The organism is Hymenobacter setariae (genome assembly GCF_007713685.1).
Taxonomy (GTDB): domain Bacteria; phylum Bacteroidota; class Bacteroidia; order Cytophagales; family Hymenobacteraceae; genus Hymenobacter; species Hymenobacter setariae.
Genome location: NZ_VMRJ01000005.1, coordinates 459,363 through 517,033, shown reverse-complemented (window position 1 = coordinate 517,033; position 57,671 = coordinate 459,363). Strand labels below are relative to the sequence as shown.

The 57,671-nt window shown below is 56.6% G+C and carries 50 protein-coding genes and 2 tRNA genes (2 of these 52 cut by a window edge); 22 read left to right on the top strand and 30 right to left on the bottom strand.

Features of this window, described 5'->3' with window-relative positions:
- The 4 genes from FNT36_RS20740 to FNT36_RS20725 form a co-directional block, all read right to left on the bottom strand.
- Positions 1–1,712, bottom strand: the beginning of a protein-coding gene (locus FNT36_RS20740; protein WP_144851650.1) for a hypothetical protein. Its footprint begins 2,086 nt before the window's first position; only the first 1,712 of its 3,798 coding nucleotides appear in the window; the start codon lies at positions 1,710–1,712; the stop codon falls past the left edge of the window.
- Between the two features lie 272 nt (positions 1,713–1,984).
- Positions 1,985–2,698 carry a hypothetical protein gene (locus FNT36_RS20735; RefSeq protein WP_144851648.1) on the bottom strand — a complete coding sequence of 238 codons (714 nt, stop codon included), beginning with the start codon at positions 2,696–2,698 and terminating at the stop codon, positions 1,985–1,987.
- Complete coding sequence (locus FNT36_RS26025) at positions 2,631–3,152, bottom strand: papain-like cysteine protease family protein (RefSeq protein ID WP_394348953.1); 522 nt, start codon at positions 3,150–3,152, stop codon at positions 2,631–2,633. Before FNT36_RS26025 ends, FNT36_RS20735 begins: the two co-directional genes overlap by 68 nt.
- A 644-nt stretch (positions 3,153–3,796) precedes the next feature.
- Positions 3,797–3,870 (bottom strand) — tRNA-Ile (locus tag FNT36_RS20725).
- Positions 3,871–3,984: 114 nt separating this feature from the next.
- Here FNT36_RS20725 and FNT36_RS20720 point away from each other — a divergent pair.
- The 4 genes from FNT36_RS20720 (at position 3,985) to FNT36_RS20705 (ending at position 7,096) form a co-directional block, all read left to right on the top strand.
- Positions 3,985–4,656, top strand: coding sequence for an HAD family hydrolase (locus FNT36_RS20720; protein WP_144851644.1), 672 nt, complete (start codon positions 3,985–3,987; stop codon positions 4,654–4,656).
- Entirely contained in the window at positions 4,607–5,869 is a 1,263-nt protein-coding gene (locus FNT36_RS20715; RefSeq protein WP_233636110.1) for a site-2 protease family protein, read from the top strand. Before FNT36_RS20720 ends, FNT36_RS20715 begins: the two co-directional genes overlap by 50 nt.
- 85 nt (positions 5,870–5,954) lie before the next feature.
- Positions 5,955–6,611, top strand: a complete 657-nt coding sequence (locus FNT36_RS20710) for a hypothetical protein (protein WP_144851642.1) — start codon at positions 5,955–5,957, stop codon at positions 6,609–6,611.
- A 134-nt stretch (positions 6,612–6,745) separates the two neighbouring features.
- A complete protein-coding gene (locus FNT36_RS20705; protein WP_144851640.1) occupies positions 6,746–7,096 on the top strand; it encodes a hypothetical protein in 351 nt (116 codons plus the stop codon).
- 170 nt (positions 7,097–7,266) lie between these two features.
- Here FNT36_RS20705 and FNT36_RS20700 read toward each other — a convergent pair whose 3' ends face one another.
- Both FNT36_RS20700 and FNT36_RS20695 read right to left on the bottom strand, forming a co-directional pair.
- The gene (locus FNT36_RS20700; protein ID WP_144851637.1) at positions 7,267–8,022 is read right to left on the bottom strand and encodes a hypothetical protein; all 756 of its coding nucleotides are present in this window, start codon (positions 8,020–8,022) and stop codon (positions 7,267–7,269) included.
- Between the two features lie 129 nt (positions 8,023–8,151).
- On the bottom strand, positions 8,152–9,342 hold the full coding sequence (locus FNT36_RS20695) for a phosphoglycerate kinase (RefSeq protein ID WP_144851635.1): 1,191 nt from the start codon (positions 9,340–9,342) through the stop codon (positions 8,152–8,154).
- Positions 9,343–9,593: 251 nt separating this feature from the next.
- Here FNT36_RS20695 and FNT36_RS20690 point away from each other — a divergent pair, with 251 nt between their 5' ends.
- The 5 genes from FNT36_RS20690 (at position 9,594) to FNT36_RS20670 (ending at position 16,493) form a co-directional block, all read left to right on the top strand.
- Complete coding sequence (locus FNT36_RS20690; protein ID WP_144851633.1) at positions 9,594–10,304, top strand: copper homeostasis protein CutC; 711 nt, start codon at positions 9,594–9,596, stop codon at positions 10,302–10,304.
- A 55-nt stretch (positions 10,305–10,359) separates the two neighbouring features.
- The gene (locus tag FNT36_RS20685) at positions 10,360–13,098 is read left to right on the top strand and encodes a D-alanine--D-alanine ligase family protein (protein WP_144851631.1); all 2,739 of its coding nucleotides are present in this window, start codon (positions 10,360–10,362) and stop codon (positions 13,096–13,098) included.
- Positions 13,099–13,219: 121 nt separating this feature from the next.
- A complete protein-coding gene (locus FNT36_RS20680; RefSeq protein WP_144851629.1) occupies positions 13,220–13,975 on the top strand; it encodes a PASTA domain-containing protein in 756 nt (251 codons plus the stop codon).
- Positions 13,976–14,143: 168 nt separating this feature from the next.
- Positions 14,144–16,117, top strand: coding sequence for a T9SS type A sorting domain-containing protein (locus FNT36_RS20675; protein WP_144851627.1), 1,974 nt, complete (start codon positions 14,144–14,146; stop codon positions 16,115–16,117).
- 79 nt (positions 16,118–16,196) lie between these two features.
- A complete protein-coding gene (locus FNT36_RS20670; RefSeq protein ID WP_144851625.1) occupies positions 16,197–16,493 on the top strand; it encodes a rhodanese-like domain-containing protein in 297 nt (98 codons plus the stop codon).
- Between the two features lie 26 nt (positions 16,494–16,519).
- On the opposite strand, the gene FNT36_RS20665 is transcribed toward FNT36_RS20670, so the two are convergent.
- On the bottom strand, positions 16,520–18,460 hold the full coding sequence (locus FNT36_RS20665) for a RecQ family ATP-dependent DNA helicase (protein ID WP_144851623.1): 1,941 nt from the start codon (positions 18,458–18,460) through the stop codon (positions 16,520–16,522).
- A gap of 191 nt (positions 18,461–18,651) precedes the next feature.
- Between FNT36_RS20665 and nhaA the strand changes: the two genes are divergently transcribed.
- The gene (nhaA, locus tag FNT36_RS20660; RefSeq protein WP_144851621.1) at positions 18,652–19,974 is read left to right on the top strand and encodes a Na+/H+ antiporter NhaA; all 1,323 of its coding nucleotides are present in this window, start codon (positions 18,652–18,654) and stop codon (positions 19,972–19,974) included.
- 23 nt (positions 19,975–19,997) lie between these two features.
- Here nhaA and FNT36_RS20655 read toward each other — a convergent pair whose 3' ends face one another.
- The 10 genes from FNT36_RS20655 to FNT36_RS20615 all read right to left on the bottom strand — a co-directional run bounded on the left by FNT36_RS20655 (position 19,998) and on the right by FNT36_RS20615 (position 28,902).
- Positions 19,998–21,506 (bottom strand): nicotinate phosphoribosyltransferase, encoded by a 1,509-nt coding sequence (locus FNT36_RS20655; protein WP_144851619.1) that lies wholly within the window; start codon positions 21,504–21,506, stop codon positions 19,998–20,000.
- Positions 21,507–21,577: 71 nt separating this feature from the next.
- On the bottom strand, positions 21,578–22,114 hold the full coding sequence (locus FNT36_RS20650) for a nucleotidyl transferase family protein (RefSeq protein ID WP_144851616.1): 537 nt from the start codon (positions 22,112–22,114) through the stop codon (positions 21,578–21,580).
- A 110-nt stretch (positions 22,115–22,224) separates the two neighbouring features.
- Positions 22,225–22,884: an NUDIX hydrolase gene (locus tag FNT36_RS20645; RefSeq protein ID WP_144851614.1), complete on the bottom strand. Its 660-nt coding sequence runs from the start codon at positions 22,882–22,884 to the stop codon at positions 22,225–22,227.
- 225 nt (positions 22,885–23,109) lie between these two features.
- Positions 23,110–23,430 (bottom strand): hypothetical protein, encoded by a 321-nt coding sequence (locus FNT36_RS20640; protein WP_144851612.1) that lies wholly within the window; start codon positions 23,428–23,430, stop codon positions 23,110–23,112.
- A 247-nt stretch (positions 23,431–23,677) separates the two neighbouring features.
- On the bottom strand, positions 23,678–24,271 hold the full coding sequence (locus FNT36_RS20635; RefSeq protein WP_144851610.1) for an HPP family protein: 594 nt from the start codon (positions 24,269–24,271) through the stop codon (positions 23,678–23,680).
- 252 nt (positions 24,272–24,523) lie between these two features.
- Complete coding sequence (locus FNT36_RS20630; RefSeq protein ID WP_144851608.1) at positions 24,524–25,210, bottom strand: porin family protein; 687 nt, start codon at positions 25,208–25,210, stop codon at positions 24,524–24,526.
- Positions 25,211–25,830: 620 nt separating this feature from the next.
- Complete coding sequence (locus tag FNT36_RS25855) at positions 25,831–25,953, bottom strand: hypothetical protein (protein ID WP_262712183.1); 123 nt, start codon at positions 25,951–25,953, stop codon at positions 25,831–25,833.
- A gap of 117 nt (positions 25,954–26,070) precedes the next feature.
- Positions 26,071–26,724 carry an outer membrane beta-barrel protein gene (locus tag FNT36_RS20625; protein ID WP_144851606.1) on the bottom strand — a complete coding sequence of 218 codons (654 nt, stop codon included), beginning with the start codon at positions 26,722–26,724 and terminating at the stop codon, positions 26,071–26,073.
- Positions 26,725–27,108: 384 nt separating this feature from the next.
- Positions 27,109–27,750 (bottom strand): outer membrane beta-barrel protein, encoded by a 642-nt coding sequence (locus FNT36_RS26020; protein ID WP_144851604.1) that lies wholly within the window; start codon positions 27,748–27,750, stop codon positions 27,109–27,111.
- A 513-nt stretch (positions 27,751–28,263) separates the two neighbouring features.
- Complete coding sequence (locus FNT36_RS20615; RefSeq protein WP_144851602.1) at positions 28,264–28,902, bottom strand: outer membrane beta-barrel protein; 639 nt, start codon at positions 28,900–28,902, stop codon at positions 28,264–28,266.
- Between the two features lie 75 nt (positions 28,903–28,977).
- Between FNT36_RS20615 and FNT36_RS25690 the strand changes: the two genes are divergently transcribed.
- Together FNT36_RS25690 and FNT36_RS20605 are read left to right on the top strand one after the other, a co-directional pair.
- Positions 28,978–29,127, top strand: coding sequence for a hypothetical protein (locus tag FNT36_RS25690; RefSeq protein WP_233636109.1), 150 nt, complete (start codon positions 28,978–28,980; stop codon positions 29,125–29,127).
- Positions 29,128–30,206: 1,079 nt separating this feature from the next.
- Entirely contained in the window at positions 30,207–30,422 is a 216-nt protein-coding gene (locus FNT36_RS20605) for a hypothetical protein (protein WP_144851598.1), read from the top strand.
- Between the two features lie 379 nt (positions 30,423–30,801).
- On the opposite strand, the gene FNT36_RS25685 is transcribed toward FNT36_RS20605, so the two are convergent.
- Positions 30,802–30,873: transfer RNA gene (locus FNT36_RS25685), tRNA-Arg, on the bottom strand.
- 141 nt (positions 30,874–31,014) lie between these two features.
- On the opposite strand from FNT36_RS25685, the gene FNT36_RS20600 reads away from it, so the two are divergent.
- Positions 31,015–31,509: an organic hydroperoxide resistance protein gene (locus FNT36_RS20600; RefSeq protein ID WP_144851596.1), complete on the top strand. Its 495-nt coding sequence runs from the start codon at positions 31,015–31,017 to the stop codon at positions 31,507–31,509.
- Positions 31,510–31,605: 96 nt separating this feature from the next.
- On the opposite strand, the gene sucC is transcribed toward FNT36_RS20600, so the two are convergent.
- Positions 31,606–32,799: an ADP-forming succinate--CoA ligase subunit beta gene (gene sucC / locus FNT36_RS20595; RefSeq protein WP_144851594.1), complete on the bottom strand. Its 1,194-nt coding sequence runs from the start codon at positions 32,797–32,799 to the stop codon at positions 31,606–31,608.
- Between the two features lie 113 nt (positions 32,800–32,912).
- On the opposite strand from sucC, the gene FNT36_RS20590 reads away from it, so the two are divergent.
- On the top strand, positions 32,913–33,590 hold the full coding sequence (locus FNT36_RS20590; protein ID WP_144851592.1) for an ABC transporter ATP-binding protein: 678 nt from the start codon (positions 32,913–32,915) through the stop codon (positions 33,588–33,590).
- 17 nt (positions 33,591–33,607) lie between these two features.
- Here the strand turns inward: FNT36_RS20590 and FNT36_RS20585 are convergent, their stop codons facing one another.
- A complete protein-coding gene (locus tag FNT36_RS20585; protein ID WP_144851591.1) occupies positions 33,608–34,018 on the bottom strand; it encodes a winged helix-turn-helix transcriptional regulator in 411 nt (136 codons plus the stop codon).
- Between the two features lie 83 nt (positions 34,019–34,101).
- Here FNT36_RS20585 and FNT36_RS20580 point away from each other — a divergent pair, with 83 nt between their 5' ends.
- Both FNT36_RS20580 and FNT36_RS20575 read left to right on the top strand, forming a co-directional pair.
- Positions 34,102–34,905, top strand: a complete 804-nt coding sequence (locus tag FNT36_RS20580; protein WP_144851589.1) for an SDR family oxidoreductase — start codon at positions 34,102–34,104, stop codon at positions 34,903–34,905.
- A gap of 373 nt (positions 34,906–35,278) precedes the next feature.
- Complete coding sequence (locus FNT36_RS20575) at positions 35,279–36,085, top strand: hypothetical protein (RefSeq protein ID WP_144851715.1); 807 nt, start codon at positions 35,279–35,281, stop codon at positions 36,083–36,085.
- Positions 36,086–36,263: 178 nt separating this feature from the next.
- Here the strand turns inward: FNT36_RS20575 and mltG are convergent, their stop codons facing one another.
- The gene (gene mltG / locus FNT36_RS20570; RefSeq protein WP_144851587.1) at positions 36,264–37,367 is read right to left on the bottom strand and encodes an endolytic transglycosylase MltG; all 1,104 of its coding nucleotides are present in this window, start codon (positions 37,365–37,367) and stop codon (positions 36,264–36,266) included.
- 173 nt (positions 37,368–37,540) lie between these two features.
- Between mltG and FNT36_RS20565 the strand changes: the two genes are divergently transcribed.
- Entirely contained in the window at positions 37,541–38,173 is a 633-nt protein-coding gene (locus FNT36_RS20565) for an L-threonylcarbamoyladenylate synthase (RefSeq protein ID WP_144851585.1), read from the top strand.
- Between the two features lie 81 nt (positions 38,174–38,254).
- Here FNT36_RS20565 and FNT36_RS20560 read toward each other — a convergent pair whose 3' ends face one another.
- Positions 38,255–39,175: a lysophospholipid acyltransferase family protein gene (locus FNT36_RS20560; RefSeq protein WP_144851583.1), complete on the bottom strand. Its 921-nt coding sequence runs from the start codon at positions 39,173–39,175 to the stop codon at positions 38,255–38,257.
- Positions 39,172–40,044: a hypothetical protein gene (locus FNT36_RS20555; protein WP_144851581.1), complete on the bottom strand. Its 873-nt coding sequence runs from the start codon at positions 40,042–40,044 to the stop codon at positions 39,172–39,174. The genes FNT36_RS20560 and FNT36_RS20555 overlap by 4 nt, the downstream gene beginning before the upstream one ends.
- Before the next feature lie 122 nt (positions 40,045–40,166).
- Between FNT36_RS20555 and FNT36_RS20550 the strand changes: the two genes are divergently transcribed.
- From FNT36_RS20550 to FNT36_RS20540, 3 genes are all read left to right on the top strand, one after another.
- Positions 40,167–40,805, top strand: coding sequence for a WbqC family protein (locus FNT36_RS20550; RefSeq protein WP_144851713.1), 639 nt, complete (start codon positions 40,167–40,169; stop codon positions 40,803–40,805).
- Between the two features lie 212 nt (positions 40,806–41,017).
- The gene (locus tag FNT36_RS20545) at positions 41,018–43,633 is read left to right on the top strand and encodes an ATP-dependent Clp protease ATP-binding subunit (protein WP_144851579.1); all 2,616 of its coding nucleotides are present in this window, start codon (positions 41,018–41,020) and stop codon (positions 43,631–43,633) included.
- Positions 43,634–43,879: 246 nt separating this feature from the next.
- On the top strand, positions 43,880–44,284 hold the full coding sequence (locus tag FNT36_RS20540; protein ID WP_233636107.1) for a carboxypeptidase-like regulatory domain-containing protein: 405 nt from the start codon (positions 43,880–43,882) through the stop codon (positions 44,282–44,284).
- Positions 44,285–44,431: 147 nt separating this feature from the next.
- On the opposite strand, the gene FNT36_RS20535 is transcribed toward FNT36_RS20540, so the two are convergent.
- Genes FNT36_RS20535 through mutL form a run of 3 tightly spaced genes read right to left on the bottom strand, consistent with a single transcriptional unit; the run spans position 44,432 to position 48,219 of the window.
- Positions 44,432–45,334, bottom strand: coding sequence for a rhomboid family intramembrane serine protease (locus FNT36_RS20535; protein ID WP_144851575.1), 903 nt, complete (start codon positions 45,332–45,334; stop codon positions 44,432–44,434).
- A 12-nt stretch (positions 45,335–45,346) separates the two neighbouring features.
- Positions 45,347–46,150, bottom strand: a complete 804-nt coding sequence (locus tag FNT36_RS20530; RefSeq protein ID WP_144851573.1) for a rhomboid family intramembrane serine protease — start codon at positions 46,148–46,150, stop codon at positions 45,347–45,349.
- Positions 46,151–46,209: 59 nt separating this feature from the next.
- A complete protein-coding gene (mutL, locus tag FNT36_RS20525; RefSeq protein WP_144851571.1) occupies positions 46,210–48,219 on the bottom strand; it encodes a DNA mismatch repair endonuclease MutL in 2,010 nt (669 codons plus the stop codon).
- 242 nt (positions 48,220–48,461) lie between these two features.
- Between mutL and FNT36_RS20520 the strand changes: the two genes are divergently transcribed.
- Together FNT36_RS20520 and FNT36_RS20515 are read left to right on the top strand one after the other, a co-directional pair.
- Positions 48,462–51,443, top strand: a complete 2,982-nt coding sequence (locus FNT36_RS20520; RefSeq protein WP_144851569.1) for a glycoside hydrolase family 3 N-terminal domain-containing protein — start codon at positions 48,462–48,464, stop codon at positions 51,441–51,443.
- Positions 51,444–51,506: 63 nt separating this feature from the next.
- Complete coding sequence (locus FNT36_RS20515; RefSeq protein WP_144851567.1) at positions 51,507–52,421, top strand: hypothetical protein; 915 nt, start codon at positions 51,507–51,509, stop codon at positions 52,419–52,421.
- A gap of 27 nt (positions 52,422–52,448) precedes the next feature.
- Here the strand turns inward: FNT36_RS20515 and FNT36_RS20510 are convergent, their stop codons facing one another.
- The 4 genes from FNT36_RS20510 to FNT36_RS20495 all read right to left on the bottom strand — a co-directional run.
- The gene (locus tag FNT36_RS20510) at positions 52,449–54,329 is read right to left on the bottom strand and encodes a M1 family metallopeptidase (protein WP_144851565.1); all 1,881 of its coding nucleotides are present in this window, start codon (positions 54,327–54,329) and stop codon (positions 52,449–52,451) included.
- A gap of 48 nt (positions 54,330–54,377) precedes the next feature.
- Positions 54,378–54,737, bottom strand: a complete 360-nt coding sequence (locus tag FNT36_RS20505) for a hypothetical protein (protein ID WP_144851564.1) — start codon at positions 54,735–54,737, stop codon at positions 54,378–54,380.
- 167 nt (positions 54,738–54,904) lie between these two features.
- Entirely contained in the window at positions 54,905–57,373 is a 2,469-nt protein-coding gene (locus FNT36_RS20500) for a penicillin acylase family protein (protein WP_144851562.1), read from the bottom strand.
- Positions 57,374–57,588: 215 nt separating this feature from the next.
- A protein-coding gene (locus FNT36_RS20495; RefSeq protein WP_233636106.1) for a S9 family peptidase crosses the window boundary here: on the bottom strand, positions 57,589–57,671 show its final stretch. Its footprint extends 2,257 nt past the window's final position; only the last 83 of its 2,340 coding nucleotides appear in the window; the start codon falls outside the window, past its right edge — the gene reads right to left on this strand; its stop codon occupies positions 57,589–57,591.

Sequence of the window (57,671 nt, the reverse complement as noted above, 5' to 3'; positions counted from 1 at the left end):
AATAGCCCCGGCTGCTCCTCAAACAGTGTCATCACCACCGGGTCTTCGCCTGTGAGGCCAATATGTATTTCTTGTAAGAAGGGATCGGGTGCAGCTTCTGCCAGCGCAGGTAGCAAATCAGAAATAGAACGCAGCACTAGCGGGTTAGCTAGAGCCTGCCGTAGTAACAGCGTGACGGTATAGCTAGCAAAGGAACGCGCCGTGATATTGGCTGCTGGTAACGACTGTTCATCCTGACTACCGATAAGAGCCAGTGTGTTAGCTATACTATCTCGAAGTACTTTCGAGTACGGCGAGCGCTTATCGAGCAGTTCAGCACGGTACTGATGCTCAATTGGCAACTCGTAACGAGGTAGCGGAGCACCTAGTATATCTATAACTAATTGTTGTAGCCGGTTAAGCTGATCCCGAGTGATAAATCGGTAGAGCAGACTCCATACATCAAGCTTATCGCTAACGTACCAAGTAGAGCTCGTCAGGCGAACAGGTGGGTTAGTTTCGTTTGCCCAACGCAGAAGTCCCTGTTGTACTTGCTCATACGGTAATTGTGCTAAATGCGCTACTGCTTCTCTATCTTTCTCCTCATTTTCGTCCCAAGCGCCTAGTAACAGAGCAGGGATAAGAGAGAAAGCATTCTCAGGTTTAGCCCATATTGGTCGCTGTAAACTAGGAGAAATTGCTAGCTTGCGTCGGAAGCTGGCAAAACTAGTACGAGCTGTCCAGGCTAAAGCGTAAGCTTTATCGTATGATAGACCCTGAGCCTGCAGAGCACGCTCGGCTACTTCGCGAGCGATACGCGGAATAGGTTCCGTGTCAGAGGAAACAGCGTCAGTAGGCGAAGAAGGAATAAAAACTCGGTGTCTACGCCGATAGGCTCCGGCAATCTCGTCACGCTCTTCGAAGAGGGGAATAAGAAGCAACTGTGTTCCAACCTCAATAAGCTGTCGCCAAGCCTCGAGTGTGGTGACTACAACAGCCTGTACTAAATAACGGTCGCGGTCGGCGGCCGGTAACTGCATGAGCGAGGCGGTAAACACTGCCATTGCTTCCTCACGAGAGTCAGCCTGTAGCGTAAGAGAGAGGGAAGTACCCTGTAGCCAGACTTGTACATCAGCGCTTGTGCGGCTTCGACCAGCCAATACTAACTGGCTGGGTGTAGGAGGCACTGTAGACTCCATCCAATCCTGCCAGTAGGTATCTAAGTCAGTTAGGCCGTCAAAGCGTTTGCCAATTAACCTACTAAACCATACCTGAACAGCTGGAGACTGACTCAACCAAGATTCCAGGTCGTCGGCGTTAAGCGCCCGTACTTCTTTCCAATGCTTGTCTTTCTCTTTTTCTGTGACCCACTTTTTCTTGGCCGTCCAAGTCTGAGGTGTGACAAAAATAAATGTTGTTTCTACTGGTTTTAGCCCTAAGGAATTCTTAACCCGCTCGGCATAGTCTTTATCGGCTTTACCTTTTACCCCTGGAGTCTTGCCTAGTTCCCAGCCACATACCCCGCTCGGCACATAAGTCGTACCAGTAGTAACGGTGGTAGTGCCATCCCATCCGCCGGAATTTACACTTGCGCCAATTGGGAAATCAATGTGCTCCAGCGTAGGGGTGGTAGCGAAAATTAGCCGGCGAATCAACTCTGGCAAATGATAAGGAGCGCTTGGTTCAGCAGACCATCGCTTGATATCAAGCGCTTTCACATCAAGGAAGGACATTGCTTATTTTCAGTACACGGGGTTCATATCACGCTTTACTCCATTATCACTCCAAGTTTCCACCTTTGGCTATTGGCTATTGTGCTAGCATTTTAAGTGAGTGTAGCGGTTGCCACTGGGAAACTGCTTCATAACCGTACCTAGCGAGTCCACCAAAAGCCTACTACTGTGGATACGGGTATTCTTATTAGCTCAGAGCTAATACAGATCAGTTATTTAGGGTAGACTAGGGCCTACTTTTCCCTTTAACATACTCAATGCATATTAAGGAGTCATCGTGGTTCCTGCTCTATTCGCTTCCGCGCTGCCTGTTGCATTAAAGCCAGAAACTCATCTTCAGAATATTGTCTATTTTCAATAAATGGCTCATAGGTAGGACCCACAGGTATGATTAAATCTATATCACTGCTAGTAACACCGTTATCATAAGAAGAGCCATGAAACCATAATGCTGTAATGTAAAGAGCTGGAATGCGGAGCAAGCGTGGTTCTAAATCTGCTCTTGCGAATGCTACTCTTACTCGGCCATCATTAACAAATCTTATTATTCCTGATATTATATATTCCAGAAATGGGCTGGAATCAATAGTTCTTAAACTCGGCTGTTTCCCTTTATAGCTTACTTCAGCAGCTGAATAAGCTTCGTTTAACGAATTTGATAGTAAAACTCTTACCCCCAAGTGATGAGCACCATCAAGTGACTTCCCTTCTATAATCTCATCAATTCCCATAGAATAAACATCTTGAGGGAATGAAACAGTTAGTTGCTTGTCATGACCTTCTGTGGGCTTTAATGATTCTGCTAAGAGCTGACTATACGGTTTCTCCTCTAGCCCTTCCATAATAGCACGCAATACATTATCACTAATGGGCTGATTTTTTATCAGACTTTTACGTTGAAAGCTCATTGCTAAGAAGTTATACAGTTTCAAATGAGTAAAGCCACCTTCCCCCTGTTCCCTGGTAATCATCAGGAAACGTGTCATATAAACAATTTACATATTGAAAATGAGGGTCAGCAATATATAGAACCCCAGAAGGAGATATTCCAATTATTGTTACTACATGTCCTATATCGCCACCATTCCACTCAATCTGCATGCAAACTGGCCGACGCTGGATGTTAATCATGTCATGCAGATACTCTTTGCTAACACGACCACTATACATGCCGCTGTAATGCGCAGTCATATACAGTGCTCGGTCTAGATACCAAGGCTCATCGCACTGATTTGGAGCGTTGCAACAAGCTCGTTGCAAAACTCTCGAGACTAAATCACATTGAGTGAAATGATTTTTAGATGGGTAGAAGTCATTTATGGCACAAGTAACAGCTGCCCAGCACCAGTTGCTTTGTTCTTGAGTAGCAAGACTATATGTTAGAGGTTGGTATGCTGGGGAAGAAGGAGCAAAATTCTCATTCAAGACCCTTTGTGGCATAGGTAATGAAGAGCTATTACTGAAGAAAAAGGCAGGTAGTTGATTCGGCATAGACTAGGATGCGAAAAAGGCTTGGAAGTATTGGCAATTATAACAGTTTACAAGACTTATGCCCTACTTCAATGCAGTCACTTTTACGCTTCTATCTTTTATAATAACATAGACGCAGGCACTTATATGTACCACAGTATGCACCAAAAACAAATCAGTCACTCAAGCCATTCCTTGGCCAACTCATTGTGAATGAGCGATAAGCTAGGTTCAAACTAGCGCCTCTCAGCTTGAGAAGCTAATGCACATTCAGGACCGTGAAAAACGACTGGTTGCTTTTGCTGTTGCTTGCCACAATCGTGCATGGATTTGATTTAATCCTTTAACTTATAAGCACTAATAAACATGCAATTAGAAGGTTTAAGCCCTACCCTATGATCTTAATGCAGTAAGAAGGCACTAAATTGTCAATAGTAAGAACGTATGCTATTAAGTTCTCTACAATATAAGCAGCCGATACATGTGCAGCTACGCGTGAGAAAACCCTTAATATAGTTCAAATACTGTATTTGCTAAAGATAAAGATCGCGTACCCTCACGCGTACCCCGTAAAACTAAAAACCCTGTTTCCAGCTTGGAAACAGGGTTTTTAGTGGGCCCACTTGGAATCGAACCAAGGACCTACTGATTATGAGTCAGTTGCTCTAACCGATTGAGCTATAGGCCCCAAGCTAGCCCGAGGGCACAGCTGTTGGCCCAAAGGTACAGCAGATTTTTATTTCTGCTACAGCCAGCAGTTCAATTGCCGAACTTTGCGGGCCGGCAATCAGCCGTTGCTTCTATGCTTCCTAATCTGCTTTTTGATTTTGGTGGTGTCATTATCGACATCGACTACGACCTCACCCCCGCCGCTTTTCGCCGCCTTAGCCGGGCGGGTAGCACTGTAGAATACAGCCAGGCTAGCCAAGCCGAACTATTTGACCTGCTCGAAACTGGCAAAATCTCGGCCGCCGAGTTTCGCGATGGGCTACGCGGTTTGTATGACCTCGACGCCACCGACGACGAAATAGATGCCGCCTGGCACGCGCTGCTGCTTGATGTGCCCGCCGAGCGATTGGCACTCATTGGCGAGCTGCGGCGGGCGGGGCACGCCACGGCCCTACTTTCCAATACCAATGCGCTGCACATTACCGAAATAAACCGGCGCCTAGCCCAGCAGTATGGTTTTAAAAACGGCATTGCGGACTGCCTCGACCGGGTGTTTTATTCGCAGGAGGTGGGCCACCGCAAGCCGGGCGAGGAGATATTCTACCATGCGCTGCGCGAAATGAACTGGCAGCCCGCCGATACGTTATTCATTGAGGATAGCCCGCAGCACATTGCTACGGCGCGCCGCTTGGGGCTGCGGGTGCTACACCTGGCGCCGCCCCTCACCCTTACCACTGCCTTGCCCGAAGCCCTGCGTGTCTTTCCCCAAGAATTTATCGGATTCCCTACCCACCCCACCGCCTGATGACGAGCCCCTAGGGGGCTTCCCAGCCGATGCCAGCGCGCCGCCTACGCTGGCTTGGGGGCAACGCCTGTTTCGGCGCTACGAGCGGCCACCTTCGCGCCTGCGCACTGCTGCCATCCACCTAGGGTTATTTGTGCTGACGCTCGCCACCACCGTGCTGGCGGGCGTCAGCCTCACGCGGGGCGGCCTCGACTTCATCGACTTTTCGGTATTTAGCCTGCCGGCGGCGGTGCGGGCCGAGGAACTGGGCCGGGGGCTGACCTACGCACTAGCCTTTTTGGGAGTGCTAACGGTGCACGAGTTTGGGCACTATTTTGTGGCGCGCTACAACAGGGTAAGCACCTCATTGCCCTATTACATTCCGTTTCCGCTGGGCCTGGGTACGTTTGGGGCGGTTATTCGCATTCGGGAGGCTATTTACTCACGGCGCGAGTTTTTTGACATCGGGCTGGCCGGGCCGCTGGCGGGGCTGGTGGTGGCAGTGGGTGTGCTAGCCTACGGCTTCACGCACCTACCCGACCCGCTGGCTTACGTGCAGCACATTCATCCTGAGTTTGTACGCCTAGGGGCCGACTACGCCCAGGGCTACCAGGGCGAGGTGGGCCTCACGCTGAGCCGCCCGCTGCTGTACCAGCTGCTAGAGCGCTGGCTGGCCGACCCCACCCGCCTCCCCCACCCCAACGAGCTGCTGCACTACCCCGTGCTGGTGGCCGGCGAGCTGAGTTTGTTTTTTACGGCTCTCAACCTTATCCCCATCGGGCAGCTCGATGGTGGGCACATCTTGTACGGGCTGCTGGGGCCGCGCCGGGCGGGGCGGCTATCGGGGCTGCTGTTCGTTGCCTTCATTTTCTACGCGGGCCTAGGGCTGTTTTCGCTACATAGCGGCTGGCATACTTGGCTGTATGGGGCGGCGCCCTACGCGCTGTACCTCTGGCTGGTATTTCGCAAAGCGCTGCCCCGGCCTCGGCAGGTGCTGGCACTAGGGGCACTGGTGTGGGCTGGGCAGTTGGCGGTGGCTACGCTGTGGCCCGCCGTGCAGGGGCAGCCGGGCTGGCTCTTGTTTGGGCTGCTGCTGGGCCGCGTGTCAGGACTTTATCACCCTAGGGCGCCCGACGAGCGCCCCCTGAACCTGGGGCGGCAAGTGCTGGGCTGGACAATGGTACTGCTCTTTGTACTGTGCTTTTCACCGTCGCCGTTTGCGGGCTTGCGCTAGAGCCAGCCGTAGCTAAACTTTTCGGACCTTTCGTAGTCTCGATGCTTGGCGGGGGCGTGTATTTGTGCCGTATTTTTATTATTCTATGCAGTTTCAACAGAGTCAACTTACCCGCTCTACTCAGTTTACAGTACGCGAGCACGGCTTTTTTGTAAGCCAGCGCGATGGCCGGGGGCAAGTCGATATCGCCGTCGAGATACCTTACGAAGAGTTACTTCCTATTCGCCTGGAGTACCGCAACCAAGTGCCGCGGCAGATGTTGCCGCTGGCCGCCTTTGCCTTTATTTTCTGGATTCTGCATCTGGCTCGCCCTTGGCTGGATGCTGGCCGCCTGCCAGTGACCGATGATGTCCTGGCCAATTCGTGGCTGCTTACGATGGGGGCGGGCGTGTGCTTGCTTATGCTGAGCGTGTATGCCTGGCGGCATTGGTGGCACCAGGCCATCTTGCACACCGGCCGCTTGCAGCTAGTGCTGGCCGACCACCCGCGCGACCGCCAGCAGTTTCGCGATTTTACGCAGAGGCTAGACGCCCACACGAAGGCTTACCTGCGCCAGGAGTACGGCGCCATTAATCCGCTGGGCTACATCGAGCCGCAGCTGCGCCGCGTGGCTTGGCTGCGCGACCTAGGCGTGCTCAGCGTCGCCGAGGCGCGGACGCTTAACACCCGTCTCACGGGTCGCGTTTCGGAGCGCTCTATTCGCAGCATGGGCCAACGGCTCGAACCGCTGTACGTCAACTAAGACCGCAGATTCAAACGAATTTTTCGGACTGACCCGATACGTCTGCCTACTTAGGTTGGCCTTTTTGGGTTAGCTCGGCGATAACATTTGCGGGCAGATAGCGCGTAAGCGGAGGGTACTTATTTCCTTTTGCTATGAGCATCTCCCTCAATAAAGCGGCCGTTACGTTTGCCAAAGGCCTGATTAAAGACGGCAAAATCAAGAACGACGAAGGGCACTGGGGCCAGCACAATCCCGGCGCAAAGGAAGAAAACGCTTTTCTTCAAAAGCACGAGATAGACGAGTACGCCCAGTGGCACCTAGGTGAGGATAAAAGCCAAAATGAGGATAACAAAGGCCGTTATAAGTTTCCCTATGGCGACTTCAAAACGGTGCATCGCGATGGCCTTATTGCCGCCAAGGAGCGCGCCGCCCAGCAAGGCTACCACGACATAGAGAAGGCTGCCGACGAACTGCTGCAAGCGCTGGAGAAAAAAGCTGCCTAGGGTCCTAGAGCGGTAGATTCGCCAAGCCTTTGGCTGAAGCAGTTACTATTCGCAAGAAGAATTTCTACGGCGTCAGTTGACTCGGCTGCACATCATGAAAAAAGGCCGCCCAGTTGGGCGGCCTTTTTTGCATCCTCAAATTCCGCGTTAGCGGATTCATCGGGCTTAGCTTATTGAAACGGCTTAGCTTCGGGGCCGAATGCACTGCCGGCCACTTCGCGGCCTACGCCACCCTCCGAGCCATCACCGCCTTCGCGGGGACCCGTGGCGCTAGGCACATAGTTAGCGTCAGCCGAACGGGCGTCGTCGTAGCGCTCGGCCAAACCCGGAATCTCCTCGCGCAGCGAGTCGATGAGCTGGTCGAAGCGCTGCACTAGGCCACGCAGGTTTTTGGTGAGCTCGCGGGCCGTGCCGCTGAGCTGGCCACCTTGGCTCTGGTTGCTGCTGGGCACTTCCGACAGCGGCGTGTACAGGTCGATAGCAGCGGTGAGAGCATCAACGTGCTCGTCGGTTACGCCGTTGTTGGCCAGCAGCGGGCGCACGCCATCGGCAGCCGAGGCTATTTCATTGAGGGCCGCCAGCAGGTCGGGGCCGTGCAGTGGGTCAAGCTGGTCGGGGGTGTAGCTAGCAGCCTTGGCAATGGCGGGGTTAGGCACGGTACCTTGGAGGGCGCGCAGGCCTCGCACGAGGCGGCCGGCAGCTTCTTCGGCGGCATGCTCGGCCCGGTCGCGGGCATCGCTGTACTCAGCGCTGCCTTGGCCACCCTGGCGGCTGGCTACTTCATCAATCGCTTGCAGGTAGGCATTTAACTGCTCAAAATCGGCCACGGCGGCGGGGTTGCGAGCTTCCCACTGGGGGCGCTGGTCGGTGAGTACCCGGTACAGTTGGCGGGCCATTTTGGCGTAGGATATTTCGCGGTCAGTCATGACGGAAAAGGTCAAAAAGTTAGGATGAGAATACCTGCCTATACTGCCTAAAGCGCCATGCCGTTGCGGGATATAAAAAAACCTGGCCGATTTTCGGCCAGGTTTTTAGTTCTGTCAGTGCAGTTTGGCTTAGCCGAGGGCCGTCACGCCGGGCAGCTCCTTGCCTTCCATAAACTCAAGCAGAGCGCCGCCACCGGTAGAGATGTAGCTCACGCGGTCGCCGTAGCCGAGCTGCTGCACGGCCGCCGCCGAGTCGCCGCCCCCGATGAGTGAGTAGGCGCCGGCCGCCGTGGCGTCGGCAATGGCGCGGGCCACGTACTCGGTGCCCACCGCGAAGTTGCTCATCTCAAACACGCCCATTGGGCCGTTCCACAAGATGGTTTTCGAGTCCAAGATGATGTCCGAGAAATCCTCACGGGCATCGGGACCTAGGTCGAGGCCCATCCAGGTGTCGGGGATGGCGTGGTTGGCGGCCACGTCGGTGTCAGCGTCGTTGGCAAATTTGTTGGCGATGATGCTATCGCCGGGCAGCACCAGGTTCACGCCTTTCTCTTTGGCTTTCTCAATCAGCTGCTTGGCCAGCTCCACCTTGTCGGCTTCGAGCAGCGACGAGCCCACGCTGCCACCCTGCGCCACGGCAAAGGTGTAGGCCATGCCGCCGCCAATGAGCAGGTTATCAACCTTATCGAGCAGCTTCTCAATAATGAGGATTTTATCCGAAATCTTGGCCCCGCCCATGATGGCCGTAAACGGATGCTCGGGGTTTTCGAGCACCTTCTGGGCGTTGTCGAGCTCGCCTTGCAGCAGGTAGCCACCCACGCGGTCTTGGGGCGCAAAGTATTGCGCCATCACGGCCGTAGAGGCGTGGCGGCGGTGCGCGGCGCCGAAGGCATCGTTCACATACACGTCGCCGAGCTGGGCCAGGCGCTGGGCAAACGTCTCGTCGCCGGCTTCCTCTTCTTTGTGAAAGCGCACATTATCAAGCAGTAGCACTTGGCCAGGCTGCAGGGCCTGGGCCATCCCTAGGGCCTCCATAGAGAGCACGTCGCCGCCCCACAGCACCTCGCGGCCATACTCCTGCTGCAGGCGTAGCACGAGGCTTTCGAGCGAGTATTTCTTTTCGTAGCCGCCCTTGGGCCGACCCAGGTGCGAAAGCAGCACCACGGAGCCACCGTCGGTAAGAATTTTCTTGATAGTAGGCGTAGCTGCCCGAATGCGCGTATCGTCGGTGATGTGCAGGTCTTTATCGAGCGGCACGTTAAAATCGACACGCACCACGGCGCGGCGCCCGGCGAAGTTGTAGTTAGCGAGGGTGTTCATTGAAAAGAGAGAAAAGAAGTGATGTAATGAGGCAAAGGTGCAGCTTGGGGCGAGCCGCCCTCTGCTTACCGCAGAAGGGGCAGTGAGGTTGAGGCGGTGGCCATTTGCCACTGCCCCAGGCGGCGGCGCACGGCCGGCACGCGCCGCGAAAGTACGCGGGCGGTGGTAGCTGCGCGTATCTTTCGCCGGGGCGGCCGGGCTCGGCAACCCTAGGCAAGTACTTAAAAACGGCAGCTTGGCTGCCTTAGCTAGTGAGCAAGCTACTAGAAATCTGCGCGGCGTCGCTGCCGTCGGCCGTGGCGGCGCAGGCGGGCGGCGCCCACCGCATTGAGCTGTGCCAGAACCTGGAGCAGGGCGGCATCACGCCCTCCTACGGCCTCATTCGGCAGGTATTGGCTGAGGTAAGCCTGCCGGTGTTCGTGCTGATTAGGCCTCGGCCGGGTGGCTTTGTGTACAGCGCCGCCGAGCTTGCCATCATGCGGGCCGACATTGCACTGTGCCACGACCTAGGGTGCGCCGGCGTGGTGCTGGGCGCCCTCGACGCGGCCGGCCACGTGGCCCTGCCCGAGTGCCAGTCGCTCATCGAGCAGGCCGGGCCCCTTGGTGTCACGTTTCACCGTGCCTTCGATGCCTGCGCCGACCAAAGCCAAGCCTTAGAAGATATTATCGGCCTAGGGTGCCAGCGGGTGCTCACCTCGGGCGGCCAGCCCTCGGCCGAGGCGGGCCAGGCTCAGTTGGCCGCGCTGGTGGCCCAGGCGGCCGGCCGCATTCAGATTATGCCCGGCGCTGGCATCACGGCCGGTAATGTGCAGACGCTGGCAGCCCGTACCGGCGCCCAGGAGTTTCACGCCAGCGCCAAGCGCGAGCTGCCGCCCGACCCAGCGGCAGGCCTATTTGCGGCGCCCGAATGGCAAACCGACGCCGCCCTGGTCGCCGAGCTAGTGGCTAGCCTCGCATCGTGAGCCTTATCGCGGCAGCCCTACTCCGCCGCCGCGCTTCCTTACCTTTGTAGCACTTATGAAAGTTGGTATTTTCTTTGGTGGCACCTCGCGCGAGCGGGAAATTTCCTTTGCCGGCGGGCGCACCGTTTTCGATAATCTGGACAAGGGCTTGTTTCAGCCCGTACCCATCTTTGTAGATAGCCTAGGGCACTTCATTCTGCTCGACTGGCAATACTTATACAAGGGTACCATCCGCGACTTTTACCCGCCCGCGGAGGCCTACCCAACCAGCCGCCACCCCTGGCAGCTTTACCTCGAGAATCTGGGCGAGCTGACCGACGAAGCCCTGAATGACCTCATCAGCCGCGTAGGCCGCCGCGTAGAAGCCAGCGAGCTACCTAGGCTCCTAGATTTTGCGTTCCTGACCCTACACGGGCCGGGCGGTGAAGACGGCGCCATTCAGGGTCTGCTCGAGTGGCTGGGCATTCCGTACTCGGGCTCGGGCATTCTATCCTCGGCGTTCGGCATTGATAAAATCGCGCAGAAGAAACTGCTCAAGGCCACTGGCTTGGCTACGCCTGATTTCTACGTGCTTACGGCAGCAGATTGGGATACGGCCGACCCGGCAGCGCTGCTTTCCATGCTGGGCCGCGAGCTAGGCTTGCCGCTTGTTATTAAAGCGCCGCACCAGGGCAGCAGCATTGGTATCGGCATCGTACGTGAGGAAGACCCGGCGCAGTTTAAAGCCGCCGTGGAGCGTGCGCTGTTTCGGCGCACGCTAGCCAAAGCCGAATGGAAAAATCTGGACGAAAACGGCCGTCTAGCCTGGGTGCGTCAGCTGGCTGACATCCGCGAAGGCATTGGTATGCCGGTGCAGGTAATACTTCCACCAACCATTGATATTCCGGAGTTGCTAGGTGCGGTGGAAAAGCCTATTTACAATCCGGAAGAGTTGCTTACTGTTATTGAGCATTCCTTTTTTTGGGATTGCAAAACAGTAACCATCCAGAGCCTCACTGGCGAAACGCAAGTCCTCATCGAGCAATTCGTAGCCGGCCGTGAGTTCAGCTGCATTGTGGTCGAGGATGAGAATGGGGCGCCACTGGCCCTCCCCCCCACCGAGATTGTAAAAGGTACCGAAGTCTTCGACTACCGCGCCAAGTATCTGCCCGGCTTGGCCCGCAAGGTCACGCCCATCGACCTACCCGAGGCCGACATCGAGCGCATCCGGCAGGAGGCGCAGAAGATGTTCGCCACCTTCGGCTTCGAGGTCTACGCCCGCCTAGATGGCTTTATTCAGGCCGATGGCACCATCTTCCTCAACGACCCAAATACGACGAGCGGCATGCTGCCCGCGTCGTTTTTCTTCCACCAGGCCGCCGAGATTGGCCTGAACCCTAGCCAGTTCCTCACCTATATCATCCGCACTTCGCTGGCCGCCCGGCGCCGCGCGGGCTTGAAGCCGGTGCAGCTAGGAGCGCAGTTGGCGCAGCTCGACAAGGCCATCGCCGGCCGCCACGGCGGTACCGACGAGCGCATTCGCGTGGCCGTGATTATGGGCGGCTACTCCTCCGAGCGGCACATCTCGGTGGAGAGTGGGCGCAACATCTACGAGAAGCTGAGCAGCAGTACCAAGTACCGGCCTATCCCGGTGTTTCTGGCGGGCAGCAGCGAGGAGTTCCGCCTCTACGAGTTGCCCATCAACGTGATGCTCAAGGATAACGCCGACGACATCCGTGAGAAAATAGAACAAGCCGAGGCGGGCCACGCTGCCCATCCAGTGCTGGCGCGCATTCGGCAAGAAGCTAGCGGCATCACGGGCACCTACGCAGGGCAACCGGTGGCTGCCCCGCGCCGCCTGTCATTTGAGGAGCTAGCCGAAAAGGCCGATGAAGTGTTCATTGCCCTGCACGGCCGGCCCGGCGAAGATGGCGCCTTGCAGCAGGAGCTCGAAAAGTATGGCCTGCCCTACAACGGCTCAGGCGCAGCCAGCTCGGCCGTGACCATCAACAAGTACGAAACCAACCGCCGCCTGCGCGAGGCCGGTCTGCGTGTGGCAGAGCACCGCCTGGCCTACCGCCTCGAATGGGCCGCCGACCCCGAGGCTTTCTACCGCAGCCTGGAGGCCGAGTTTGGCTACCCCTTCATCGCCAAGCCAGCCGATGATGGCTGCTCGTCGGCGGTGAAAAAAATAAAGACCCGCGCTGAGCTCGAAGCCTTCAGCCAGCAGATTTTCCGCACCCAGGAGCCCTTGCTCACTGGTCCGGCTGAGGTGTTGCACCTAGGGTTCAAGGAGGAGTTTCCGCAGAAAGACGCCTTCTTGGTCGAAACGCTCATCGGGCCCGATGGGGCGGCGCATTTCCTCGAAATCACGGGCGGCCTGCTCACGTCGTACGATGAAAGCGGCCAGCTGCACATCGAGGTATTCGAGGCCAGCGAGGCCCTGGCTACCGGCGAGGTGCTGAGCTTGGAAGAGAAATTCCTGGCCGGTGAGGGCCAGAATATTACACCCGCCCGCTACGCCCCCGACCCCACCGAGCGTCAGCGCATTTCGGAGGAGGTGAAGCGCACGCTGCACCAAGTGGCCGAGATTTTGCACATCGAGGGCTATGCCCGCATCGACGCCTTTGTGCGGGTGCGGCAGTCGGGTGCCGTGGAGGTGCTCATTATCGAAGTAAACTCGCTGCCTGGCATGACGCCCGCCACCTGCATTTTCCACCAAACGGCGCTGGCCGGCTACACGCCCTACCAATTCATCGACCGTATTCTGGATTTTGGCAAGGCGCGCGCGGCAAAAGCTTCTGTTACAGAATAAATAACCACGCTCGTCATGCAGAGCGCAGCGAAGCATCTCGCGTGGCGCAGTAACTAACAACGTAAAAATTTACTGCGTCACGCGAGATGCTTCGCTGCGCTCTGCATGACCTTTGCACCCTATGTCTTTCTTTAAATCTGATACCTGGTTCGACGTTTTCAAGCACCTAGCCGTCATTGCGGTGCTGGGCGCGGGGTTGGTGCTGGGCTTTTTCTATGTGTACCTGCCCCTGACCACGCACCACGGCGAGACCATCGTGGTACCCAAAATCACGGGTATGAACCTGGCCGACCTCGAAAACTACCTCGACCAGCGCAACTTGGCTTATTACGTCGATGACAGCAGCTACTCGGCCGGCACGCGCCCCCTCACAGTGCTAACCCAGGAGCCCGCACCCGGCGAGAAGGTGAAAGAAGACCGCAAAATATACATTTCGGTGGCTATGCGCCGCCCGCCGGTTATCAAAATGCCCAAGCTCACCGAAGGCTCGGTGAAGAACGCGCAGCTGATTCTAAAAAGCTACGACCTAGAAGTAGGCCAGTTAAAATATGTACCTGACTTGGCCCAAAACATGGTGCTGAAGCAGCAGTTGAACGGCCAGGATATTGCGCCCGGCGCACCTATCGCCAAGGGCAGCAAAGTAGACCTGATAGTGGGCGACGGCCAAGGCAATCAAGACTTTGCGGCGCCTACGCTAACTAATATGCCTGAGGACGAGGCCCGTACCTTAATCGCCGGGCAAGGCCTCCAAATGGGCGAAGCCTTCAAGCAAGCCGCTACCGACGGCCAAACGCCCGGCACCGTGGTGCGCCAGCGGCCGCTGCCGGGCACCCCCATTCGCATGGGCCAGCTGGTAGACCTGTGGATAGCGGAGTAATAGCCGAGTGGCAGGTAGCAACAAACAATTATCGGGCTGGCCAGCAGTTAAAGAAGAGCACGTGTAGCGAAAATCCGTAAACGCCAGCAGACTCAGCGCGGCGGGCGGATTTTTAAACAGCTTCGCTAGCTGCTAATTGGTTATTACACTCCTTGCTACTTAGTACTTATGCGTCTTCGCTTACTGGCTCTTTCCCTGCTACTGCCGTTTGGGGCATTGGCGCAACTTATTACGGGGCCTTTGCCCGCCGACCCCGTGCGGGTGGCTACGGCAGCCACGCCTGCAGCCGGCACGGCTGCCCAACGCACCACAGCGCTGACGCTGCCTTTCTTCGATGATTTTACCACGCCACTAGAGGGTCCACCTAGCGCTACGCGCTGGCTGGGTGCCACTACCGCTTATCCCAACCTAGGGGCCACTGTTCGCTACCTAGGCGGAGGCAGCTATGTCAGCAACCGCTACGCGGCAAACCCACTCACGCGGGGCACGCTCACGCTGGATGGCCTGCGCAGCACTGGCCTACCCTACACGACCAGCCAAGCGACGGCCTACGGCCAAACTGATACGCTGACTTCGCAAGTCATCGACTTATCGGGAGTGACGGCAGCTAGCAATGTATACCTGAGCTTCGCCTGGCAGGCGGGCAGCTTGGTGGGCACGCCCTCTAGCAACAGTAGCAGCTCCCCCGTGAGCCTAACGCTGGAGCTACTCGACAACACCGGCCGCTGGCAGGCGGCGTGGTCGTACAGCAGCCGCGGGGTTGTTACGCGGTTTAAACAGCAGATTTTGCCACTCAACCAAGCCGCTTACTTGCACAGTGGCTTTCAGTTTCGCTTTCGGGCCAGCGGCAGCCGCACGCTCAACACCGACTTGTTTGGGCTGGACTATATCTACCTGAACAGCAACCGCACGGCCAGCGATACCACGTTTCAAGACATTGCCACCAGCCGGGGCCTAGGCAGCCCACTGCGCCCCTACACGGCCATGCCGGTGTGGCAGTATGCGGCCGCCACCGCCGCGGGCACTTCTCCCCTCAACCCTGCCCTGACGGCTACCCTCAATAGCCTTACGGCCCCCTTGACTACGCCTACGCCCGTGAGCTGGGTAGGCACCGTGCGCGAGCTTACGGCCGGCGGCGCGGCCGCAGCTACTTGGCTCACAGCCGGCCGGCCCATTGTAGCCGCTGCTCGCCAGGAGCTTGTGCAGGGCGATGTTACTACGGCACCACTGGCTGTGTCGGGCACCGTAGCGCGGCGCTTTCGCTACCAATTGGCACTGCTCACCAACGAAACAAACCCTCTAACGCTGCCCAATGATACCATCAGCCGCGACCTAGAGCTGGGCAACTACTATGCGTATGACGACGGCACGGCTGAGTTTGGTATTGGCTTACCCGCCAACAACAATAATCCCACGAGCTACCTAGCCCTGCCTTTCACTACTAGCCAAGCCGACTATGTAAAGTCGATTTTGATAGCGCCGATTTTCAATAACATCTCGCTGACGGCTGGGGGCGAAAACAACGAGAATCGCTCCATCACCATCGCCGTGTGGGCCGACAACAACGGCAAGCCAGCTAACACTCCGCTGGCTACGGCCACGGCCACGCTTACCAATCCGCTACCCGCCGGGCAAACGTTTATAGAAGTCCCCTTTACGGCGCCGGTGCCTGTGTCGGGCCGCTTCTACGTGGGCTACGGTCAGGCATCGAACGGGCGATTTTTACTCTACGGCCTCGACCTAAACAACCAATTACCAGCTAATACGGTGTATGTCAACACCCGGGGCACAACCATTGCCGACCCCTGGACCGCTGAAACCCCGCAGCCCACTGGCGCCCCTATGATACGGCCCGTTATGAACCGCACGGTACTGGCCACCCGCGGGCAGCAAGCTATTTCGGCCGCATTCACCCTCTACCCCAACCCCGCCCTCACTGGCACCACCGTGGCTGTAGATGGACCTAAGTTTAGCCGGGCCGCGCTGCTCGATGTACTGGGCCGCCCGGTGTGGCAGCAGCCCACTGCCGAGGCCGGGCAAGCTACCCTGCGCCTACCCGCGGGCCTGGCAGCCGGTGTATACCTGATGCAGCTAACTTTGCCCGATGGCAGCACGGCCACGCGCCGGCTGTCCTTGCAATAAAACCGACCCTAGGTCACTTATCCTAGCCGCTTTCAGCTTCTACGCTGTTTTTACTGGCTTGCTCAACCCTTTCTACGCTATGGCTGATATCAGCATCACCGAATTGAAACAGCGCCTGCAAGCCGGCGAAACTCCTACCATCATCGACGTACGCGAGCCCTGGGAGGTGGAGGAAAGCCGCATTCCTGGCAGCCAGAATATTCCGCTTGGCACCCTGCCCACTAAGCTGGATGACCTAGAAGACCTGAAAGACCAAGAAGTAATTGTGCATTGCAAGAGCGGCGGCCGCTCGGCTTCTGCCAAAGCCTTTCTCACACAGCAAGGCTTCACCAACGTGCGCAACCTGGAAGGTGGTATGCTGGCTTACGGCAGCTAAGCCATGGCTTAAGCTTGGTAGCCAAGCTACTTTAGCCCTAGGCGGCCATCGGGCGCGTAGACCAATTTGCCTAGCTCGACTAGCGTGCGCAAGGCGGCCGTAACGGTGGCCGCCTCGGTGCTCGGATAGCGAGCCACTACCTCACGGGGCAAGAGCGGCGCGGGACGCACTAACTCCAGCAACCCGGCTTGTAGCCCGGCAGCGTCTATGGGCGCTTGCCGGGCTTTTTTGCGGGCTAGGCACACGTCGCATACCCCGCACGCCGGCGCGTCGGGCTCAGCAAAATAGTCGAGCAAGAGCTGCTGACGGCAGCGCGTGGTGCTGGCCGCGTACTCAATCACGGCCGTGGTCTGCTGCTCGGTGAGCTGGCGGGCGGCTTTGAGTCGGCGCTCATCGAGCGGCAGTTGGGGTGCGTCGTAGCGGGGCGTGGTGAACATGGCCTGCGGCAACTCGCGCCGGGGCTGGTAGTGCAGCACCCCGGCCGTGTGCAGGTAGCGCAGCTGGCGCACTACATCGGTGGTGCTCTGGCGCAGGTGCCGGCTGAGGGCGCTTTCCGAAATGGCCTGAAAGCCTACGAACAACTCGCCGCCATACATCCGCAGCAGGGCCTTGATGAGTAGGTCGTGCTGCGCGTTGGCGACTTGAAACAGGTATAAATCCTGCTGATTGCTAATGAGCTGCACGCGGGCGGGCTGGTTTACGGCCTCGGTGAGCTGCACAAAGCCCTGCTGCTCTAGCATCTTGAGAGCATGGTGCGCATCCACGGCTTTGAGACGGTACGTCTCGGCAAACAACCCTAGGTCAAAATCGAAGGCCACTAGCTCGCCACCGCCTACCGCCGTACGCGAGTAGTTGGCCAGCGCTTGGTACACGCGGCGCACCACGTCGGGCGGCGGGTGGGCTAGTTGCGCCTGCCGCCGCAAGCTGTCGGCATCGGCGGGGCCACTGAGCAAGACCGCAAAGGCGTAGAGGCCATCGCGCCCGGCGCGACCGGCCTCCTGGTAGTAGGCCTCTAGGGTAGCTGGTGCATCGAGGTGGGCCACCACGCGCACATCGGGCTTGTCGATACCCATGCCAAAGGCATTGGTGGCCACAATAATGCGCGTTTTGTCAGTTAGCCACGCTTCTTGCACGCGGGTGCGCTGCTCGGCGGGTAGGCCGGCGTGGTAGGCAGCGGCGGGCAGCTTTTGCTGCACCAGCCAGGCGGCCGTGTCCTCGGCTTGGCGGCGGGTGCGGGCGTACACGATGCCAGTTTTGCCGGGCCCTACCCCTCGCAATACCTCAAGCAGGCGACGCAGCTTGTCCTCGGTGTGCAGCACCGAATACGAGAGCTTGGGCCGAGCAAAGCTCTGGGTGAAAATGCCGTAGCCGGGCCGGAAGCTCAGCTTCTCTACAATGTCTTGCCGCACCTGCCCGGTGGCGGTGGCCGTGAGCGCAATGCACGGCACCGTGGCCGGCAGCAGCGCCCGCAGCTCGGCAATGCGCAGGTAGGGCGGCCGAAAATCGTAGCCCCACTGCGAGAGGCAGTGCGCTTCGTCGATGGCCAGCAGCCCCACATTCATGCGGGCCAGCCGCGCCCGAAATAAGTCGGTCAGCAGCCGCTCAGGCGACACGTACAAGAACTTTATTTCTTTGCTGTACACACAGTTGTCGAGCGTTTGGTCGATTTCCTGGTGGCTCATGCCCGCAAAGACTGCTTCGGCTTTGATGCCCCGCTTGCGCAGGTTTTCCACTTGGTCGCGCATCAGCGCAATGAGCGGCGACACCACGATGCAGATACCCGGCCGTGCCAGTGCTGGCACCTGAAAGCAAATACTTTTGCCGCCGCCCGTGGGCAGCAGGGCCAGCGCATCGCGGCCATTTAGTACCGCCGTAATGATTTCCTCCTGCCCGGGCCGAAACTGCTGATGCCCCCAGTGCTGGCGCAGGAGCGCGAGCGGGTTGGTTTCGGACGGGGCAAGTGGCATAGCACAAAGGTATCACTGCCCGTACCAGTCTATGGGGGCTGGGCAAGAACACCGTGCTACCTTGCCCGGTAATGCGCCTAGGCGACTTTTATAAATACTTCAAAGCTAGTCTTCTGGCGAAATGAAGGCCAGCGTACTCACTGCTTGCGGCGCCGGCACGTATAGCAGAGCACTTACTGTTCAAAACTGCGATGGTTGCTGCGTTACTTATCCGCCCGCTGGTGCGGCCTTTTATCGAATTCTTTCGCCGGGAGGCCGCTAGCGGTATTGTGTTACTTATCAGTGCGGTGCTAGCCCTAGTGCTGGCCAACACCGAGTGGGGCCCCGCCCGCTACTTCCCGGCGGTCTGGGACCAGCACTTGCGGCTGGCTATGGGCAGCTTTGTACTCGACCACACGCTGCTGCAATGGATAAACGACGGGCTGATGACTGTCTTTTTCCTCATCGTGGGCCTCGAAATCAAGCGGGAAGTGCTGGATGGCGAGCTATCGTCGCCGCGCCAGGCGGCGCTGCCCATTGCGGGCGCCCTAGGGGGTATGCTGGTTCCGGCCCTGCTCTTTGCGCTGTTCAACCACGGCACGCCCACGGCCGGGGGCTGGGGCATTCCGATGGCTACCGACATTGCGTTTGCCTTGGCCGTGCTGCAACTACTAGGGGCGCGGGTACCGCTGGGCCTCAAAGTGTTTCTTACCGCGCTCGCCATCGTGGATGACTTGGGCGCAGTGCTGGTTATCGCGGGTTTCTACACCAAGGAGCTGCATGTGCATTTCCTCTATCTGGCCCTAGGCACCTGGGGTATACTCTTAGTTTTCAATTGGCTACGCGTACGTAGCCTCTGGGCTTACCTCCCGCTGGGCCTGGTGCTGTGGTACTTCATGCTAGAGTCAGGCATTCATGCGACGCTAGCTGGGGTGCTGCTGGCAATAGCTATTCCGTTTCGTATCCCCTTTGCCCGCACCGAGCTGCTGCACCGCCTCGATGAGCGGCTAGCCCTACTGCGCGAGGAAACACAAGAGTCCGAAGCCGACCCGCGCGTCATCAGCGAAGAGCTCGAAGACCTGCACCAGCGCATTAGCTCGCCCGCACAGCGGCTAGAGCACCAGCTGCACTCGGTAGTGAGCTTTGGCATCATCCCGCTGTTTGCTTTTGCCAATACCAGTTTGGCTATTGAGCCAGCGGCGCTGCGGGGTCTGCTTTCGCCGCTGGGGCTGGGTATTGTGCTGGGTTTGACAGTTGGCAAGCCCCTAGGCATTGGAGCCTTGTCGTGGCTTACCGTGCGCCTGGGCTGGGCCGCGCTGCCGCCCGGCGTGGCCTGGAAGCACCTGTGGGCGGCGGGGGTGCTCGGCGGCATCGGGTTTACCATGTCCATCTTCGTTACGCTGCTCGCCCTAGGTGAGTCTTCGCTACCTACTCAGGTAGCCAAGCTAGCCATCCTGATGGCTTCGCTAGTGGCAGGTGGCGCGGGGTATTTGCTGCTACGCTACACCTCAACAGAGTCTCCCACGCAGACCTAGGCGCCCTTCACCAACAAGTTAGCTTACAGCTTGGCCCGGTCCCGGATTTCCTCGAATGTGCTTTCGCGCACCATTTTGCCCCACTCGTACACCGTCACCAGCTCATCTTGGGCACTTTCAAAATCAGCATCAGCGGAGGTGAGCGTGCGGTAGCCGTCGGCCGTTTTCACGAGCTTCAAGCGGCCTTTTTTGGACTGCTTGGTAGACTTCTGCGGGTTGCCTTCGGCGTCCAGCTCGGTGGGCGATTTTACCACGTCGCGGCTCTCACCATTTACTTCGGTATAGCTGGCTTTGAAGGCAAAATTGAAGGTGTCACGGTCGATGCCAGCTTGCAGCAGGCGGCCGCCCATACCTAGGACCAGGTTTTCGGCAGCGATGCCACGGGCAGCCAGCACCTCGTACATGTGCTTGATGGAGTCGTAGTTCACCCCATCGCCTTGGATAATGCGCACCTGCGGCGGTAGCACTTTGTAGCCCTTGCTACTTAACTCGTAGCCAAAGCATTCAAAGAGGATATCAAAGATGGCTTCGAGCGTTTTGATGATGTCGCCGCTATCGGGACGAATTACGAGCGTTCCTTGCCGGGCTAGCACCTCGTCTTTAAGCTCGGTGCCAATGTAGCGCACCGCCCGCAGGATGTTAAACGAGTCGCAGACGCAGGACACCGGCCCCGTGGGGTAGGTGCGCAGCACCCGCCGAATCACGTCAAACTCGCCAGCCTCACCGCCTTGCGTCATGATGCTGTGCTCGGTGGCCGGAATAGATTTGGCGTACACCTCCTGAGTGTTGTAGTAGCGGCGTATCATCTCGGCCGCCGTAGTGTTGTCCGAGCCCAGCCAGCTGATGAGGTGAGCCATGCCCCCAATTTGAGCCGACTCAACGCTCGACACGCCCCGAAAGCCAAAGTCATTGAGCTGAAAATCAAGCGTAGTGGAGTCCGACGTCAGGTCGAAATAGTGGCTCACCACCTTTTTCACTTCCCGCGACAGCGTAGCCACTGTGGTAGGATACCACACCTGCAACAGCAACGTTTCTAAGAAATTAGGCAGCCAGTAGTACCGGTCATCCACATTTTCAATGGTCATCAGCACGTTGCGGGTACCTACGACCGTACCCTCGGGCACCGCCCGAATACGCACTGGCGCCACGGCGTCGTACTCGTCGAGCCACTGCTGAAAGCGAGGTTTATCAAACACGTCGTCACGCCCGAAAACGCCCTTCAAGTGGTCGGCGGCGTAGTCCAGCTCTTCCTGCGTGAAGAGCGGTCCGCTCAGGTATTTTTTCAGCAAATACTGATACCCAGCTACCAGCGTGGCCTCAAACACGCCCCCGCGGTGCCCGCGCGACTCGAGGTAGGAGTAGATGCGCGTAGTGCCGGGCTCGTAAAACTTGGCGTGCGAATACTTGTAGGCATCCGACAGCAGCAAGATGTTGGGGCGTTGCGTTTGGGCCTGCTGCAAGTGAGCGAGTTGCGCTTGCAGCTGGGCAATGAGGGCCGACTGGTCGATGACGGGAGCGGTGAGCGTTTCCATGACGAATGACAGATTGATATTCAATGTTAAGTTAAAATTTGCGGTAGAGCTACTACCTGTGCCCTAGGTGCCTAGTGGCAGGGGGCGAGCTGAGAAAGCACTGTGCTGGCTCCCCTACCCTCCCAGGCCTGGATAAGCCCAGTGCGGATATCCGCCGAACTGCGCTGCTCTTGCCCAATGCGGCGGCGGATGTCGGTGGCACAGTGATGCGGACTGGTGAGGTCGGGCAGAAACGTGGTGGCAAACTGCCCGCCGTAGCGCTGGTAAGTGTCCAGAAAGCTGCCTCGGCCGCCGTAGAGCTGCACCGTGGCCGCTACCGGCCCTAGGTTGCTCTCAATCAAAGTATCGAGGTGGCGCACCCACTCAGCATCGCTGGGCTCGTCGGGCAGCGGCAGCACCCGAAAGGCCGGGTACTCTTCGGCAAACATGGCCTGCCGGTGCCCAAATGAGAGCGGGTTGCGCTGGTCGGGCTGCGGGGCCTCCCCTAGCACGACTAGCACCACATTATTCTCGTGGGCTACGTGGGCCAGCAGCGCCCGGTAGCCGGGGTGCAAGGCTAGGCGCGGCACCTGAAACCGGCCAATAACTACTCCTATGCGCGTTGCCATAAGCAAGGTGGCAGCCGTCTTACTAAGCTGCTTGAATGACTTAACGTATTTTTTACACAAAGGTGTCTATAAATTTTAAATCCGCAACATTTATTTTTCAACATATTGATTTACAGCTCAAAATAAAATCCTGACTTCACCATCTGCTCGTACTGGCCCTTATTGAAGCGAAATAGGCTGCCCGCACGGTGCGCCACGTTTTGCTGCTTCTCGCCCGTTTCTTCCACGATGCCGAAGGAGAGTATCTTCTTGCGAAAGTTGCGGCGGTCGAGCTCGCGGCCCAGTAGTGTTTCGTAGAGGCGCTGCAAGTCGGAGAACAGAAACTTATCGGGCAGCAGCTCGAAGCCCACGGGCTGGTACGTGACCTTGGCCCGCAGCCGCTGGTGCGCCACCCGAATGATATCGGCATGGTCAAAGGCCAGTTCGGGCAGGCTGTCAAAGCGAAACCACTTGGCCTCGGCACTGTCGGTGGTGGCCGAGAGCGTGAATTTTTCGGGTTTCACCAGCCCATAGTAAGCCACGCTAATAACGCGCCGCCTAGGGTCGCGCGCCACCGCCCCAAAGGTGTAGAGCTGCTCTAGGTACACATCGGCTACGCCAGCTTCTTCGAGCAGCTCGCGGGCCACGGCAGTGTCTAGGTCTTCTTCCTCCAGCACAAAGCCGCCAGGCAGCGCCCAGGCAATGGGCGCGTACTTACGCCGAATGAGCAGCAGGTGCAGCTGCTGCTCGGCGTATCCAAACAAAACAATATCGACGGCGACTCTCATCATGACCCGGCAAAAGTAGAAGCTGTATAGAGAGTGGCTGGCCAAGAGTGCCGCACATGCTGCGTAGCCAGCAGAGAGGAGGCCTCTCATCCCGCGCGGTACTTGGCGGCGTGCTACACGCCCAATGTTATTTCGTGACCTAGCCCGAAGGCACTATTGGTAGAGCGTGGGCACAAAAAAACCAGCCCTTGCGGACTGGTTTTATGGTTACCAAAAGGCCTGGGTGCTTTACATACCGCCCATCTTGGTCGAGTCGCCTTTCATGCCTTTGTGGTGCTTCATGCCCTTGTGGCCTTTCATATCGCCCGACATTTCGCCGTTCATGCGCTTGGCCATCTTGCCTTTGTAAGGCTTGGTAGTGGCTTTCATTTCGTTGCCTTCCTCATCCTTGCCTTTTACTTTCATTTTACCATCTTTGGCCGTCTTGGTCTTGGTTTTCATGCCATCGACGGTCGTTTTGGTTTTATCATCTTCCAAGCCGGTTTGGGCGAAAACGGAAGTGGTAGTAGCAGCAAAGAGAGCAGCGGCGAAGAGGAATTTGGTGTTCATGGCCAGAATAGCTAGAAAGGTGAGAAAGTAGTCTACGCCCGCCTATACGGTGGCAGCTTAGAAACGGCTACATGGTGCGGCACAATTTTTACCTCAACTCTAGACACTGCGTGCAACCAACTCTTGCTTTAACCTACTGCTAAACAAAATACAGCCTTTTACACTGCCCTGCTTCCAACGCGGCTTGTGAAGCTGCAGCGTGGGCCCGCCCGCTTCGGCGGTTTCGGCGCGAGTTGTTGCCTAAGCGCTACAAGCCTGCTGGCGGATAGGTGCGCCGCCACACGCGGTACCAGTTTTTGTTGGCGGGGTAGTGGCGGGTAGGCGCCAGCTTATTGATGACTACCGCTACCAGCAGCAGTAGCACCGCTCCCACCAACACGGGCACCACAACATACCAGTAACCCAACGCTTTGAGCTGGGGCGACCCGATAATGGCAATTAGCGCCGTAGCGCCGCCCGGCGGGTGCAGCGTTTTGGTGATTTGCATGCCTACGATGGCCAGCGACACAGCCAGCGCTGCTGCCAGCCACAGCGGTTGCGGCACTAGTAGGTGCACGGTCACCCCAATGAAGGCGCTCAGTACGTGCCCGCCCACTAGGTTGCGCGGCTGGGCCAAGGGGCTGTTAATCACACCATAAATCAAGACAGACGAGGCACCAAACGAGCCAATGAGCAGAGGCGCATCTACGGGGGCCAACCGGTACTGACTCAGCATACCTACCAAGCCTATGCCCAAAAAGGCACCTAGGAACGTCCAGCAGTGCTCTTTGTAATCAAATAGTGTTTCTTGGTAGACAATGACTTTAATCCGGCGCGTATGCCGCCGCAAGGGAGTTCGCATAAGCTAATTATTGCTGCTGGTTGAGTCTTGGGCTAGCACTCGGGCCTAGGACTGCCTGCACCTGAGGCACTGCTCGGCATGGTAGCTGGCCAGCTCAACCTAGGCAAGTACCAGCGCCTGCCAATGCTGAGATACGGGATTGTTTATAAAGCGAAACCCCGTTTCCAGTGCATAAACGCGGTTTTTAACGGTCGCGTTAGAAATTTATTTTTTCCTGCTCCTCTTACACCATTTCGACCAGTCCCGGTGGTTCTACAACTGGCCGGGCAACCGGTAAGTGAGCGAAGCTTGGAAGAACTGATGATACTCGTCGCTTGTGCTAGAAGGAATAAACGTGATGTTGTACATGTACTCCCGGTTCACTTGGCGCAGGCCTTGGTAGGCACGTAGGCTCAGGCCAAAACCAGCGGGCAATGTGGCCCCGAGCCCTAGGCAGAGGCCCGCGTCGAGGCGGTTGTAACGCTCCGTGGCTGCTTGGTCGATGGTAGAAGTAAATGTTCTGTCCACAGAATAGGTTTGGGTGGTGCCCTCGCCGTGGCCGCCAACTAGCAAGCCAAGCTGGGGACCGGCTTCGAAGTAGACCGGCCCAAACGCTACGCGGGCCAATACGGGTAGATAGAGGTAGGATAAACGCAGTTGGTAGTCACTCACAGACCCATAGGAAGGGTCGCTACCACTTGTCACAGTTGCGTGCTGGCGCTCGCGGCTGAATTGTAGTTCAGGCACGATTGAGAGGCGTTTGGTAAGGGGCACCTGGTAGTAAACCCCTAGGTGGTAACCGAACTGGCTGTTAGTATCCATGCTCGCCGCGCCTTTTCGTACATCAAACAGGCTCTTGGTGATATCCATCCACGTGCCTCCCACGCGCAGGCCAGCCTGGGCATAAACAGAGCCACTCAGCAGCAGACTGCCGGCGAGGAGAGTAAGAGCTTTCAGCATAAAGAAGTAGTAAGAAAAGGAGCGGTACGTGAAAGAGCCTGCTCAAAAAGGAAGGGTTGCATCACGCCTACGCGGCCCAGCACCGAGTGGCTTTACGCATGAATTCTTCGACCAGCTTCAGCTTATCCACGCCCATATAGTGATTGAAGGCTTCCTCGGTGCGGTGCCCAGTATCCTGTACCATGAGCCGGGCCGGCACGCCCTATTGCGGCGCTGGGTAGCAAGACGGACTAGTGTCTGGCATAATTTAGGCCTTGCGGCGACGAAGTAGGTAACGGGAAAGAAAATTACCTTTCCTACTTTCGTTTGCCAGACTCTCCTGCTCCTGCCATGCCGTATTTCGCTATGCTGCTAGCCATACATATTAGCCTCGTTACGAACAGTAAAATCAACTATGGCAGCCTGTTTATGTTCGTGATGATACTCTTGACTATCATCGCCATTGGCGGGCATTTAGGGCTCTCTGGTGGAGCTCTACTTAAGAGTACAAGTATCTGGCGCAGAATGGGTGGGTTGCTGCTCTTAGCAGCGGCAAGCGTATGCGTAGGCGGCCCACTATGGCTAGGCTACTGGGAGTTTACGCAACTCATTGACTTGGTGTAGGTGGCGTGGCCGCTTTACTAAAAAGAAAGCTGCAGCAGGTAGGCTGCCAAAACCAAAGACAGCAGCGTGGCCACGGCACCTGGTGTGGTCGCCATCAACAAGCCCACATCGGCGGTGGCCACCGGCTCAGGCGTGGCCACGAGCTTGCTTACTAGTGCCCCCTAGTGAGTTTTTGTATTTGTAGCCGTTGGCGGTGCAGTCGGCTGGGAGTTGCTGGCTTGCTACATAGTACCAGCTGCGTGGCTGCCCTGGCGGACTTAGTGCGAACCAAAATTGTACTGTGCGCCCACTAAGACATTGAGAAAAAGACGGTCATTAAAATCACGCGAATCACTTACAATAGCGCTCACTAAGCCGTTAGCCATTAGCTCTATTTTAGGAGAGATGGCATAACGTACCGCTGGTCCTAAGGTCAGGTTAACCCGGGTGTCAGAGCTAGTGTAGTCGAATGGAAAGTTTGGAACATCAGGGGCTGCCGAATAAGTAGTGCGCAAACGTGTGTGCACCAACGTTACGCCTCCTAAGGCGTCAAACTGAAGGCCTTCAGCAGAAGAGGAAAAAGTATAGCGTAGCAGTACTGGTATCGTCAAGAAGCTATAGCGAGAGTCTATTGTACGAATAAAGAAAGTCGGTACTGGACTAGTCGGGGTGGAGTAGAGATGGGTGTCGGAGTAGACATCCTTATCCCACTGATAGGCTGCGCTTGCTTGAACTGCCAAGCGGGGCGTGAATTGCCAGCCTGCAGTAAGGGAAGGGCCTACGCGACGTGGCCAAATCTTCGAACCAAAGGGCGCGTTAGTTAGCAGGTTAGCCCCTGCGCCTACATAAAAATGCGAGGTAGTTTGTGCTTGGCTAACCAGTGGCAGCAGGCTAACGAGTGAGCTAGCAAGCAATAAAGGGTGAAAGCGCATTTGAAAAGGATAGAGGCTTAGGTCTCGAAATAGAGCTTGACCAGTTTATGAAGGTTGCATTAACGCAGTCTTTTTCGTCCTACCCCTAAAGTACCGATTCTGTCTATTTGGGTACATGGCAGACTCCTAGGTCAAGTTTTGGCGCATTATCCACGAGAAGCTGGGCGCTTACGCCGAGCGGGCAGTACAGCTGCTGACCATCATCTAGGCTGGGCGGCTTGGTAGCAGCCGGGCCCGGGGAGATAGCTACAAACGCACCAGCAGGTACGCCCACCAGTGTGTACCTGCTGGTAGCGATGCTCGGGGCGGTCGACTGGGAATGGATTAGCCACCACGTACTACCTTCCAAGTGGTTGTCCTAGCGAACACGCACGCTTAGCTAACCTACCCAAAATTGTAGCGCGCCCCAACCTGTAGATTGTAGAATAAGCTATTTCTTAAGCCATAGGCGGAGCTTACTTCCAGGTTTATGGGGACTTCTGCCGTGAGTGCTACCTGAGGTGTGAGGCTGTAACGTAGCGCTGGCCCTAGTACCAAGCTGCTACGCAGATTTGAGTAACGGTTCGAGCTCTCGTATTGCGTCTGATCAGGGTACAAGGTCCTGCTAGTGCTACGACTCGTGTTAATGAGCAGAGAAATCCCTACGAGCGCGTCAACTTGCAAACGCTTGGCTGCCGCTGCTGGGGTGAGCGTATAACGTAGCAGGGCTGGAACGGTAATGAAATTTGAGTGGGACGTATTGGTGTAGACAGTTTGTCGCTGCTGCGCATCAGTAGTAATGAAGCTGGATGAGTAATTGCGCCACGTCACCGTTGTGCCTACCTGCACGGCCAGCCGAGGCTTCAACTGTAAGCCTGCTGTTAGCGAAGGGCCAAATATGCGGGAGCTACCCGAACCAAAACTATTCAACATCGAACCGCCCACTCCCACATAATAGCGGGGAGAATCAGGGGTAGTTTGAGCAGCGCTTACCAACGGCAAAATTCCAGCCAATAGGCTTGCCGAGAGGAGTTTGTAAAGAAACATTGTAGGGCAGAAAAAAGGATGAAAACAGTTGCGTAGCGTAGATACCTTGCCAAGGTAAGACGTTGCATCTACGATACATCTTTTCTCATACCCCTAGGGTGCCAATTCTGCCAATTTAGGAGCATAGCAGACTATCGAGCCGCGTTTCGGCGCACCATCAACGAAGAGCTAGGCGACTACGCCGAGCGGGCGGTGCAGCTGCTGGCTATTGCCATCCAAGCCAAGCCCTGCACGATTCGCTGCACGCATAGGTGGTGAAGGCCAGTGGCGTAGCTATCAACCAAACGGCCGCGCCGGTAGCCATGGAGGCGGCACGTCCACCGATGCCCGCAAGGTGAGCGCCCGCGGCGGCTCAGTGGCGGTCGGGCCGAGCGCGATGGCTGTAAGCAAACGAGCAGGTACGCCCTGGTGGGTGTACCTGCTCGTGGCAGTACTTGGCGCAGTCAGTTGGGAAATCGTTTCTAGTAGTGCGCCTTATATACGTCGTCTACTTAGTCAGCGCGCGTAAAGCGACTATTCCCCAAAGTTGTAGTGCACGCCGACTAATACGTTAGAGAACAGTCGGTCGTCAAAGCTATTATAATTACCATTCAAGCCAACGTTTACCAGCGTGTTAAGCACTAGCTCCACGCGGGGTACCAGTCTGTAACGCAAGGCTGGGCCCAGAACAAACGAGAAAGAATTATCCGAGGCGTTATAGGAGTCGCCATCAACAATTCGCCCTTGGTAGGTTAGGGAAGAGCTTGCGTGTGCGGTGCTATGCAGCCACATGAGACCACCAAGAACGTCCACGTGCAGGGGCTTGGCAGGGTCCGTAAGGGTAGCGCGCAGTAGCAAGGGAAATGTGAATAGTTTGCTGCGCGTTTCATAAGCAAAGGTCGCATCCGGAGTAGTGCCGCCCAGATAATAAACAGGATATGAATCACTGCTATTGCGCCATGTATAGGTGCCGCTTAGTTGTAAGGCTACACGCGGCGTGAATTGCATACCCACCGTGAGTGCTGGACCTGCTTCACTACGTGAATCAGTATGAAAGGGCTTGCCAGTTAATACTGTAGCCCCCGCACCTACATACAAACGACTGGTAGTGGATTGGGCGGCGCCTAATAGCGGTAAACTAGCTAAACCCGAGAAAAGTAAAATTTTACGCATTAAGAAAAAAGGATAAGTGAAGAAGCCGTAAAGTTAATTTGGCCTTCATGCGCTAAGAGCACGCAAGTCCCATAATTGGCTACCTTTTTCGTCCTACCCCTAGGATACAGATTCTGCCTATTTGGGCGCATAGCAGACTATAAAGCAGAACTTCGGCGCATCTTCGACGAAGAGTTGGGTGACTACGCCGAGCGGGTGGTGCAGCTACTGGCCGCCACCATCTAAGCCAAGGGGCTAGCACCCGCGGCGGCTCAGTGGCGGCCGGTGCTGGGCACAGTAGCTACAAACGCACCAGCAGGTACGCCTTAGTGGGTGTACCTGCTGGTACTGGAAGCTGCTTTATGCCACTTAAATGGCTGCCTTGATGAGAGAACCCCCTTTAGCGCCGCCCAAATGAATACTGCGCGCCGACCAGCACATTAAAAAAGAGGTGGTCGCTGAAGCGGTAGTACGAGTCGCTTACTATGGCACTCACTAAAGCGTTTGAAGTCAGTTCCACGTTGGGAGCTAGCGTATACCGTGCGGCAGGCCCTAGCGTCACACTCGCTCTAATAATAGAGTCGTCGAATTCGTAGGAATAGGGGGAGGCGACAGAAGTACTGGAAGCGCTATTGCGGTAATTGGCGCGTGTGAGCGTCACACCAGCTAGTGCATCTACATGGAAGCGCTCAGCGTCAGGCGCGAAGGTATACCGTAGTAGAACAGGGATAGACAAAAACTTAGCGCGGTAATCATATCTCTGAACTGCTGGGACTACCAACTTGGGGTCATAAATACTCTCGTAGCGAGATGTATGCTGCCAAAAATAAGCGACCCCTGTTTGTAGAGCTAGGTGAGAATTCAATTGTAGACCAGCCGTGAGTGCTGGACCATATAGCCCAGGAGCAGGCCCTCCTCTAGAAAGGGACGGCACATTGGTAAACAGATTAGCTCCCGCGCCTACATAAAAACGTGGAGCAGTTTGGGCGTGGCTAGTTAAAGAGAGGAGGCCCACCAGTAAGCCAGCGGTAACTAGAGTACGGGAAAACATAAGGTCACGTGAAAAGAAGATGAACGGCGGATAGAGTCAAGCGAAGTTGTCATCGTTGCATTGACTCCCCACATTTCGTTCTATCCCTAGGATGCAGATTCTACCTAATTAGGGACATGGCAGACTATCAAGCCGAATTTCGACGCATTATTGACAAGGAGTTGAGCGATTACGCCGAGCGAGTCGAGCAGGTCGGCCGCATCCATGACATGAAGAGGCTCAGCCGCGCTAAGAACCAAATCTGAAGGGTATGGCCATTGCCAAAGACTAGGTGGTGGAGTCCACCGATTCGGTGGAACAAGCCGTAGTGGCCCTGGTGAATGAGTTTACGGGCGGAATTGAGGAAGTGACCAAGAGCCTGGGTGGCTTACAGAAGCTATTCAAGGAGACCGCCAATGTGAGCCCGGCCGAGGCCATCACGAAAATCGGCGTGGTAGTCAACGCCCTAGGTGCCGAAGGGCAGGCTTCGGGCTGCTGGCGCTGTCGGTAACCAGCTACAATGCGGTCCAAATTGCCGCTCAGCTGAATACACTCAAAGGACTGGCCTTACAAAAGCTGGTGGCTATCGGGGTACTCACAGGAGTAGAGGCGGCACCTTTGGCGGCTCCCCTACCCCGTCAACACCAGCGACCGTCCAGGCCGACAATTAAGAACTGGTGCAACTGCTGCGCGAAACCCGTGATGCCATTCGGAAACTGCCTGGCCGGCAGTATGTCGGCTGGGACCAGGACGACACCGCTGCACTGGAGCAGCGCCTCAGGGAGCGCGAAGAAAACCGGGCGGCGGGGCAGGTTCGATAAAAACCGCCACATATATTGCTAAACTTAGCAATAAAAAAGGTCTCTACTATATCGCAGAGACCTTTTTAGTGGTCGCGTTAGGAATCGAACCTAAATCAAGAGCTTCGGAAACTCTCATACTATCCGTTGTACGACGCGACCGGGTTAGGACTGCAAAAGTAGCACGAAAAGCCGGGGTCGCCAAACCAGGGCTTATTTTATTCGTTAGACCATGCCGACGGGATAACCCTGAACGTCAAAAGTCAGTTTAGCCCTGCATACACCGTATTCTTCTTTTACCTCATGGAATCTACTAAGAAAACACTTTACACGGCCGACGCTACGGCCATTGGCGGCCGCAGCGGCCACGTGCGCTCGGCCACGGGTATCATCGACCTTGATATGTCGGTGCCCGAAGGCCTAGGTGGCAAAAAAGGCGCTACTAACCCCGAAGAGTTATTTGCCGCTGGCTACTCATCGTGCTTCCAGCAGGCGCTGCTCGTGATTGCGCAGCGCGCCGGCGACAAGCTCGACCCCCAGACTGAAGTAAAATGCTCGGTATCGCTGTTCCAAGAAGGTGAAGGCTATGGCCTGTCGGCCATTCTGGACGTGGACCTGAAGGCTTTCGACCGCGAAAAAACCATTGACATGGTGCGCCAGGCCCATAAGATTTGCCCGTACTCAGTTGGCACCCGTGGCAACATGGAAGTAGAGCTAAAAGTACAGGGCGAGGCTATTCCGGTAGCTCCCGAAGAAAATGCTGGCGTAGCCGAAAAAGGCGACGCTGTATCGGCCTAGGTACTTTACAAGCCTCTTTTAACACGTGAGGCAATGATAAAAAGAAAGCCCGCCTGAATCATCAGACGGGCTTTCTTTTTTGGCTTCTAGGTTAACCTAGGCGGCCAGTACTTCTTTCACGCGCTCGGCAGCGTCTTTCAGCAGGGTAGCCGATTTTACTTGCAGGCCGCTCTCGTCAATGATGCGGGCGCCTTCTTCAGCGTTGGTGCCTTGCAGGCGCACGATGATGGGCACGCGGATATCACCGATTTTCTTGTAGGCCTCTACTACACCATTGGCTACGCGGTCGCAACGCACGATGCCGCCGAAGATGTTGATAAGGATGGCCTTCACATTCGGGTCCTTCAGGATGATGCGGAAGCCAGCTTCTACGGTCTGGGCGTTGGCTCCACCCCCTACGTCGAGGAAGTTGGCAGGCTCGCCGCCCGAAAGCTTGATGATGTCCATGGTAGCCATAGCTAGGCCGGCACCGTTTACCATGCAGCCCACGTTGCCGTCGAGCTTTACATAGTTCAGGTTCGACTCCGAAGCTTCTACTTCCAGCGGGTCTTCTTCGTTGAGGTCACGCAGGGCTACGAAGTCCTTGTGACGGTACAGGGCGTTGTCGTCCAGGGTCACCTTGGCGTCAACGGCCAGGATTTTGTTGTCCGACGTTTTCAGCACGGGGTTAATCTCGAACATGGCCGAGTCGGTTTCGTCGTAGGCCTTATACAGGGCCGTTACGAACTTCACCATTTCCTTAAACGCCTCGCCCGACAGACCTAGGCCGAAGGCGATTTTGCGGGCCTGGAAGCCTTGCAAACCCACGGCGGGGTCCACAAACTCTTTCAGGATTTTGTCAGGATGTGCCTCAGCTACTTCCTCGATGTCCATACCACCCTCGGTGGTGTAGATGATAACGTTTTTACCCGAGGTGCGGTCGAGCAGCACACTCATGTAGAATTCTTGCGTGGGGCTTTCGCCGGGGTAATACACGTCTTGGGCTACCAGCACCTTATGCACCTTGCGGCCTTCGGCGCCAGTTTGCTTGGTCACGAGCTGCATGCCGATAATCTGGCCAGCAATGTCTTTCACCTGCTCCAGGTTTTTGGCGAGCTTCACCCCGCCGCCTTTGCCCCGGCCACCCGCGTGAATCTGGGCCTTGATAACGTACCAGCTAGTGCCGGTTTGCTCGGTGAGCTTTTTGGCGGCTTCTACGGCTTCTTCGGCCGTGTCGGCAGTGATGCCTTCCTGGACGCGCACGCCGTATTTCTTCAGGATTTCCTTGCCTTGATACTCGTGAATATTCATCTGAGAGGGAGGTGGGGTACTAAACTTAGGCGCGAAGGTAGTGCCCGGGGGCTAACCCCCGTCTGCTTTCGGCGTAGCTTTGCTTAGTTTCAAGCTTAATTTCTATCCCTACCTTGCTCCAGGCTATCAATATTCGAAAAAGCTACAACTCGCTGGAAGTGCTCAAAGGCATCGACCTCACCATCGAGCGGTCGGAGATAGTGAGCATCGTGGGCTCGAGCGGCGCGGGCAAAAGCACGCTCCTGCAAATCATGGGCACGCTCGACAACCCCGACTCGGGCGAGGTCATGTTCGATGGCGAGTCGGTGAGCAGCCTAGGGCGCAATGCGCTGGCCAAGTTTCGCAATCGGCACATCGGGTTTGTGTTCCAGTTTCATAATCTGCTGCCTGAGTTTACGGCCCTCGAAAACGTGTGCTTGCCCGCCTTCCTAGCCGACCGCTCGGAGAAGGAAGTGCGTGTGCGCGCCCGGGAACTCCTAGGTTTGCTCAACCTCGACCACCGCGTAGACCACAAGCCCAGCGAGATGAGTGGCGGCGAGCAGCAACGTGTGTCGGTGGCCCGCGCACTCATCAACTCGCCCGAAATCATCTTTGCCGACGAGCCTAGCGGCAACCTCGACTCGCGCAACGCTCAAGAGCTGCACGAGCTATTCTTCTGGCTACGCAAGGAGTTTGGCCAGACGTTCGTGATTGTAACCCACAACGATACACTGGCTCAGATGGCTGACCGCACTATTATCATGCGCGACGGCCACATTCTGGAAGAGGCGCGGGCTAACCGCATTGCGTAGCAGCCCGCTTGGGCGACCTAGGCGGGCGTACCGACAGGGGGCTGCGCCAAGTAGTTGCCTTTAATCTTGGTACGGTGCTTTAGGCCGAACTCCACCAGGGCGTTGATGACAGGCTGGGTTTCGATGGCGTGCGGGGTCAGGGCATATGACACCGTCACGGGCTTCGTGTTATTTACCGTGCGGGTAATCAGCAGATTCTCTTCTAGCTCCTGCAATTCCTTAGATAGCACCTTGGGCGTAATGCCCGTCGAGGTTTCCTGTAAGTCTTTGAACCGCATAGTGCCATAGTTGTACAAGTTGAGCAGGATGCAAAACTTCCATTTGCCGCTCAGCAGCTCGATGGCGTCTTTCATGGCCCGCATTCGCTCGTTGTAAAGTGCTGGGTCTTGTTCACAGGTCGCCAGTGATATCGTTTCAACAGCCGCCATAAATAGTCACTTTCCTAAGGGTAACGAATAGCAAATGTAAAGTAGCTACCCAAGAATTTTGCCTCATACTCAACAACGGCAAAATGAACAAGACCATCTTTATTACCGGTGCCTCATCGGGCATCGGCAAGGCAACGGCTAAGCTATTCGCAGCCAAAGGCTGGCAAGTAATTGCCACCATGCGCAAGCCCGAAAACGAAACCGAACTCAAGCAGCTGGCCAACGTCACGCTGCTGCCTTTGGATGTAACCAACGTAGAGCAGATTAAGGATGCGACGCAAAAAGCGTTAGCTCTAGGGCCGGTTGATGTGGTTTTCAACAACGCTGGCTACACTCTGCTAGGAGCTTTGGAAGCTACCACTGATGAGCAACTAGTGCACCAGATGGAAACCAATTTTCTGGGCGTGGTGCGGGTTACCCAAGCCTTTATTCCGGCTTTCCGGGCTCGCAGGGCGGGTCTGTTTATTACAACTAGCTCCTCGGCCGGATTGATGGCTTTTCCAGTGAGCTCGATGTATGATGCCAGTAAGTGGGCGATCGAGGGCTGGAGCGAAAGTTTGTCGTTTGAGCTGAGCCAATTTGGAATTAGCATCAAAAACATCGAGCCGGGCTTAGTTGCTACCGAAATAGGCGAAAAATCGGTCATCACTACGCACCCGGAGTACGAGGCATTGGCGGGCAAATTCTTTGCGGCAATTAACAATCCCGCAAGTCCGGTTTCTACTTCTGAACAAATTGCGGAAGTCGTGTATGGGGCCGCCACCGATGGCACCGATACCCTGCGCTACGTATGCGGGGAGGATGCGAAAGCCCTGTATGCCCAGCGCCTAGCTGTAGGTGATGAAGCTTTCAGGAAGGGCATTCACCAAATGATTGCTGGCGCATAAGAAAGTAGCAAACCGCCTTAGCAGCGAGCCACTTGTGGTTTTTTAGGACGAGCCTTCGGCAATGCGCCGAAGGCTCGTCCTTTTTTAGTCAGGTATGTGGTCCTAAGGCAAGAAGATAGTAAGTAGCCCACATTCAGCCCAGCCGAGCAATATCTAAAATTAGCGTCAGGTCAGTTGTAAATACCAAATTTTTTAGCATATATTTGTATAGCTAACAGGAGAAGCAAAATTTATTTTTCACACTCCCGTAACATGCTGATTAATAACAATAAATTTTACTAAAAAACGAGGCCATTCTCGGCACCTTTTCCAGACCCAAAGGGTTAAGTAGTCGTATATGAGCAAGCAACCTGCAACCACCGAAACTACCGTTATGAACGAGGCTCCCAAAACCCCGAAAGACACCACGGCTACCAAAAAGGCGGCGCGGGTGGAAAGCTATGATATTGCTAAATCGGACGAGACGTTGGACCTCGCAAAGGACCTCGCCAAGTTCATCAAAGAGAATAAGCTCAGCACCCAGGTGCAAGGCAAAGAGTTTGTGAACGTCGAAGGCTGGCAGTACGCTGGCTCGCGCTTGGGCATTGTGCCCATCGTGGAGCACGTCATCAACGTGAGCACCGACCAAGAACTGAAATATCAAGCCAAGGTGACGCTGTTTGACATGCGCTCGCAGCACACCGTAGGCGCTGGCTTCGCTATTTGCTCCAATAAGGAGAGCGGTAAGAAGTTTTACCAAGAGTTTGCTATCGCTAGCATGGCGCAGACCCGCGCTATCGGCAAAGCATATCGCAACATCCTAGCTTGGATTATCCGCGCTGCTGGCTACGAGCCTACGCCTGCTGAAGAAATGGAGTACACCGGCAACGTGCCCACGCCTGCCACTGCCCCCGCAGCAGTAGTAGCTGAGCCCGCCCCCGTGATGCGCGCTGTGACCAACACACCCCCTACCCCGGCTGAGGTTCCTGCCGCTGAAGCTGCTGCCCCCGTGCAGTACGCTACGGCTTCGCAGAAAGAAGAGATTATCCGCCTGCTAAATCATCCGCTCATCACGCGTCAGGAGAAGACGAAGATGTTGCTGAACATCAACCGCCTCGATGAGGAGCGTGCTACTCAAGCTATCGCCAAGCTGCGCAAAGCTATTGAGGACCGCGAAGGCACCTCGGCTGTAGCTGCCTAGGTCAGCTTTTAGAAACATAAAAAAGGCCCGTCGCAATTGCGACGGGCCTTTTTTATGTTTACCTGCTACCTGCCCCATAGCTGTTATGCTGACGAAGGAAGCATCTTATCAAGTTAGAGCATTATATGATAAGATGCTTCCTTCATCAGCATGACAGCTATGGGGAGCTTATGTGTGTTTACTGAATGCCAGCCCGCGTGAGGGCCGCCTGGTAGCGCCGCGCGTTTACTAGGTGTTCTTCTTTGGTGGTGGCGAAGGCGTGATAGCCCGAGAAGTCCTCCTTGGCGCAGAAGTACAAGTAGTTGTTATCCTCGGGGTGCAGCACAGCGTCGATGCTGCTGATGCTGGGCAGGTCGATGGGGCCGGGCGGCAGACCCGCCACGCGGTACGTGTTGTAGGGCGAGTCTTTTTGCAGATGCACGTTGAGTACGCGCTTGATACCAAAGTCGCCGTTGGCGAAGACTACGGTGGGGTCAGCTTGCAGCTTCATGCCGCGCTTGAGTCTGTTGAGGTAAACCGCTGCGATGCGGGGGCGCTCGTCGGCGTGCTGCTGCTGCTCGGCTTCCACGATGCTGGCTAGGGTGCTCACCTGCACGCGGGTAAGGCCTAGCTTCTCGCGGGCCGCATCGCGCTCGGGCGTCCAGAACTTCTCGTACTCCTTCTTCATGCGCTGCATGAGGTTCTCGGCCGAGGTATTCCAGTAGAGCTGATAAGTGTTCGGGATGAACATCGAGAGCACCGTGGTGGTATCGAACCCTAGGCTGCGTGTATAGCTAGAGCTACTCAGCAACGAATCTATCTCCTTAGGGCTGGCGTCAATTTGCTTTGATAGCTTGGCCGCTAGCTCGCGGCGCAGGCGCACGTTGGTAAACGTGAGCATGAGCGGCGACTGACGGCCCGACTTCAGCAAGTTAATTACTTGCCGGTTGGTCATACCGCTTTTCAGCTCGTAGCGGCCAGGTTTCACAGCGCCGGGCTTGTTGTAGCCCATAAGCTTACCTACAAAGTGCAGCGAGAGCTGGTCGATGATGACACTAGTATTGGCCACCTTCACGTTCTCAACGGCCCGCAGGGCTTTTTGCCAGTCGTCGCCTCGGCGGATGTACACGTAGGCTCGCTGCTCCTGCGTGTCAACGTTGGTAGTGTAGAATATCTGAAAAAAGTAATAAGAGAAGCATACCAGAATCAGCCCGATTATCACGCTGACGGTGGCGAACCGGTTGCGCCGGCGAATGGCATCCGCCCGGTATTCGACGCCGGACTTTTTGGCAGGAGGAAGCATGAAAACGCAGAAAGTGAGCTTCAAAATTACGCACCGCGCCAATCTTTGGCCTCGATTACAGCTTTCGCGTCACCTAGGGGCAATTTTTCGCTTTAAAAATCCGTAGTACCTTGCTTGCCGTAAGGAGTCGTACCTGGCTTCCGGCCCGTTTTTTTGTTTCCTTCCCCCCCGATATGGCTGCTACCCTGCTTCGCATTCACCCCGAAAACCCACCCCAAAACCGCATTCTGCAAGTAGTAGAAGTGCTGCGCAAAGGCGGGCTTATTATTTATCCGACCGATACGGTTTATGGCATAGGCTGCGACATTAATAATACCAAAGCAGTCGAAAAACTTTGCCGCATTAAAGGCATCAAACCCGAGAAAGCCGACCTAAGCTTTATCTGCCACGACTTGTCGCACATCAGCGACTATGCCCACGGTATCACTACGCCCACCTTCAAAGTACTCAAGAAGGCGCTTCCTGGTCCTTTCACCTTCATCTTTGAAGCTAGCCCCAACGCCCCCCGCTACGGCGGCGTGAAGCGCAAGACAGTCGGCATCCGGGTACCCGACAACCAGATTGTCCGCCAGATTGTCAAGGAGTTTGGGACACCCATCGTGAGCACCTCGGTACGCGAGAGCGAAGAGACGCTGGAAGAGTACGTGACCGACCCCGACCTGATTTTTGAAAAATACCGCTCGCTCGTTGACCTAGTTATCGACGGCGGCTTCGGCGGTAATATCCCGAGTACCATCGTCGATTGTACCAATGATGACTTTGACCTTGTGCGCCAAGGCCTAGGTGATATTGAGCAGTACCTGTAAGGGCCTACGCCTCATAAGCTAAGTACCTAAGCGAAGGGCGACTAAGTGACGGCTAATAACCGTTACTTAGTCGCCCTTCGCTTATTCATTTGTGGGGCGCCTATGCTTCCAGCGGCGGTGCGTCCAGAGGTACTGCTCGGGCGTGGTGCGGATGTCGGCCTCTAGACACCGCACAAAGGCCTCCGTAATAGGGTAGCGCTGGGCTTCATCTGAAGCACTGGCGGCAGCCGCCGCCTGGCCATCAGGCAATTTTGTAAAGGTTATATCGTAGTAGCCGCGTTTCGCCCGCCGGATACCCACGTAGAGCACGGCGCAGTTGAACTGCTGCGCCAAGCGCTCGGCGCTGGTGTAAAAACCCGCCTCGCGGTGCATAAAGTCAGTCCAGTAAGGGCGGTCCTCAGGGCCAGCAGCCTGGTCGGTGAGCAGGCTGAGCGTGCGGCCCTGCTGGCGGTGCTGCACCAGGTAGCGTAGCGTGCCGAGCATAGGCACCGCATCGGCCCCTAGGCGCGTGCGCAGGCGGCGCATAAAATGCTCGAAAAATTTATTATTCAAGGGTTTATACACACCGCCCGAGCGGCCGCCGAACTCTAGTGCTGCGCCCGAGAGTATCCATTCCCAGTTGCCTAGGTGCGAGCCTAGCGAGAGGACAAAGCGGTTTTGGGCGAAGGGGCCCGTCATCAGCTCGGGGTTGGTGAAGCGCACCCGGCGGTGTAGCTCGGCGGGCGAGATAGCAGCGAGCTTTAAAATCTCGACCAGCACCTGTGCAAAATGCCAGTAGAACTGCCGGCCAATTTGCCGAATGTCCACCTCTGTTTTCTCTGGGAAAGCGTGGCGCAGGTTGTCGAGTACCACCCGCCAGCGGTAGCGCACCACGTAGGCCAGCAGCAGGTATATAGCCCTTGCCAATACATATAGCACATCTAGGGGCAGGTGCGCCAGCGCCAGCAGCAACCAATTGAGGGGATAGAAATACCAGGCGTAGGGCCGGGCCGGCGTGCTCATCGGGGCAGGGCGGCCCCGGCGGGCGCGTAGTCTTTGAGGCTGCGTTGTCCACTACGGCTTTGGGTGGCTAGCACCTTTTTAGTAGCCGCATCAAGGGCTTCGATAGTAAGTGTAAACGGCCCTTCAGGCAGGTAACCCATTGGCAACTGACTCTCTATCGGGGTCGGGCGGCCAGCAGCCGGCGTAATGGCGGGTGCCTCCCCATCGGTAGCCGTGCCGTCAGGCGAGGCTAGGTGATACTTTAATAGCACCGGCCTGCCGGCTGGCAGTTGGTTTAGCTCGGTGTAGAAGAATACGGCCTCGGTGCCGCGGCCGTAGAACCCGCCCGGCGCCCGCGTCAGCAAATAGCCACCCCGGTTAAATACGCTTTCGCCGGCAGCTTTGGCAGCGGGCTTAGATAAAAACACGATATCGCTGAAGGCCGGCCCTTTAGGAGCGGCTACTACTAGCGGCTGCTCCACGGTGGTCTCGCCATTAGAGGCTTTGTACTGGTCGCGCACGCGGCCCCGCAGGGTGTAAGTGCCATCGGGCACGGTCACGCGCTTCAAAAAGCTAAGCGGGTTTTTGATGCTAATCGTGGTGTCGTTGAGCACGGGCGGCTTCAGCGTCACGGTTTCGTGCCAGGCCGAGGTGCCATCGGCTTTCACAATATCTAAATCGACCACCGCCGACGATTGGAACGACTTAGGTGCCCGCTGCCGGTACGTGAGCGGCTGCGTGGGCACCGTCACCGAAATCTCAATTTCACCGCCTTTCTGCACATGGTCGAGGTTGCGGAAACGCGCTACTTCGAGCAGTAGTTGGGGCGGGCCTGCCTGGGCAGCCAGCGGCGCGGTGGCGAGAGCCAGGGGGAAAAGCAAAAAGCGCATAAGGCAAAAATAAGGCGGCTGTAGCGCGGACATTCAGTCCGTGCCGGTTTGGAGGTGCTTGCTCGCGCACCGAAAGGCGGCATTATTACTTGGCAAAGTCCGTGCTACGGTACCTTGCGGCCATGTCCATTGTTCTTTCTGAGCTGCACTACCTGCCCAGCATTCCGTTTTTTCAGCAGTTACTAGCTGCCGATTCGCTACTGCTCGACGCCCACGAGCATTATCATAAGCAAACGTATCGCAACCGCTGCCTCGTGCTCACGGCACAGGGCGCGCAGCCTCTCACGGTGCCGGTGCTCGATGGCAACCGCTCCGAGAAAATTCGTACCAGCGAAATAGAAATTGATTATCGCCAAAACTGGCCGCACCGACACTTCCGCACCCTACAAACTGCCTACAATGCCTCGCCTTATTTTGGCTACTACGCCGATTATTTGCAGGATATTTATGCTCAAAAATATGTTAGGCTTTGGGACCTGAACCTCGCCATGCTGCACCTGCTGCTGCGCTGCCTGCGCTGGCCCTTGCCGGTTGAGTTCACGACGGAGTATCTGGCGCCGGCCGGCTCCTCCTCTCCTACCTCATTATTTATCGACCGACGCGACGTACTGACACCCAAAATTGCCCCTAGGTCGGGAGAACCTGACAGTACGTCGCAGCTACCCTACCCGCAGGTGTTTGGCCCCGGGTTTGTACCAGGACTCAGCGTGCTGGATTTATTATTCATGCAGGGGCCGGCGGCGGGCCGGTGGTTGGGTTAAGTAGAAATTAGGTTGGTAAGGAAATAAGCGCCATATTGCTTTTGCCTTAGCTGCTTAGCTACTTTTTCACCCAGCCAGCACTTTCCGAACCTTCGGCTCAAGCAGCTTGTTTTCCAGTTATCAATCGCAGTAATCCGTATCTGTATTACGTAACTATTTGCCTGCATACTGGTAGAAGTTAGACATACGGCTTATACTATCATCTCGCTTGCATGGAAGCTAAATTTTCAAACCGCGTCAAGGAGGTTATCTCCCTCAGCCGGGAAGAGGCCATCCGCCTGGGGCACGACTATATCGGTACCGAGCACTTGCTGCTGGGTATGATTCGTGAAGGCGAAGGCACTGCCCTAGGGCTGCTCAAAAAACTGGGCGTGGCCACCGACGAGCTGAAGTTTGCTCTTGAGCAAGCCACGCGCAACACGGCCACCCAAGGCACCAGCATCACTGGCTCGATTCCGCTGACGAAGCAGACCGAGAAGGTGCTGAAAATCACCTACCTCGAAGCCAAGATTTTCAAGTCAGAAATCATTGGCACCGAGCACCTGCTCCTCTCGATTCTACGCGACGAGGACAACATTTCTTCTCAAATTCTTTCCAAATTCAACGTGAACTACGAAACCGTGCGCGACTCACTTGATTATCACGGCGCGGCTCCGAACACCAGCCCCAAGGCTGGCCCGGATACCGACGACGATGACGACCGCCTCTTTGGCCAAGGCCAAGGTGCCGGCCGTGGGCAGGGCGGTGCTGGCAACGCTGGCACGGCTAAGAAGCCCGGCGAAAAATCGCGCACTCCGGTGCTCGACAACTTCGGCCGCGACCTCACCAAGCTGGCTGAAGAAGACAAGCTCGACCCCATCGTGGGCCGCGAAAAAGAAATCGAGCGTGTGGCCCAGGTACTGAGCCGCCGCAAAAAGAATAACCCGATTCTGATTGGTGAGCCTGGCGTAGGTAAAACGGCTATCGCCGAAGGCCTCGCACTGCGCATCATCCAGAAGAAAGTAAGCCGCGTGCTCTTCAACAAGCGCGTAGTGACCCTAGACTTGGCTTCGCTGGTGGCTGGTACCAAGTACCGCGGCCAGTTTGAGGAGCGCATGAAGGCCGTGATGAACGAGTTGGAGAAGTCGCCCGACGTGATTCTGTTCATCGACGAGCTGCATACTATCGTGGGCGCTGGCGGTGCTTCGGGCTCGCTGGATGCCTCCAACATGTTCAAGCCAGCCTTGGCCCGCGGCGAGATTCAATGCATCGGCGCTACCACGCTGGACGAATACCGTCAGTACATCGAGAAAGATGGCGCCTTGGCCCGTCGTTTCCAGATGGTAATGGTGGACCCCACCACGCCTGAGGAAACCATCGAGATTCTGCACAACATCAAGGACAAGTACCAGGACCACCACCACGTGGTGTACACCGACAAGGCCATTGAGCAGTGCGTGAAGCTGAGCGACCGCTACATGAGCGACCGCTTCCTGCCAGACAAAGCCATCGACATCCTTGACGAAGCTGGTGCCCGCGTGCACATCAACAACATCGTGGTACCCGAGGATATCCTCAAGCTCGAAGAGCAGATTGAGAATATCAAAGGCGAGAAAAACCGCGTAGTAAAATCGCAGAAGTACGAGGAAGCTGCCAAGCTCCGCGACACTGAGAAGAAGCTATTGGAGCAACTCGACACGGCTAAGAAGTCGTGGGAAGATGAAACCAAGAAGAAGCGCTACACGGTGAAAGAGGAAAACGTGGCTGAGGTAATCGCCATGATGACCGGCATCCCCGTGAACCGCGTAGCCCAGAACGAAGGCGACAAGCTGCTGCGCATGGGCGAAGAGCTGCAAGGCAAGGTAATCGGCCAAGACAAGGCTATCAAGCAGTTGGTGAAAGCCATCCAGCGTACCCGCGTGGGTTTGAAAGACCCCAAGAAGCCTATCGGTTCGTTCGTGTTCCTAGGCCCGACCGGCGTAGGTAAGACGGAGCTTGCCAAGGTGCTGGCTACCTACCTCTTCGACAAGGAAGACGCGCTCGTTCGCGTAGACATGTCGGAGTACATGGAGAAATTCAGCGTATCGCGCCTGGTTGGCGCGCCTCCCGGCTACGTGGGTTACGAAGAAGGTGGTCAGCTGACGGAGAAAATCCGCCGCAAGCCGTACTCGGTTATCCTGCTCGATGAGATTGAGAAGGCCCACCCCGACGTGTACAACTTGCTGCTGCAAGTGCTGGACGACGGCATCCTGACTGACGGCCTAGGTCGTAAGGTGGACTTCCGCAACACCATCATCATCATGACCTCGAACATCGGGGCACGTGACCTGCAAGACTTCGGCGCTGGCATCGGCTTCGGCACTAAGGCCCGGCAGGAGAACATGGACGAGATTACGAAAGGCACCATCACCAATGCCCTGCGTAAGACCTTCTCGCCTGAGTTCTTGAACCGCTTGGATGACGTGATTGTCTTCAACTCGCTCGAGAAGAAAGACATCCACAAGATTATCGACATCAGCCTCAGCAAGCTGCTCAGCCGCGTACTCACGCTGGGTTACCGCGTAGAGTTGACCGAGAAAGCCAAGGACTTCGTGGCCGACAAAGGTTACGACCCCAAATACGGCGCTCGTCCGCTGAACCGGGCCATCCAGAAGTACATCGAAGACCCGATTGCCGAGGAAATCCTGAAGGCGCAGCTATTACACGGTGACATCATCACCGCCGACCACGAGGACGGTAAAGATGAACTCACCTTCGTGGTAAGCAAGAGCGAAGAAAAGCCCAACCTGCCCAGCGACGAGCGGCCCGAAGAGGCGCCCTCCGAGCCGGAGTCTGGTGAAGTGAAGTAGTAAAGCTTGAATAGCAAGCAAGGCCGGTTGCCGCGAGGTAGCCGGCCTTTTACTTTTGTTACGGTGGTAGGCCCCACCTAGACCATCGCTTAAGAGTAGCTATGTTAACTTCAGTGATATGCTTAAACGTTTATTAAGCCTTTGATAGTCTTGAGCCAGATAAAAGGTGCTTTCAGCGAAAAAAGATGCTAAGCTGATAGTGTCTGTGCAATTTTGGCTTAGTCAATTACAAAAGCAATAAGCTCAGTGCCTCGTTTCTTCTTTCCACTAGCATCGCTCTTATTAGCTATTCTAGTTGCCAGCCAAGCTCACGCCCAGCAGAGCAAACAGCCTCTTCTGGCGCTGGCGGTCTCCACTACTCCGACCGCTCCTGCCGCTCGGGTAAAGACTATCGTGCTGCTTGGACGGGTAGAGACTACTACGGGCGTACTGCCAGGCGCAATAGTGGAAGTAGGCAGCAACAAAAACTTACGCACTGTAACTGATGCCGACGGGTTTTTCCGCTTGGTAATACCAGCCACGACAAGCCCAGTGGCTGTGACGGCGAGCTATGCCGGCTACGATGAGGTATCCGCCAACTTGGTACCAGGTGCACTACCAGCCGTGCTTCGCTTGGTAGTGCCGCACGACAACACTAAGCTTCTTCGCTAGCAACAGATTAATGTTTGAGGGCAACGCATAAGCAAATCACGGGTACCTTCGGCAAGTTCACCAAGGATTTCTTGACCTAGGAGCGCGCACAGAAAAGGCCAGCCCGTATCAACGTGGCTGGCCTTTTCTGTGCCTATAAATTGCTTGCTACTGCTGGCTGGCGCGAAACAGCTTTTGCTTTTCGTCCTTTGACAGGCTTTCGTAGCCGGAGTGCGAAATCTTATCCAGAATGAGGTCTATTTCATCCTGGCCAGCTACAGCAGCGCCGCTGCTTTTAGAGGTACCGCTAGCCGAGCGAGCGCCAGTAGTAACCGGCTGCCGGTGCGTCACACGCATGCTGGGGCCTTGGCTAAACAAGCGGCTAAACCAATTGCCGACAGCTATAACGGGGGCTCCCATGTCGCGTCCAGCTTTGAGTTGCTTAATGAACACAAAGCCGAGCAATGCTCCCCCTAGGTGCGTAATTTCGCCGCCAGGGTTACCACCATTAATACCAGCTATCGAAATAAGGACAACGGCTACAGCTATCCACTTGATTTTGACTGCACCGATAATGAAAAGCATAAAGGTGAAATCGGGCAGCAAGGTGGCGGCGGCCACAATCACGGCCGTAACGGAAGCAGAAGCACCGATAACGGGCTGGCCTACAAATGGCTGCAAGGCCGGAATAAAATTATAGGCCAACAGAAAAAACACTGCTCCTACCAGCGCTCCCAAAATGTAGAGACTCACCAAGCGCCGGTCGCCTAGGTACTCCCGAATAAGCTGCCCAAACCAGTACAGGTTCAGCATATTGAATAGAATATGCAGGAAACCCTCATGTACAAAGGCGTAAGTTAGCAGCGTCCAAGGATGACGTAGTAACGAGTAGAGGTCGGAAGGCAGCTCCAGCTGACGCATAACGAGCTGGTAGCTAGATGACTGAGCAATAAAAAAAATTGCTCGCAGAATAATGAGCACCGCGAACACCAGCCCATTGATGATAATGAGCTGGTTGAGCGCATTATCGCGGCGCGAAAAGGCGTCGCGGATATCCTGAGTTAAGCTCATGAAAGTGATGATTTAATAAAATTGTTGGCGTCCCCGTTCCCAAAGCTTAATAACAATAAAGCCAACGAGAGCCCCCCCAAGATGGGCATAATGCGCTACGTTGTCGCCGGGCGTGCGGTGGGTTCCCGTGTAAAGCTCTACGGCAATGGAAAATGCAACGAGGTACTTGGCTTTGATGGGAAACGGTAAAGGGAAGCGATATATTTCTGTGTTGGGGAATAAATAGGCAAAGGCGAGCATTACACCAAACAATGCGCCGGAGGCTCCCAGCATACCAGCCATTGGTGAGTTTTTGACCTCTTGCACCACACCATCTACTGCCTGCGTGGCAGCATCGATGTATTCGGCATCTTGCGGATGCTGTTGCAAGCCTCTGGCTAAAGTTTCATATCCTCTGGCTTCTGGAAAGTTGGTGCGAAAGAATTCGGCAAAGTCGCCACCAGTAGGCTGGCGATGAAATGCTGCGGCCGCCTGCTCCATCTGGTTGGTTTCATAAAACTTAACCCCTTCGTAGATAGCGCCAGCCCCAACACCGCAAATTAACCAGAAGACAATAAAACGCTGCACTCCCCAGCGATGCTCCAACATCGGCCCATAAATGATGAGCCAAATCATGTTGCCGAAGATATGCCCCCAGTTTGCGTGCAGGAACATATAGGTGACAAACTGCCAGGGATAGAAGTAGGGAGAACCCAGTGGGTATAAGCTACCCCACTGGGTTAGTGGCAATACGGGTGCATACTGCTGAATTAAAAAGAAAAACAAGTTCGCCAGCAATAGATTGCGCACAGCGGGCGTGATATCAAAATTGAACATAGGCGAAACACCGCGCTACTAGCCAGTGAATTGAAAAAAGAACGTGCCGCAAAGGTCGGCTACGTGCCAGGCTTACGAAAAAACTCGGCTAATTGCTGTCCATCGAGCAGCACCACGGTAGGGCGGCCGTCGGGGGTGTAGTTGGGCACTTGGCAAGCAAAGAGCTTATCGACCAGCGCGCTCAGCTCGACGTCGGGCAGGCGGGGCTGGCTAGTAGCCTGGGCCACGCGCCGGGCCAGGGCGCGGGCTAGCGCCTCGCGGCGGTCGACGCGCAAGGGGGCGCTGCCGCTGCGAAACTGCTCGATGAGGCTCTCCAGTAGTTCTTTCTCGCCCTGGGCAGGCAAGTCGGCCGGCACGGCCTCGACCGCGATGGTGAGCGGCCCAAACTCGGCGAAGCGGAAGCCCAGTAGGTGCAATGGCTGCGTGAGTTCTTGCAACACAGCAAAGTCGGAAGGCGAAAATGTGAGCGGCCTCGGAAATAGCAACGCCTGCGAGTGCACGGCGCCCCGCGTTTGGCCGGCCGCGTACTGCTCGTAAAGAATGCGCTCGCGAGCGGCCTCCTGGTCGATGAGCATCAGGCCTGACTTCACGGGCAGCAGCACGTAGCGCGTGAGCACCTGCGTGGCACGCGGCGAGTGCGAGCCGCCACTGGCCTGCGTGAGCGCCTGCGCCGGAGTAGGCGTGGGCGGCGTAGGGTGCAAGAAAGGCAGCTCGGGCAGCGGCGCCGGAGCTGCCTCCGTGGGCGCGGGTGCCGCGGCGGGTGGGGTTGGTGGGGTTACTGCTGCTGGCTCGCCCTCGGGCCGCACGGGCTGGCCTAGCTCGCGGTAGAAGGCTTCTAGGTCACGCTTGGCCTGCTCGGTGGGCTTGGATGGCGGCTGGCGCTCGTAGGCATCGGCTGAGCGGCTTTTGCCAGCTTGGCGCAAGGCAGCAGCCGAGACGGAAGACGCTAGCGCATCGGGGTTGAACTCGACGTGGCGCGTGGGCGCGGGCAGTTCGCCCCCTGCCCCACTCGCCGAGGTGCGCAGCGGCCGGATGGGCGCAAAGTTCACATCGCCCTCAAAGTCGAGTGAGGGCGTGAGGCTGTGTAGCCCAAGGGCCTGCCGCACGGCAGCGCGTACCACTGCATACACCGTTTTCTCGTCCTCAAACTTGATTTCGGTCTTTGTAGGGTGTACGTTGATGTCAATGGTCTTAGGGTCGAGCTCTAAAAACAGCACGTAGAATGGGTGCGTGTCTTTGGGTAGCAAGCCCTCGTAAGCGGCTAATACGGCGTGGTTGAGGTAGGCCGAACGAATGAATCGGTTGTTGACGAAGAAAAACTGGTCGCCCCGGCTTTTCTTCGCCGATTCGGGCTTGCCAATGTAGCCTTTCACCGTAATAAAAGGCGTAACCTCTTCACAACCAGCTAACTGCTCCTTATAATTATTACCCAATAAGGCTACAATGCGCTGGCTGAGCTTGCCGGCGGGCAGGCTAAATACCTCTAGGTCGTTTTGATAGAGCGAGAAAGCAATCTGCGGGTTGGCCAAGGCCACGTGCTGAAACTCATCTAGGATGTGCCTCATTTCCACCGCATTGCTCTTGAGAAAGTTGCGGCGAGCGGGTACGTTGAAGAATAAATTTTTGACCGCGATGCTAGTGCCATCGGGGCAGGCGGTGGGCGCCTGGCTGCTCACCTGCGAGCCTTCGACCAGCAGTAGCGTGCCGGTTTCCTGCCCCCGCTGCTTGGTACGAATTTCGACCTGCGCCACGGCCGCGATGCTGGCCAGCGCCTCGCCGCGGAACCCTAGGGTGCGAATTCGAAATAAATCTTCGGTCGAGCGAATCTTGCTGGTGGCGTGGCGCTCGAGGCTCATGCGGGCATCGGTGGGCGACATGCCCGAGCCGTTGTCCACTATTTGCACCAGCTGCTTACCGGCTTCTTTCACAATAAGTTGCACGGAGGTAGCGCCCGCATCGACGGCGTTTTCCAACAACTCTTTTACAACGGAAGCCGGACGCTGCACCACCTCGCCCGCCGCAATCTGATTGGCGAGGTACTCGGGCAGCAGTTGAATAATATCGGGCATGGTCTCACGTATACAGTACGCCGGGGCAATTTGACACGGTTGCTAGCGGCATCCGTACCTACCTTTGCGGCCAATTTGGGTAGCCAGCTGCTAGTTAACCCAGCACGCTTGCTGTCTTCCCCACCGGCCCTGGCCAGTAGGGAACCGCTGCGGCGGGCCGGGGGTTCCGGCCTAGCTGCTACCGGCAAAAGTAGGTCTATTAGGCCGCCTTTTCTACCTTCAACTACTCCTTACCTGGGCTAATGCGCGTCAACTTCCGGCTACTTTCTCTGGGCTTGTTGCTGAGCGTCACCGGGTTGCTACTGGGTTTCTCGACTCCTGGCACTACCCTGCCCGACCCCCTACCCAATGGTCCTACCGAGCAGCGCTGGGTTGATAGCGTGTTTACCTCGCTCACACCCGACCAGCGCCTAGGGCAGTTTTTCATGGTAGCGGCGTATTCGAACCGCGAGAAAGCCCACATCGACCGCATCGAGCGGCTGGTGCGCAACCAAAACATCGGCGGGGTGATGTTTTTGCAGGGTGGCCCCAAGCGCCAAGCTTTGCTTACCAACCGCTTGCAGGCTGCCGCCAAGGTGCCGCTGCTTATCGCTACCGATGCCGAATGGGGCCTCGACATGCGCCTCGACTCGACCATGCACTATGCCAAGGAGATGACCCTAGGCGCCATGGACGATGACAAACTCGTGTACCAAATGGGCCGTGACCTGGCCCGCAAGCTACGCGCCCTAGGTATCCACATCAACTTCGCGCCGGTGGTGGACGTCAACTCCAACCCCAGCAACCCGGTGATTGGTAACCGCTCGTTTGGCGAAAACCAAGACCGCGTGGCCGCGCTGGGTGTGCAGTACGTCAAGGGGTTGCAAGACCAGCGTGTAATAGCGGTGGCCAAGCACTTTCCTGGCCACGGCGACACCGACACCGACTCGCACAAGGCGCTCCCAGTCATCAACACCGACCTAGCGCGGCTGGAGAAAGTGGACCTGATACCCTTCCAGAAGTCGTTTGAGGCGGGCGCGCTGGGCGTGATGATAGCCCACCTCTACATCCCGCTTTTTGACACGACCAACGCCAAGACGACCACGCTGTCGAAGGCACTAGTAACAGGGTTGCTCCAGGAGAAGATGGGCTTTAAGGGCCTGATTTTTACGGATGCGCTGAATATGCGCAGCGTGAGCAAGCTTTATAAAGACGGCGAACTCGATGCCATGGCGCTGGCCGCCGGCAACGACGTACTGCTGTTTTCGGAAGACGTGCCGGCTGCCCTCAGCCGCATCAAGGAGGCCGTAGAGCGCGGCCACCTCAACCAGGCTGACCTTGATGCGCGTATCAAAAAGATTTTGCGGGCTAAGTACTGGGCGGGACTAAGCCGCTACCGCCCCGTTAACCTAGGGCAGCTGCGCGACAGCCTCAACCAGCCCGAAAGCCGGGTGCTAGCCCAGACCATTTTTGAGCATGCCGTGACGGTGGTGAAGAACGAGGACAAGCTCCTCCCCTTCCAGCGGCTCGATACACTGCGTATTGCGGCTATCACCATCGGCACGCAGCCCGAGGGGCCCTACGCCACTATTTTCAATAAATACCAGCCGGGCCCGGTATACGCCGTGCCCGACCGCTACGCACCCGACTCTACATTTAGCCGCATCCGGGCCCGCTTAGGTGATGCCAACGTGGTGGTGGTGAGCCTGCACCAGATGAATAACACGCCCGGCCACAACTACGGGCTGGGCGACGGGGCGCTGAAATTCTTAAAGGAACTGCAAGCTGACCCCAAGCGCAAGACGGTGGTGGTAGCCATGGGCAACGCCTATGGCCTCAAGTACCTAGAGTCGGCGCGCACGCTGGTTTGTGGCTATGAGGACCACTACGCGGCTCAGCTAGTGGTGCCGCAAGTGCTATTTGGGGCACTGCCAGCACGGGGCCACCTGCCCGTGACCGTGTCGGAAGGCATGAAAGTCGGCACTGGCATTGCCACCGCCGACCTGCACCGCCTGCGCTACGCCGCCCCCGAGCGCGAAGGGTTGAACTCGCGCACCTTAACTCAGATTGACCACATCGCGCTCGAGAGCATCGTGACAGCAGCCACACCCGGCTGCCAGGTGCTTATCGCCAAAAACGGCACGGTGGTGTTTGACCAGAGCTACGGCTACGGCACCTACGACCAAAGCCAGCCCGTAACGAGCAGTACGCTCTACGACTTGGCATCGGTAACGAAAGTGGCGGGCACCTTGCAGGCTATCATGTACCTCAAGGACCATGGCAAGCTCAACCTCGATGAGAAAGTAGCGACCTATTTGCCTGAAATGCAGCGCACCAACAAGCGCCTCATGACCGTGCGCGATGTGCTGCTGCATCAGGCTGGCCTCAAGCCCGGCATTCCGACCTGGGAGCGCACTGTACAGGATGGCGCTCTCAAGCCCGCCTACTATTCGAGCCAGCGCAACGAAGACTTTCCTAATGAGGTAGCGCCTGGCGAGTACTCTATTAAGGCGGCCGACGACTCGGTGTGGGCCTGGACGCTGCGCTCGCAGCTACTGCCCAAGGTGAAGGGTAAATACCCAGTGGAGTACTCCGACCTGAGCTTCATTATTATGAAGCGCTTGAGCGAGAAGCTCCTAGGTCAGCCGCTGGCTGAGTTTCTACCTAAGGAGTTTTACAAACCCTTGGGCCTGGGCACGATGACGTATAATCCGCTCACGCGTTTTCCAAAGAGCTGCATTGCGCCCACTGAAAAAGATACTTACTACCGCCGCGAGCAGCTGCAAGGCACTGTGCACGACCAAACCGCGGCCCTAGTAGGCGGCGTGGGCGGCCACGCCGGCCTCTTTGCCACTGCCAACGACCTCGCGGTGCTGATGCAGATGAACCTGCAAAACGGCCGTTACGGCGGCACCAATTTCTTCCAAACGCCGGTCGTCACAGAGTTTTCGCGCCCGCAGGTGACTGGCAATAAGCGCGGCCTAGGTTGGGACCGCGGCGACCCCAGCAAGCCAGAAGGCCCTACTAGCCACCTAGCACCCGCTAGCACCTTTGGCCACACGGGCTTCACGGGCACCTGCGTATGGCTCGACCCCGATAACCAGATTCTCTACGTCTTCCTCTCCAACCGCGTGTACCCCGACGCGGGCAACATCAAGCTGCGGACGTATAATATCCGCACCCGGATTCAGGAGGTAGTGTACAAGGCTATGGTGCCTACACCGACCAAGCACGGTACGAATTAGTGTGTAGACAAACAGCCTGGCTTAAACAGAGCGGCTTATCATCCTTGTCGCAGTAATAGCTATATGCCTACAAAGAACCAATACTGGTATTTTTTAATAGGCGGGCCAACTGACGATATCAATGGCCTTGTCACTAATTTTTACGCCTACGGGGAGCATTGCGGTGAGGCACTAGCAAACGCACTGAATGCTGCAACTGAAGAACTAGGTATTATCAAACCCGAAGCCACAGAAGCTGCTCGACTTGATATACTAAGTGATTTTGAAGAGCCCGAAGGCTTAACTCGTTTTAATGAATGGGTTCTTAGCGGCCCCACTAACTACTCGTATCCACTAGACTCATCAGAAAATGATTTTATTCCACCCACTGGCATAATTAAAGCGACAGAGGAAGGAAAGTTTGATTATGAATTGATTAAAGAAGGTTTCCTAGCGCTGCATAGCCAAGAAGATAATAGCTTCGAGCTTGAGTTAATAGCCGGCAAGGAAAAACTATTAGATACGTTTATTCAAAGCCTAAAATTTATTTCCCCAATTGATAGATTAGAAATAAATATTAAAGGTCATTGGCATAATCAAAAAAGTGAACTCTGGGCAATCAACGTAAGCGAATTGTCAGCCGGTATAGAAAGCTTTCTTCTTGACAATACCACGAGCCTTTTGCAGAATGGCTTTATAGAATGCACTGCCGTAGTGGATTCTGGCTCGACAAAGCTCACTCTGAATGAACACAAAAAGGTGTGTTTTCAGACCGAAGACGAGAAGCTGTTTATCAATTTTGGGGAAGCGATAATGGCACTAGGTTTTGAGCAAACCACAGAGCTATGTAGCTTAGAATATGGTTTTTACCATTGGCACTACCGTCCTACCCAAAGCTTAGACGCTCCTGAATTACGCATTTTCTTGCTTGACACTGGCTTCAACTTCGTTGAAAGCTGGGAAGACGAACTAGATGAGATATACCCTGAAACGGAGTAATCATCTTACTTGCGCTCATTCCATTTTCTACTGCCGCGCTACCCACGCATTGTCGGCGGGGTAGCTGTCGGGCACGTAGAGGCTACCTAGGGTCACTTTGCTAATGGCTTTGCGGCCAGCTACAGGCACCTTTACGCTGGTAGCACCGCTTTGCCACACGGCAATGGTGCGATGTAGCTTTTCGGTGCTGCCGTCGGCGAAGGTCACGGTGAGGTCTACGGGCACGGGCTTGCTGCCCTTGGCCGTAACTACAATTTCTCCAGCGGTGCTGCCGGTGGCCGGCGTCACGCTCGTGATACCTAGGTCGGGGTAGCCGCCGTCGAAAAACCAGCGCTGCCAAAACCAGTCGAGGTTCTGCCCCGCGCCAGCATTCATGGAGTAAAAGAAGTCGTAGGGCATCGGGTGCTTGCCGTGCCAAGTACTAATGTAGGTGTGCAAGGCTTTCGTAAACAGTTCGTCACCGAGCAAGTCCTTGACGTACAAGTAGCCTAGGCCCGGCTTTGGGTACGAGTTCAGGAAGAATGGCGTGCCGGTCTGCTGCGTGGTGAGGGTCACGATGGGCAGGTCGTCCTCGGTGGCGGCGGCGCGGGCGTAAGGCACCATGCCATAGTCGTCGACCAGCTTCGGGTCGATGATGGGCGAAATGAGCCACTCCCCTATCGTGGCCCAGCCCTCGTCCATCCAGCCGTATTTGGTTTCGTTGATGCCCATGTAAAACGGGAACATCGTGTGAAAAATCTCGTGGTCGGTGAGCGTGATGGCGTCCTCGCGGGTGCGGGTCGGATTATCATTCACCATCATCGGGTACTCCATCTGGTCGAGGCCGTCAAACACCGTTTCGTGCGAGTAAGGAAACGGCCACTTGGGGAAGGTGTAGCTCATGGCCTGCACCGTTTGGCGTCCAAATTTGGCCACCTCCCGAAAGTCTTCGTGCTTGGCGTTGTACACGGCATCCACGCGGGTGCGGCGCTTGGTGGCGGGGTCTACCACGAGGCTGCTAGCGTCCCACACATAGTGGTCGGCGGTGGCAAAGACGAAGTCCGTCACGTCGCGGGCGTCGAAGTGCCAGGTATTTTGGGCGTTAGGAGCCGTGGCATCGTGCCGCCGCGCCTCGGTGCTATCGATGATGGTCGTGAAGCCATCCTTCTTCTCGGCGGCGCGCAGGCGAGCCAAGTACTTCTTGGTAAGCACATGGTCGGCGTTGGTCAGGTCGCCCGTAGCCCAGACCAAGAAATTGCGCGGCACCGTGATATCAGCGGCGAAGTGGCAGAAGTCGTTGTACATCTCCGGCCCACCGGTGTACGGGATGCGGTTCCAGCCATCGATATCATCATACACCGCGATGCGCGGGAAGAAATACGCCACAAACGCCGCGCCCGGCTCGACCTCGCCCGTGCGCTGGTGCGAGCCTTTGTTGAGCACGTACGAATATGTGATGGCCACCTGGGCCGTCTGCCGGGAACCTAGGGCGCGCGGCAGCGGCACGGTCATATTCGTGTTGTCGATGGCCAATTGGCTCACATCCAACGCTTGCCCATTTATGCTGAGCTGCGCGATTTTGACGCCATCGCTCAGGTCTTCGGCCGCGAACTTGCCCGAGCGTGGGGCCCCCTTCTGGTAGATGTTGGGGTAGAGCTTAAACCACAGTTGGCGCAGCGAGTCGGGGCTATTGTTTTGGTAGGCAATGTTGACGGTGCCCGCCACCAGCCGCGTGCCAGGGTCGAAGTTGACCTTGATGGTATAGTCGGCGGTATTTTGCCAATACTTGGGGCCAGGCTGGCCGCTGGGCGAGCGCGTGCCCTTATCGTAGGTGGCGCGCAAGTTGCGTGGCATGGGCAGCGACGCTTGGGCCAAGCTGGTAGTGTAGGCCAGGGCCAACAGCTGGCTCAGTATCAAAAGCTTTTTCAACAAGAGAACGTAACGAGAACTTTAACGAAGCGGAAAGTTAGTCGCCCCCTACGAAACCGCGCGGAGCTTGGGCGAAACGGCCTGCCGCGCCCAGCAACCGGCCAGCGCCGCCACGCCGCCCACCAGCCCGCCCAGCACGGCCGTTACCAGCACCAGCACCCAGCTGTTGCCACCTAGGGGCAGCAATTGGGCTACCCGGTGACTGAGCAGGCCGGCGCTCCTCAAGTTGAGCCAGCCTGCAGTGAGTAGCCAACCCAGCCCGATGCCCATAAAGCCCGCCCCAAACGCTCGGCCACCCGAGCCGCCCAGCCCAGCCGCCAGCCCAAAGCATAGCGGCGCAATAGTCCACCAGGGTAGGAAAAGCTGGGTCAAAAATGACAGCACCAAAATGAGGATAAAGAGTCGCATACGGTTGGGAAATACCTATTTTTAAGAAGCGGCAAAAAGGGCGTTGGTCATGCAGAGCGTAGCGAAGTATCTCGTTTGTACCGTTGCTCACGCCGTGATTACTGCACCACGCGAGATGCTTCGCTGCGCTCTGCATGACAGTCGTTTATAAACGGCAAGTCTAGGTGCTACTTCGCTAAGGTCCAATTGCCGCGCAGGCGCGGATTAGCCTCCGTAGGCGAGCGCAAGAAAATGAGTTCGTTGAGCTGACCTACGCGCCAGGTTTCGAGCATATCGTCATAGGCCGCCGAGCCGGGATTACCGCTTTGCCCGCCTGGAAACACGCCGTAGGCGCGCACTTGCGGCCCTAGGGCCACTACCATGCGCCATGAAGGACCGTTGCGCTCGGAGGTAGCATTCACGATGCCCGCGCCGCCGCCGCAGTCCAAGTCCATGTGGCCGAAGCCAGGCAGCTGGAGTAGGTGTAGCACGTCGGTGCTCTTTTGGTTTTTCCAGGCCCATTTGGGACCTAGGGGGCCGTATTTGCGGGTGAGCGAGTCGGTAGCGAAGCGCAGGCTGCGGCGCACAAGCTGCGGCAGGGTTTCGCGCTGCGGGGTGCGGCGGTCATCTATCCAGGAGCTGTTTTCTTCGTGCAAGAGCAGCTGCTTGGTGCGGTCGCGGGCGGGGTAACGCATTTCGAGGCCGGTGGCTTTTGGGCCGAAGTCATCGCCCCAAATACGCCTTACCAAGTCATTGTACCAGAGGTCGTACACGCTAGGCGCTAACGCATCGGCATTGTACTGGCAATTCCAGCGGCGCATTTCGACTAGCACCTGGGCATCGGGCGAGGTGGTGGCCACCAGCGTATCGCCGTTGGCGGGGCCGGCGGCTAGCTCCAACAAGCGCGGCATCAGCAATTGAGCCGTGAGGTTGAGGTTGTCGTTTTGGAGCATCCGCAGGCTGTCGGGCGTGGCTTGGGTCATGCGCGCCAAGCGCGTATTGATGCGGTGCGAGCGGTCGTAGGTGCCATCGCCGTAGTTCCAGTTCAGGTAGTACGGGTAGTCGGGACCGGTCGAAAACTGGTTGGCAGAGGACACAAATTGGCGCGGCGGGTTTTTCACGTGCGGGTTTTGAGCGGCTGGAATCCAGCCCTGCCAGTCGTAAGCTGGGTCGGTACCGTCAAGGATAAACTTGCCCTGGTCGCGCCACTTCAGCGGGAAGCGGCCGTTGGGCCAGATGGCAATGTCCTTATCAGCGCTGGCGAAGATAAAATTCTGAGCCGGCGTTCCGTAGGTACTAAGCGCCGTCGTGTAGTCCTGGTAATTGCGGGCGCGGTTGAGGCGGTAGAAGGTCTGAAACTCGTTGGCCGCATCGTGCGCAGTCCAGCGCATGGCATGGGCCACGGGCACCTGGCCCGGTAAAAAGGGCTTTTCTGGCTTGTCGTACACGATGGGGCCGTGGTGGGTGTAGAGCACCGTATCGAGGCGGTCGGGCTGGCCGCGCACCTTGATGCGCTCGACCACCCGGCTCACCGGTTTCCAGCGGCCATCGTGCCAGTATTCGCGCCGGGTGTTGTCTTTGAACTTGAGCTGGTACCAATCCACCACGTCGGCGGCCACGTTGGTAACGCCCCAGGCCACCTGCTCATTAAAGCCGATAATGGCGAACGGCACGCCCGGAATACTCACACCGTACACATTCACGCCGGGCGCGGCCAGCTGTATTTGATACCAGATGCTGGGCAAATTGAGCTGCAAGTGCGGGTCGTTGGCCAGCAGCGGGTAGCCGGTGGCCGACTTGGCCGCGCTCACCGCGAAGTTGTTGGAGCCCAGCTCGGGGTCGGGCTCGTGCTGCGGCACCAGGCCAGACATGGCCGCCGCGAAGCTGGGCGGCGTGGCGGGCACCGGCAGGGGTGTAAAATCAAGCGGCGTGCCCACCGGCACGATGGGGTCTTCCTGCACCGGGTAGTCGGGAAATAGGTCTTTGACCACCGCCGGGCCGTATTTGGCCAACGCGTTGCTCATCCGCAAGTCGTCGGACCGGCCGCTCAAATCGAAGGCCATGTACTTCAGAATCAGGGCGCATTTTAGCGGCTCCCAGGGCTCGGGGGCGTAGTCGAGCAGCTTGTATTCGAAGGGTATCGTGCTCGGCGTAAGCGTATTGATGTAGGCGTTCACCCCATCAGAATACGACATGAGCACGGTGCGCGTCGTCGGGTCGGTCATGGCCGAATCGAGCGAGTGGCGCGCTCCGTAGGCTAGGCCCATACGCCGGAAAAACCGGTCGGTTTCGAGGCGGCCCGGCCCTACTATTTCGGCTAGCCGCCCGGCGGCCACGTGCGTGATGAAATCCATTTGCCACAGCCGGTCCTGCGCCGTGAGGTAACCCTGGGTGTAGTACAGGTCGTGGTCGTTTTGGGCGAATACGTGGGGCACTCGCTTGTCATCGTAGCGCACCTGCACAGGCGCTTGCAGGCCCGGCAGTTGCAGCGTTTGATGGGCCGCGAAGGCGTCGGCCACTTCACCATTTTGCCAAAAGCCCCGAAATGGGCTCAGCAGCTTGCCGAAGGGCGGCAGGTCGCCGTGCTTGGTATTCAGCGTCCAGGTCAGCGCGACAGTAGCCAGGAGGGCGAGCAGGGCTTTAATCCAATGAAGCATGGGCGGCAAGTAAACGCTAAGCCTGAATATATTTAACTACAGCCGCTTGAGCGGCCATAAATCGTTCGCTTGATTCTGAAACACAAGTCGTTCGTCATGCAGAGCGCAGCTAAGCATCTCGCGTGGCGCAGTAAACCTAGGCGTATGATTTTACTGCGCCACGCGAGATGCTTAGCTGCGCTCTGCATGACTATTTCATACCTAGCAAAACTACCCTACTGCACGGCGGTGCGCGGGTCAGGCTGGGGCTTCATTTCGTAGTCGTGGGGTGGCTGGGCGCCGGCTAGATTCTGCACGA

Bases quoted from the DNA above. Each gene is read 5' to 3' on its own strand.
- FNT36_RS20650 (WP_144851616.1), bottom strand. From the start codon at position 22,114: ATGGCAACGCGCATAGGAGTAGTTATTGGCCGGTTTCAGGTGCCGCGC.
- mltG (WP_144851587.1), bottom strand. From the start codon at position 37,367: ATGCTTCCTCCTGCCAAAAAGTCCGGCGTCGAATACCGGGCGGATGCC.
- FNT36_RS20635 (WP_144851610.1), bottom strand. From the start codon at position 24,271: ATGCGAACTCCCTTGCGGCGGCATACGCGCCGGATTAAAGTCATTGTC.
- FNT36_RS20645 (WP_144851614.1), bottom strand. From the start codon at position 22,884: ATGATGAGAGTCGCCGTCGATATTGTTTTGTTTGGATACGCCGAGCAG.
- FNT36_RS20535 (WP_144851575.1), bottom strand. From the start codon at position 45,334: ATGAGCTTAACTCAGGATATCCGCGACGCCTTTTCGCGCCGCGATAAT.
- FNT36_RS20710 (WP_144851642.1), top strand. From the start codon at position 5,955: ATGCAGTTTCAACAGAGTCAACTTACCCGCTCTACTCAGTTTACAGTA.
- FNT36_RS20695 (WP_144851635.1), bottom strand. From the start codon at position 9,342: ATGAACACCCTCGCTAACTACAACTTCGCCGGGCGCCGCGCCGTGGTG.
- FNT36_RS20580 (WP_144851589.1), top strand. From the start codon at position 34,102: ATGAACAAGACCATCTTTATTACCGGTGCCTCATCGGGCATCGGCAAG.
- FNT36_RS20720 (WP_144851644.1), top strand. From the start codon at position 3,985: ATGCTTCCTAATCTGCTTTTTGATTTTGGTGGTGTCATTATCGACATC.
- FNT36_RS20625 (WP_144851606.1), bottom strand. From the start codon at position 26,724: ATGCGCTTTCACCCTTTATTGCTTGCTAGCTCACTCGTTAGCCTGCTG.
- FNT36_RS20555 (WP_144851581.1), bottom strand. From the start codon at position 40,044: ATGCGCTTTTTGCTTTTCCCCCTGGCTCTCGCCACCGCGCCGCTGGCT.
- mutL (WP_144851571.1), bottom strand. From the start codon at position 48,219: ATGCCCGATATTATTCAACTGCTGCCCGAGTACCTCGCCAATCAGATT.
- FNT36_RS20560 (WP_144851583.1), bottom strand. From the start codon at position 39,175: ATGAGCACGCCGGCCCGGCCCTACGCCTGGTATTTCTATCCCCTCAAT.
- FNT36_RS20565 (WP_144851585.1), top strand. From the start codon at position 37,541: ATGGCTGCTACCCTGCTTCGCATTCACCCCGAAAACCCACCCCAAAAC.
- FNT36_RS20515 (WP_144851567.1), top strand. From the start codon at position 51,507: ATGCCTACAAAGAACCAATACTGGTATTTTTTAATAGGCGGGCCAACT.
- FNT36_RS20505 (WP_144851564.1), bottom strand. From the start codon at position 54,737: ATGCGACTCTTTATCCTCATTTTGGTGCTGTCATTTTTGACCCAGCTT.
- FNT36_RS20705 (WP_144851640.1), top strand. From the start codon at position 6,746: ATGAGCATCTCCCTCAATAAAGCGGCCGTTACGTTTGCCAAAGGCCTG.
- FNT36_RS20630 (WP_144851608.1), bottom strand. From the start codon at position 25,210: ATGCTGAAAGCTCTTACTCTCCTCGCCGGCAGTCTGCTGCTGAGTGGC.
- FNT36_RS20665 (WP_144851623.1), bottom strand. From the start codon at position 18,460: ATGCCACTTGCCCCGTCCGAAACCAACCCGCTCGCGCTCCTGCGCCAG.
- FNT36_RS20550 (WP_144851713.1), top strand. From the start codon at position 40,167: ATGTCCATTGTTCTTTCTGAGCTGCACTACCTGCCCAGCATTCCGTTT.
- FNT36_RS20530 (WP_144851573.1), bottom strand. From the start codon at position 46,150: ATGTTCAATTTTGATATCACGCCCGCTGTGCGCAATCTATTGCTGGCG.
- FNT36_RS26020 (WP_144851604.1), bottom strand. From the start codon at position 27,750: ATGTTTCTTTACAAACTCCTCTCGGCAAGCCTATTGGCTGGAATTTTG.
- FNT36_RS20655 (WP_144851619.1), bottom strand. From the start codon at position 21,506: ATGGAAACGCTCACCGCTCCCGTCATCGACCAGTCGGCCCTCATTGCC.
- FNT36_RS20735 (WP_144851648.1), bottom strand. From the start codon at position 2,698: ATGACACGTTTCCTGATGATTACCAGGGAACAGGGGGAAGGTGGCTTT.
- sucC (WP_144851594.1), bottom strand. From the start codon at position 32,799: ATGAATATTCACGAGTATCAAGGCAAGGAAATCCTGAAGAAATACGGC.
- FNT36_RS20545 (WP_144851579.1), top strand. From the start codon at position 41,018: ATGGAAGCTAAATTTTCAAACCGCGTCAAGGAGGTTATCTCCCTCAGC.
- FNT36_RS20685 (WP_144851631.1), top strand. From the start codon at position 10,360: ATGAAAGTTGGTATTTTCTTTGGTGGCACCTCGCGCGAGCGGGAAATT.
- FNT36_RS20615 (WP_144851602.1), bottom strand. From the start codon at position 28,902: ATGCGTAAAATTTTACTTTTCTCGGGTTTAGCTAGTTTACCGCTATTA.
- FNT36_RS20680 (WP_144851629.1), top strand. From the start codon at position 13,220: ATGTCTTTCTTTAAATCTGATACCTGGTTCGACGTTTTCAAGCACCTA.
- FNT36_RS20520 (WP_144851569.1), top strand. From the start codon at position 48,462: ATGCGCGTCAACTTCCGGCTACTTTCTCTGGGCTTGTTGCTGAGCGTC.
- FNT36_RS20500 (WP_144851562.1), bottom strand. From the start codon at position 57,373: ATGCTTCATTGGATTAAAGCCCTGCTCGCCCTCCTGGCTACTGTCGCG.
- FNT36_RS26025 (WP_394348953.1), bottom strand. From the start codon at position 3,152: ATGCCACAAAGGGTCTTGAATGAGAATTTTGCTCCTTCTTCCCCAGCA.
- FNT36_RS20600 (WP_144851596.1), top strand. From the start codon at position 31,015: ATGGAATCTACTAAGAAAACACTTTACACGGCCGACGCTACGGCCATT.
- FNT36_RS20585 (WP_144851591.1), bottom strand. From the start codon at position 34,018: ATGGCGGCTGTTGAAACGATATCACTGGCGACCTGTGAACAAGACCCA.
- nhaA (WP_144851621.1), top strand. From the start codon at position 18,652: ATGGTTGCTGCGTTACTTATCCGCCCGCTGGTGCGGCCTTTTATCGAA.
- FNT36_RS20670 (WP_144851625.1), top strand. From the start codon at position 16,197: ATGGCTGATATCAGCATCACCGAATTGAAACAGCGCCTGCAAGCCGGC.
- FNT36_RS20640 (WP_144851612.1), bottom strand. From the start codon at position 23,430: ATGAACACCAAATTCCTCTTCGCCGCTGCTCTCTTTGCTGCTACTACC.
- FNT36_RS20675 (WP_144851627.1), top strand. From the start codon at position 14,144: ATGCGTCTTCGCTTACTGGCTCTTTCCCTGCTACTGCCGTTTGGGGCA.
- FNT36_RS20575 (WP_144851715.1), top strand. From the start codon at position 35,279: ATGAACGAGGCTCCCAAAACCCCGAAAGACACCACGGCTACCAAAAAG.
- FNT36_RS20700 (WP_144851637.1), bottom strand. From the start codon at position 8,022: ATGACTGACCGCGAAATATCCTACGCCAAAATGGCCCGCCAACTGTAC.